The sequence below is a fragment of the Phreatobacter cathodiphilus genome, from assembly GCF_003008515.1.
GTDB lineage: Bacteria > Pseudomonadota > Alphaproteobacteria > Rhizobiales > Phreatobacteraceae > Phreatobacter > Phreatobacter cathodiphilus.
Genome location: NZ_CP027668.1, coordinates 726,092 through 781,523, shown reverse-complemented (window position 1 = coordinate 781,523; position 55,432 = coordinate 726,092). Strand labels below are relative to the sequence as shown.

The window sequence follows — 55,432 nt, the reverse complement described above, 5'->3', positions numbered from 1 at the left end:
ATCCCGTTCCAGTCCTGGGTGCCGCCGAGCCCGACCCATCTCGGCCTGCTGCTGGCGGCGGCGACGGTCGTCGTCGTGGGCAATCACGCGATGATCCTCGCCTTCCGCGGCGTCGAGGTCTCGCTCGTCTCGCCCTTCCGCTATTCGGTCATGGTCTGGGCCATCGTCTCGGGCATCACGGTCTTCGGCGAATGGCCGGATGCGACGAGCTGGGTCGGCATCGCCCTTATCGTCGGCGCCGGCCTCTACACGCTACACCGCGAGCGGGTGCGGCTGCGGGTGCGCAGCTCGAAGGTGGAGGCTCAGGCCACCCTGCCCTGACGACTGATGGGAGAAGATGTCGCAGGGCGGCCGGAAGGGTCCGGTTCATTGCGCGGAACCGGGGGATTCCGGTTTGAATCTTCCGTGTCGCCCCTGTTGTATGCTGCGCGGCCGTGGCATAGAGAAGCCGCGACGTTTCGGCGTCGAGCCGGCCACTGCACAAGAACAGCGGGGCCGGTCAGCGGGACAGGCAGGTGGGCGATCGAGGGACATGGCGGGCCGCGGTGACGCGGCGGACGCAGCCAGTCGCGAGATACGTTTCATTTCGCCTCGTGCGGCGGAGGTTCCGCCGCGTACGCGTCGACCGGACCGACAGGTCCCGACGAGCGGCCCCGTGAGGTCATGGCCTTCCAGGGGAGTCTACTCGGCATGCAGGGACTGCTTTCGATCAGCCGCGTCATCGACACGGTCAATACCTATATCGGCAAGGCCGCAAGCTGGCTGATCCTTGTGGCGGTCGTCATCTCTGCCGGCAACGCCGTCATCCGCAAGGTGTTCTCGAGTTCGTCGAACGCCTGGCTCGAAGCGCAGTGGTACCTGTTCGGCGCGGTCTTCATGCTCTGCGCGGCCTGGACCCTGCTCGCCAACGAACACATCCGCATCGACGTGGTGAACAGCCTGTTCCCGAAGCGGGTGCGCAACTGGATCGACATCGTCGGCCACACCCTGTTCCTGCTGCCCTTCTGCATCCTGCTGCTCTATGACAGCTGGCCGTTCTTCCTGAAGTCCTACCTGCAGAACGAGCAGTCGATGAATGCCGGCGGCCTCGTCGTCTGGCCGGCCAAGTTCCTGGTGGTCGCGGGCTTCGTGCTCCTGTTTTTCCAGGGCATCAGCGAACTCATCAAGCGCATCGCCATCATGCGCGGCGAACTCGAGGACGTGCATGGCGGCGGCCATCACGAAATGGCGGAAGCAGAAGCGGCCCGCCTGCTCGAAGTCGCGAAGGCCCAGGGCCTTCTCGACGCGGCCAAGAAGTGACGCGTACCGGGAGAGATCAAGTGACCATCCGCCGTTCCCTGTCGGGCGCGCTCGCCGCCGCCGCCCTCACCCTTCTCGCCCTCGCCCTCTTCGCCGAGCCAGCCCAGGCCGCGACCGGCTCCGGCCTCGGCGACTTCGTGCGCGCCAACATGGCCCCGGTCATGTTCGTCGCCCTCGTCTTCTTCCTGCTGCTCGGCTACCCCGTTGCCTTCGCGCTCGCCGCCAACGGCCTGTTCTTCGCGATCATCGGCATCGAGCTCGGCCTGTTCCAGCCGAACTTCCTGCAGGCGCTGCCCGAGCGCATCTACGGGACGATGAACAACGACACGCTGCTGGCGATCCCGTTCTTCACCTTCATGGGCCTCATCCTCGAGCGCTCCGGCATGGCGGAGGACCTGCTCGACACGATCGGCCAGCTCTTCGGTTCGATCCGCGGCGGTCTCGCCTATGCCGTCATCTTCGTCGGCGCGCTGCTGGCCGCCACGACCGGCGTCGTTGCCGCCTCGGTCATCTCGATGGGCCTGATCTCGCTGCCGATCATGCTGCGCTACGGCTATGACCGCCGCCTGGCGACAGGCGTCATCGCGGCGTCTGGTACACTTGCGCAGATCATCCCGCCCTCGCTCGTCCTCATCGTCATGGCCGACCAGCTCGGACGCTCGGTCGGCGACATGTACGAGGGTGCCTTCGTGCCCGGCATGGTGCTGTCGGCGCTCTATGCCGGCTACGTCTTCCTCGTCACCATGACCCAGCCGAAGAACGCGCCGGGCCTGCCGAAGGAAGCGCTGCTCTACATGCAGGACGACGGCAAGCGCGGCACCTGGAAGCTGGGCGTGCTCGTGCTCTTCTCGGCGCTGGTCGCGGTCTTCATCATGAACCAGACCACGGTTCGGGGCGGCGCGGACTTCGTCATCCTGTCCATGTCGGTGGCGGTGCTCGTCGCCTTCATCGCCGTGGTCTGCAACTACTATTTCGGTGCCCGGCGGCTGATCCTCACCGTCGCGATGACGGCGGCGCTGATGGTCGCCTACGTCTTCCTGAGGCAGGGCGGCTACGCCACCTGGTCGCTGATCGCGGAAGCTGCGGCTTTCGGCTTCGCCTATGCGATCTTCGTCGGTCTCGTGGAGCGCTTCGGCAACTTCAAGATGATCTCGCCGATCGCCGAGCAGGTCACCTTCGTCATGGTGCCGCCGCTCGGTCTCATCTTCCTCGTCCTCGGCACCATCTTCATCGGCCTCGCCACGCCGACCGAAGGCGGCGCCATGGGCGCGGCGGGCGCGATGATTCTCGCCATGATGAAGCGCAGACTGACCTGGGACCTGGTGCGCCAGGCGAGCGAGTCCACCGCCAAGCTGTCGGCCTTCGTGCTGTTCATCCTGGTCGGCGCCCGCGTCTTCTCGCTCACCTTCTACGGCGTCAACGGCCACGTCTGGGTCGAGCACCTTCTCGTCTCGCTGCCGGGCGGCCAGGTCGGCTTCCTGATCGTCGTCAACATCATGGTGTTCCTGCTCGCCTTCTTCCTCGACTTCTTCGAGCTGGCCTTCATCGTGGTGCCGCTGCTCGGTCCGGCGGCCGAGAAGCTGGGCATCGACCTCATCTGGTTCGGCGTCATGCTCGGCGTGAACATGCAGACGAGCTTCATGCACCCGCCCTTCGGCTTCGCGCTGTTCTACCTGCGCTCCGTGGCGCCGAAGGAGGCCTATACGGACAAGATCACGGGCCTCAAGATGGAGCCCGTCACCACCATGCAGATCTACTGGGGTGCAGTGCCCTTCGTGGTGATCCAGTGCATCATGGTGGCGCTGGTGATCATCTTCCCGGGCATGGTGCTGCACTACAAGGGCACGGCCTCGACGGTCGATCCGTCCAAGGTCGAGATCCGCATCGACCTGCCGGGCCTCGGCGGCGGCCTGCCCAATATGGATACGCCCGGCGGTCTGCCGGGCCTGGGAGCCCCTCCCGGCCTCGGGGCGCCTCCCGGCCTCGGCGGCCCGCCGCCCGGCCTTGAGCCTCCCGCCGCTCCCCGCAACTGATTTACCGGGCCGTAACGTGAGTTGCGGCCCGTTACTTCTCCGCCCTAGACGCTCGTTCGGCGGACAGGTATCGAAAAGGCTCGCGGAGTGATCCATGAGCTTCCCCCTGACCCATGTCTTCCGAACGGCCGCGCTGGGCATCGCGCTCCTGGTGGCAGGCTGCGCCACGCAGCCGCGGCTTCCGTCGGTGCCGCGGCACGAGAGCCACGAGGCGACCTTCCTCGGCATTCCCGATGCGCGGTTCTCGCTCTCCGGCGATCCCGCCGCGCTCGGGGCCATGTATGCGGCGGCGGAGCGGCGCCGGCAGATGGCGGGCGCCGCCGGCACCGATCACCTGCTAGCGATTTCCGGCGGCGGCGAGAACGGCGCCTTCGGCGCCGGTCTGCTCTACGGCTGGACCGAGCGCGGCGACCGCCCGCAGTTCCGCCTCGTCACGGGGGTCTCCACCGGCGCGCTGACCGCCCCCTTCGCCTTCCTCGGCAGCCGCTATGACGAACAGTTGAAGGCGGTCTACACCACCGTCCAGCGCGACAACATCGCCCAGATCCTGCCCATCCTGACCATCCTCGGCAGCGATTCCGTTGCCGACAGCCGGCCTCTCGCCAATCTCATCGCCACCTACGTGACGCCGGAGATGGTGGAGGAAATCGCGCAGGAATATCGCAAGGGCCGCGTCTTGCTGATCGGCACGACCAATCTCGACCTCGGCCAGCCCATCGCCTGGAACATCGGCGCCATCGCTGCGAGCCCGCATCCGGCGAGGGTGCAGGCGATCCGCGACATCCTGCTCGCCTCCGCCTCGATCCCCGGCGCCTTTCCGCCCGTCATGATGGACGTGATGGTGGGAGGGACACGCCGCCAGGAGATGCATGTCGACGGCGGCGCCACGACCCAGGTCTTCCTCTATCCGAGCAACGCGCCGATGCGCCTCGCGCCGGCCGCCACGCGCCGCGTGCCGCGCGTCGCCTGGATCATCCGCAACGGCCGGACCCAGGAGCTGAGCGAGGAGGTCAAGCGGGGGCTCGTACAGATCGCCGCGCGCTCCATCTCGACGATGATCACCTCGAACGCCATCGGCGACATCTACCGGATGTATCTCGTCACCCAGCGCGATCGGGTGGACTTCAACCTCGCCTATATTTCGAGCCGCTTCACGGTGCCCTACGAGAAGCCGTTCGAGCCGGCCTATATGAACGCGCTGTTCGAGTTCGGCCGCAACGAGATCCGCTCCAACCAGCCCTGGCTGAAGCAGCCGCCGGGCTATCGCCGCTGACGGTCGTCCTCAGCGCCCCGCGAGGAGCGCCTCCACACGGCGGATGGCATCGGCGCGGGCAGCCGGATCGGTGCCCACCATCGCCCGGCCCGAACCGTCGGCGGTGAAGGCGAGGCCGCGGCGCTCGCGCATCGGCATGTCCGGCGCATCGAAGCCGTGGACCGCCCCGGGATAGGTCACGAGATCGACGCGGGCGCCGGCCGCCCGGGCCATGGCGGCATAGTCGCGGCAGGGGCCCGGCGGCGTCCAGTTATCCGCCTCCCCTATGAGCAGGGTGAGCGGCAGGCGTGGGACGATGGCGCGGGCCGCGACGGTGCGGCATCCGGGGTAGAAGACAATGGCGCGGCGGAAGTCGGGGCGGCCGTCGGCGGGCCGATGCCGCGCGGCCAGGGCATAGAGCACGGTGCCGGCGCCGTTGGACCAGCCGACCAGTGTCAGCTCATCGGCGCGGATGCCCGAGCGCGCCTGCAGGAAGGCGCGAGCCGCCATCGCGTCCTCGACCCGCTCGATGCTCTGGCGGACCGTACGCTCCGCAGCGGTGCACTGGGAGCCGAGGCCGCGGGAGGCGAAACTGTCGGGCAGAAGAACCGCGTGGCCCGCGGCGACCCAGCGCTCGGCCCAGTCGCGCTCGCGCGGGACGAGCTCGCCGCGGCGGTTGGTGCTGCCGCCGCAGCCGTGCAGGGCGATCACCGCCGGGAAAGGCCCCGGGCCGGGCGGCACCATCATCCGCGCGGTGATGGACACGCCCGAGGCGTTGGCAAACTGCACCACCTGCTGCGCCAAGGCGGGCGCCTGCTGCGCACAGGCGCCGAGAACCAAAGCCACCGCGCACGCTTTCCGCATGTCCCTGCTCCGTCTGTCATTCTCATGGCGACGACGCCGAGCATAGGCGCGCCGGTGCCCGGGGTGTAGCGGCCTTGGCGAAGGGGCGACGGAAAACGACAAGGTCCCGGCGGATGTCTCCGCCGGGACCTGTTGCCGGGTGGGGAGGCGCGTCAGCCGCGGGCGCGGGCGCGGATCATGAAGGTGTCGAAGGTGTATTCGGCGACCTGCCACCACAGATACTGCTCGCCGCGGAAGGCCATGGTGGAGTCGAGCACCTTCTTGAAGTCGGCGTTCTGGGCGGCCGTCTCGGCATTCACCTCGTTGGCCGCCTTCAGGCAGGCTTCCAGCACTTCGAGCGAGAAGGGGCGGAGCTGCGTGCCGGCAGCCACCAGCTGGCGCAGCGCCGCCGGGTTCTGGGCGTCGTAGCGCGCCTGCATCCACGTGTTGGCGTGGTGCGAGGCGTTGAGCAGGATCGCCTTGTAGCTCGACGGCAGGGCATTGTACTTCGCCACGTTGAACATGTTGTGGAGCATGGCCCCACCTTCCCACCAGCCGGGATAGTAGTAGAACGGCGCCACCTTGTTGAAGCCGAGCTTCTGGTCGTCATAGGGACCGACCCACTCCGCCGCGTCGATCGTGCCCTTCTCCAGCGAGGGATAGATGTCGCCGCCGGCGACCTGCTGGGGCACGACGCCGAGCTTCTGGAGGGCGCGGCCGGCGAAGCCGCCGATGCGCATCTTCAGGCCGTTGAGGTCGGCGACCGTCTTGATCTCCTTGCGGAACCAGCCGCCCATCTGGCAGCCCGTGTTGCCGGCCGGGATCGCGTGGATGTTGTGCTTGGCGTAGAAGGCATTCATCAGCTCCATGCCGCCGCCCTGGAACTGCCAAGCGTCCTGCATGCGCGAGTTGAGGCCGAAGGGCACCGCGGTGCCGAAGGCGAATGTCGGGTCGATGCCGACATAGTAGTAGGACGCGGTGTGGCAGGCCTCGACAGTGCCGTCGCGCACCGCCTGCATGGCCTGCAGGCCGGGCACGATTTCGCCGGCGGCGAAGACCTGAATCTGGAATTTGTTGTCGGTCATCTCCGCGACGGCCTTCGAGAAGATCTCGGCGGCGCCGTAGATGGTGTCGAGCGACTTCGGGAAGGACGACGTCAGGCGCCATTTCACTTCCGGAGCGGTCTGGGCGATCGCCGGGGCGGCGACGGCGGACGCGGCGGCGGCAACCGACGCGGTCTTGATGAATGTGCGGCGCTCCATGAGCTTGTTCTCCCTAAAGGTCCCGCTGTGGAAAATGCGGCCCGTTGGCCGGGCTCGTGAGGCGGACACAACCACAATTCACAGACGCATGCCAGCATTGCGGATTGGCAGTTTTACGCTTTTTGCATGGCTAGGTATTTGAACGTATCTGCCTACCGCCCGCCCGGCAGACCTACCGGGGAGGCTTGACCTCGCGCCCGCCACGGGGATGGTAAGCGTCCCTCAAGCCATCCCAGCGGAGCTTCTCATGGCGAAAGTCGCGTTCCTCGGTCTCGGCGTCATGGGCTATCCCATGGCCGGCCACCTCAAGGCCAAGGGCGGCCATGACCTGACCGTCTACAACCGCACCTTCGCCAAGGCGGAGGCCTGGGTCGCCCAGCACGGCGGCACGGCCGCCAGGACGCCGAAGGAGGCCGCCGCCGGCCAGGACTTCGTCTTCGCCTGCGTCGGCAACGACGACGACCTGCGCGCCGTCACCATCGGCTCGGAGGGCGCCTTCCAGGCGATGGCGAAGGGCTCCGTCTTCGTCGACAACACCACCGCCTCCGCCGACGTGGCCCGCGAGCTGCAGCAGAAGGCCAAGGCGCTCGGCATCGGCTTCGTCGACGCGCCGGTCTCCGGCGGCCAGGCCGGCGCAGAGAACGGCGTGCTCACCGTCATGTGCGGCGGCGAGGAGGCCGACTTCGCCCGCGCCGAGCCGGTGATCATGGCCTTCGCGCGCGCCTGCCGTCGGCTCGGCGGGCCCGGCGCCGGCCAGCTCGCCAAGATGGTCAACCAGATCTGCATCGCCGGCCTCGTCCAGGGCCTGTCGGAGGGCCTGCACTTCGCCCGCAAGGCCGGTCTCGACATCGAGCAGCTCGTCGACGTCATTTCCAAGGGCGCCGCCGGCTCCTGGCAGATGGAGAACCGCCACAAGACGATGAACCAGGACAAGTTCGACTTCGGCTTCGCCGTCGACTGGATGCGCAAGGACCTGTCGATCTGCCTCGCCGAGGCCCGCCGCAACGGCGCCACCTTGCCCGTCACCGCCCTCGTCGACCAGTTCTACGGCGAGGTGCAGACCATGGGCGGCGGCCGCTGGGACACCTCCAGCCTCTTCGCCCGCCTCGAGCGCAAATGAGGGCGCGCGGCCTCAGAGCCGCGCCGCAACCTCGGTCCGCAGGACCGGCAGCAGGTCCTCTTCGAACCAGGGGTGGCGCTTCAGCCATCCCGAGTTGCGCCATGACGGATGGGGCAGCACGAAGACGGCCGGCCCCGTGCCGGCGCTCCTGATGGTGCGCCAGGCTTCCACCGTCTCGGTCAGCGTTCTCCCTGCCAGATGACCCAGACCGAGCCGGCCGAGGTGATAGGCCTGGGCCGTGGCGCCGACGGCGAGGATGAGATCCACCTGCGGCATCGCCGCCATCAGCCGGTCGTGCCAGGCCGCGCGGCATTCGCGGCGCGGCGGCAGGTCGCCGCCTTTGGCGTCGAGACCGGGAAAGCAGAAGCCCATGGGCACGATGGCGATGCGCGAGCGGTCGTAGAAGGTCGCCGCGTCGATGCCCATCCACGACCTCAGCCGGTCGCCGGACGGGTCGGTAAAGGGCCGGCCGGAGGCATGGACGCGGGTCCCCGGCGCCTGTCCCGCCACCAGGATGCGGGCCGTGGCCGAGGGCCAGGCCACCGGTCTCGGCTCGTGGGGCAAGGGCGCGCCCCACGGGCGCTCCACGCAGATGCGGCAGGCGCGGATGGCGGGTTCGAGGGCGTCGAGACTGTCCACGCCCCGTGGGATATCACGCTTTGGCGCTGGGCCGGGCAGCCATGGCGGCATGCCAGCGCTTCAGGTCGACCAGTTCGTCCGGCACGGCGACACGGGTCGGCTTGAGGAAGTCGACGCCGATCATCGCGGTGATGTCGGCATTGGTGAAGCGGTCGCAGCAGACGAAGTCGCGTCCCTTGAGCTGGCGGTCAAGGAAGGCCAGCTCGTCGACGATGCGGCCCTTGTTCACCTCGCCCCATTCCCTGACCTGCGGGACCTCCATGGCGGCCATGGCCGGGTGGAGGTGGCGGAAGGCGGAGGCGATGGTGGCGAGCAGGTTCAGCTCCGCCCGGCGCGACCACATTTCGATCTCGCCGATCTCCTTGGGCGTGCGGCCGAACAGGTTGGGCTCGGGATGGAGCGCCTCGATGTAGCGGCAGATGGCGATGGACTCGCACAGGACCGAGCCGTCGTCGAGCTCCAGGGCGGGCGTGCGCTGGCGCGGATTGACCGCGGCGTAGCTCTCCGACTTCTGCTCCATCTTGCCGAGGTCGATGGTCACCTTGGGAATGTCGATGCCCTTCTCCGCCAGGAAGACGCGGACGCGCCTGGGATTGGGGGCGAGCGGAGTGTCGTAGAGCTTCATGGCAGGCGTCCCACGGTCAGTCCGGCTTATTATCGTGTAACCGCACATCAGCTTCCGGCGAGGGTCAAGCCGGCAGGACGGGGGATGGCGTCAGCGTCCCGGACCGAACAGGGCCCGGCGCAGAGCCCCGACATTCTGCACCTGGGCGGCGGGCGCCGGCTCCTCGGCCATGGGAATGTCGACGGGGGCGGCGACGGGCGGGCTGGCGATGGCCGGCAGCGCCTCCATGACACGCTCGGCGGGGAAGGTGACGGTGACCTCGGTGCCGATGCGGACGGTGGATTTCAGCGTGAAGGTGCCGCCGTGCATGGACACCAGGCCCTGCACGATGGGCAGGCCGAGCCCGGTGCCCTGCTCGGCGTTCTTGATGGCGTTGGAGCCCTGGCCGAAATTGGACAGGACGATGGGGATCTCGTCCTCGGGAATGCCGGCGCCGGTGTCCTTGACTGAGACATATTGCCCGCCCGAGGCCGTCCAGCCGACCTTCAGGGTGATCTCGCCGCCGGTCGGGGTGAACTTGATGGCGTTGGACATGAGGTTGAGCACGATCTGCCGGATAGCGCGCTCGTCGGCCCACAGCTTCGGCATGTCCGGCTCGAACCGCTCGACGATGGTGACGCCCTTGTTCTTGGCGCGCACCTTCAGCAGGTGGTGGCAGTCCTCCACCACATAGGCGAGGGTCAGCGCCTCCTCGTTGAGGTCGTAGCGGCCGGCCTCGATGCGCGAGAGGTCGAGGATCTCGTTGATGAGCGAGAGGAGATGCTGGCCCGAGGAATGGATGTCGCCGGCATATTCGGCATATTGCGGCGAGGAATGGGGGCCGAACATCTCGCCCTTCATCACCTCGGAGAAGCCGAGGATGGCGTTGAGGGGCGTGCGCAGTTCGTGGCTCATCTGGGCGAGGAACTGCGACTTGGCGATATTGGCCATCTCGGCGTTGCGGCGCGCCTCGTCGGAATTGGTCTTCGCCGTCTCCAGCTCGCCGATCAGAGCGTCCTTCTCGGCGCGGGCCTCGATGGTGGCGAGATTGGTCTGGTAGAGCCGTGCCGAGATGATGGCGAAGAAGAGCAGCGTTCCGAGCGCCATGGCGGCGAGCACCGCTCCTTGCATGCCGTGGAGCAGCAGGAAATAGGCGATCACCGTGGCCGCGACGGGGAGCGAGGAGGCGAAGACCGCGACCGGCAGGGTCGAGCCGATCATCGCCGAGACGGCCACCACGATCAGCATGCCGACGAGCAGGAAGTTGCTCGCCTCGGCGACCTGGGTGCGCATGACCACGATGAAGGCCAGGACCCAGGCGAGACCCAGCATGGTCTCGGCGATGACGAAGCGCAGGCGCCAGGAGGCGAGATCCGCCTTGTCGGGAGCGACCTTCTGGAAAGACCGCGCCATCAGAATGCAGAAACCGTGGGCGACGAGGATGATCAGGCCGGCCGCGGCGCCGAGGGCGGGGTTGGTCGCCCAGCCAGCGACCCAGCCGGTGGCCAGCGCAATGAGCGCTACGGCGAATCCGGCCGACTGCTTGTTGTGCGCGAAGACGCGCATCAGTTCGTATTCGAACGAGCGCTTCGTGCCTGTGGTCGAGGTGAGGCGGTCGCGGGCGTCGCGCACCTGACGGACGACGCGCTTGCGGCTCTGGGCTTGCTCGCGCGCCCTCTCGGCCTGCCGGTCGTCCGGCCGTCCGTCTGCCGCACTCACGCCCATTCCGGGGCACCTCTCCAACGCAACGCCACTTCCGGTCCGAAATGTGGCAGAGCTTGATTAACGGGAGGTCGAGATCCATGGTAAACGAACCATGAACATCCTGTCTCGTCCCTGATTCCACCTCCTCTTCGGCCAGTCCATGCTGCGCTTCTCCCGTTTCCGCAGCCTGCGGCCCAATACAGGTTTCCTGTGGCTGCTCATCGCCGTGGCCGCGGTGACGGCTCTGGCGATCCGCCACGCCCTGCAGGGCCCGCAGGCGCGCCGAAGCTTCGGCGGCTATGCGCGCATCGTCGACGGCGACAGCCTCGTGGTCGCCGGCATCGAGGTGCGCCTCCACGGGATCGACGCGCCGGAGCTGTTCCAGCGCTGCAGCCGGGAGGGACGCGAGGTGCGGTGCGGGCGGGACTCGGCCCGCGCCCTCATCGCCATGGTGGCCGGACAGCCGGTGACCTGCGAGCAACGCGACATCGACCGCTACGGCAGGACGGTGGCACTGTGCCGGGCGGAGGACGTCGATCTCGGCAGGGCACAGGTCCTCGCCGGCCATGCCGTGGCCTATGGGGCCTACTACCAGGACGAGGCCATGGCCCGGGCAGCCAGGCGTGGCCTCTGGGCCGGGGAGTTCATCCGCCCGCGCGAGTGGCGCGACCGCCACCGCGGCGGGGCCGCTCCACAGAGCTGACGCGACCGCTAAATGTTTCTGATCGTACCAGTTTCGGGCGCGGGTAACCTTGCGTTAACCATGTTGGCGGAAAGTGCTTCGGCGAGCGATGCGTCTCGTGACCGGATTGCTGATGCCTCCGACGCCGCCCGATCTCCTGCCGCCCGTCATCATCGCCCTCTGCGTGTTCCTGGTCCTTGCCGGCCACGTCACCCTCGAGAGCGGTCTGGTGCGCGCAAAGCATAGCGTCAATGCGGCCGCCAAGCTGCTGGTGCTGGCGGGGATCACCATCCTCATCGTCTGGACGGCCGGCTACGGCATCATGAATGCCGGCGGACCGATCGTCGGCCGTGGGCCCTTCATGCCGGCCGACGGCGGGGCCGACCTCGTCTTCGCCGTGGCCATCGCCTGCGCCGCCGCGACGCTTCTGTCGGGCCCGCTGGCCGAGCGCACCACCCTGCGCGCCTATGCGGCGCTGGTCGCGGTCTTCGGCCTCGCCGTGCTGCCCTTCGTCATGCACTGGGCCTGGGCCGACGGAGATACCGCGGGCTGGCTCAAGGCGACGGGCTTCGTCGACCTCGCCGGCGGCGGCGTGATCCATGTAGCCGGCGCGACGGCCGCCCTTGTCGCCTCCTCCGTGGTCGGGCCGCGCACCGGCCGGTTCAACGGCACGCGCCGCAGCCTGGTGGTGCAGAGCCAGAGCTTCCCCTTCGCCGCCCTCGGCGTGATGCTGCTCTGGCTCGGCTGGTTCGGCATCGCCATCGGCCAGGCGCTGTCCGCCGGGCTCGCGGTGGCACCGGTGGTGATCAACCTGATCCTCGCCGGGGCGGCGGCGATCACCGCGACCTTCCTCGCCAACCAGGTCCGCCCGTCGCGGATCACCGTCGTCCACATCATCCACGCCACCATCGCCGGCGTGGTGGCTGCCTCGGCCGCAGCCCACCTCCTGCATCCCATGGGGGCGGTGGCGCTCGGAGTCGCGGGCGCGGGCGCGGCGCTCGCTGGCGCGCGCGCGCTGGAGACGGCGGAGATCGACGACGCGCTCGGGATCGCCTCCGCCCATCTCTTTCCCGGCGCGATCGGGGTTCTCGCGGTGGCCTTCTGCCAGCCGGGAAATCTCCTTGCCGTCCTCGCGCTGCAGGCCGCCGGGCTGCTCGCCATCGTCGCCTGGGCGGCCGCCGTCATGGGGGCCGCGGCCTACGGGCTGCGCTTCGTCATGCGGCTCAGGGTCGGGGCGGAGGAGGAGCGCATCGGCCTCAACGTCACCGAACACGCCATGACGACCGACGTCGCCATGCTGGTGAGCCAGCTCGGCGCGCTCAACCTCAATGCCGGCGCCTTCGCCTATCTGGAGGCCGATTCCGACGGCGAACTCGGCCAGATCGCCCGCGAATACAACCGCGCGGTGGACATCTTCCAGGCGCAGATCAAGGGCGTGAAGGAGAAGCTGACGCTCGCCGAGGCGGCGGCGGAACAGGCCAACGACCTCAATGCGCGGCTCGCCGGCGAGGTTCAGGAGCGCGAGGAGCGGCTGGACGCGGCGACCCGCGAGGTCGCTTTCCTGACCGACCAGGTGGCGCGCGCCCTCATCGCCGTGGAGACCCTCAAGGGCGTCCGCTCGGGGCTGGTGCGGCTGATCGGCCGGACCTTCCGCCAGCCGATCGAGCGCCTGCACCTGATGGCGCGACGGGCGGCGTCGAGCCGGCACCAGGACGACATCGACGCCCTGATCGAGGCCGCGCGCGAGGAATCGGCCCGGCTGGCCCGCCGTCTCGCCGACGTGCTCGACTATGCCCAGGCCTCCGCCATCGAGAGCCCGCCGACCGGCGACCAGGCGCCGATGGAGAAGCTGATCGGCGAGGTCAACCTGCTCTACCGGCCGCGTGCCGAATCGAAGGGCGTGAAGTTCCGCGTGGTCTGGACCCCGGAAATCTCCTCCATGTCGGCCAACGCGGTGGCGTTGCGCAAGATCATGGGCGAACTCGTCAACCACGCCATCGCCACCACGCCGCGCGGCGGCATCGTCAATTTCTCCGCCAAGCGGGGACCTGGCGGCGAACTGGTGCTCGACGTGGTCGATTCCGGCGCCGGCGTCTCGCCGGGCGAACTCGCCCAGGCGCTCGACCCGCTCAGCGAGGGCAGCGGGACCGGCGAGGCCGAGCTCGGCCTGGCCCTCGTCAAAAAGCTCATCGACCTGCACGGCGGCGCGCTGACCATCCGGTCCAAGCCGGGCGCCGGCACGCAGGTTCGCGCCACCATCCGCGCCGAGCATCTCGGAAGGCCGCTGGCGGCGGCGGGCTGACGCGGGGGTTCGGCGACAGGCTTGAGCGTCGCCTTCGGAGATGGTTCCATCTGCCGGGCCGGGGAGACCGAGGGATCACGCAATGCACATAGGCCCGCCACTTCTGGTCGCCGCCCTGGCGGTTGCTGCCGTTCTCGTCCCCTCGGGCGCGAGCGCCCAGCGGGCACGCGACCGGATGGCGACGGGCGCATGCGAGTTCCGCGCGATGCCCTCCCGTTCGACGCCGGGATGCATGGTGATCGTCGGCTTCAGCAACGGCACGCGCGTCGGCGAATACCGGCCGAACGTCGATGGCCAGCGGCGGCTCGTCGGGACCACGCCCGCCTGTCTCGCCAATCCCTCCTACGCTCGCGAGCTCGGCCGACTGATCGACTCGAACCGCGTCGCGTTTCGGGGCCGCACCATCTCCCTGGACGAAACCTGCCGTCGGGAACGCTGAACGACGGCCGAGGGCCCCTCCCTCTCGACCTGACCGGCCGGATGCGGCATGGTCCGCGCTCCCGCGTTCCTCACGGCGCCCCGCCGAGCACATCCCGCTGAGCCATGGCCAACCATCTCTTCGATCTCGTTCGCCTCTACGGCACCGATGCCACCAAAACCTTCATCGAGACCGAGGACGGTACACGCTTCACCTATGACGACCTGTTCGCGGCGACCGGCCGCTTCGCCAACGCCCTGGTGGCCTCGGGCGTGAAGCCGGGCGACCGGGTGGCGGTCCAGGTGGAGAAGTCGCCCGGCGCGATCTTCCTCTATCTCGCCTGCGTGCGCGCCGGCGCCGTCTTCCTGCCGCTCAACACCGGCTACACGCTCGCCGAGATCGAATATTTTCTCTCCGATGCCGAGCCGGCCATGGTCGTCTGCGATCCCGCCCGGCGCGACGGCGTTGCAGAAGTTGCAGCGCGCACCGGTGTGCCTGCTGTCGAAACCCTCGGGCGGGCGAAGGACGGCTCGCTCTGGCAGAAGGCCAACGCCCAGCAGCCGGTCTTCGACTCGGTGGCGCGCGGTGCGGACGACCTCGCCGCCATCCTCTACACCTCGGGCACGACGGGGCGCTCCAAGGGCGCCATGCTCACCCATGACAACCTGGCCTCCAACGCCCTGACGCTGAAGGACTACTGGAATTTCACGCGCGACGACGTGCTGCTGCACGCCCTGCCGATCTTCCACACCCACGGGCTCTTCGTCGCCACCAACACCATCCTGATGGCAGGTGCGACCATGCTGTTCCTGCCGAAGTTCGACGCCGACAAGGTGTTCGAGCTGATGCCGCGGGCCACCACGATGATGGGCGTGCCGACCTTCTACGTCCGCCTCGTGCAGGACGCGCGCCTCACGCCCGGCACGACGCGCCACATGCGCCTGTTCATCTCCGGCTCGGCGCCGCTGCTCGCCGAGACGCACCGGGCGTTCCGGGAGAAGACCGGCCAGGCGATCCTCGAGCGCTACGGGATGACCGAGACCAACATGAACACCTCGAACCCCTACGAGGGCGAGCGCATTGCCGGCACGGTCGGTTTCCCGCTGCCGGGCGTCGAGCTGCGCGTCACCGACCCGGAGACGGGCGCTCCCGTCGCCAGGGGCGAGATCGGCATGATCGAGGTGAAGGGCCCGAACGTCTTCAAGGGCTACTGGCGGATGCCGGAGAAGACGGCGGCCGAGTTCCGCGAGGACGGTTTCTTCATCACCGGCGACCTCGGCAAGATCGACGAGAACGGCTATGTCCACATCGTCGGCCGCGGCAAGGACCTGGTGATTTCCGGCGGGTACAACGTCTATCCGAAGGAAGTCGAGACCGAGATCGACGGCATGGCCGGCGTCTTCGAGAGCGCGGTGATCGGCGTGCCGCATCCCGATTTCGGCGAGGGCGTCACCGCAGTGGTGGTGCCCACCCCCGGTGCGAAGCTCGACGAGGGTGCCATCCTCTCGGCGCTGGAGACGCGCCTCGCCAAGTTCAAGCTGCCGAAGCGGGTGATCGTGGTCGAGGACCTGCCGCGCAACACGATGGGCAAGGTGCAGAAGAACGTGCTGCGCGAGACCTACAAGGGCATCTACGGGGGGTGAACTGCGGCCCTGCCGCCGCCGCCCGTCACCCCCGGCCTAGCGCGGCGAGCGTAAGGAGGTCCAGGGGCCGGAAGCGCCGCCCCCTCCTTCCTGTCCCGCGAAGGAGGCCACCAGCTTCAAGGGACCGCTCTGCAACTCCTGGATCCCCTTCCCTCGCCCTTCGGGCTCGCCGGGGGTGACGGAAGGCGGCCCGACGTTTTACCGATGTCGCCCCGGCACGGCGTCTCACTCCACCGTCCGTCACCCCCGGCCGAGCGCAGCGAGGGGAAGGGGGTCCAGGGGCCGGAAACGCCGCACCTCGTCCTTTCCCGCGAAGGAGGCCACCAGCTCTTGAGGGACCGCCCGGCACCTCCTAGACCCCCTTCCCTCGCCCTTCGGGCTCGCCGGGGGTGACGGGAATAGCGGGGGCGAGGCAGGGCTCAGGGTGCTCCGGCCAACTCGCCATAAAGATCCCGCCATTGCGGGTTGTCGCGCTCGATAAGGCGAAGCTTCCACGCACGGTTCCACCCCTTGATCTGTTTTTCACGGGCGATGGCGGCGGCGATGCCGTCGTAAGGTTCCATCCACACCAGCCGGTGGACGCGATAGCGTCGGGTGAAGACCGCACCGGCTCCGGACCGGTGCTCAAAGGAACGCCGACCGATGTCGTTCGTCACGCCGACATAGAGCGTTCCGTTGCGCCCACTGGCGAGGATGTAGACGTAGAACGGTCCGGCGCCCGGCAACTCCTGGACCCCCTTCCCCTCGCTGCGCTCGGCCGGGGGTGACGGAAGGCGCAGCAGAACGACGCTAGGGCGTCCCTGCGCGGGCCTCAAGACCTGACGCGACGGCTGCCAGGATCACGGGTTGCCGCTGGCCACCCGCCGCACGTCACGCCCGGCCGAACCCAGCGAGGGGAAGGGGTCCAGGGGCCGAAGGGCTCGAGCGCGGGCCGTCGGTGCAATGGCGTCACACTGCTCGATACCGCGCCAGCACCCGGTCGACGAAGAACCCGGCCGATCCGAGGTAGCCGGCGGGGTCGAGAAGTTCGGCGAGGCGGTCGCGCGGGGCATGGGCGGTGATCTCACCATCCTCGGCCAGCACGTCGAGGAGGTCCCTGCCCTCGCCCACCGCCTTGCGACAGGCGGCCTCGATGCGGTCGTGGGCGGCGAGGCGGCCGAGGGCGGGGGCGAGCGCCATCTGCACCGCTTCCGCCATGAGCAGCCCGCCGGTGGCGCCGAGATTGGCGCGCATGCGCTCGGGCTTCACCTCCAGCCCCTCCAGCAACTCGGCGAGGCGTGCCATGACCCCGCCGGTGAGGCGGGCGAGTTCGGGCAGCGCCAGCCATTCCGACTGCCAGCCGCCGGCAGCGCGCTCGTGCTCGCCGGCCCCACCCGCCGCGATGGTGGCCAGGAGCTGCGGCGCGAGGCCGGCTGCCCCCAGGATGGTGGCGGAGAGCGCCGGGTTGCGCTTGTGCGGCATGGTGGAAGAGCCGCCGCGGCCCGGCGCCGCCGGCTCCAGCACCTCGCCGACCTCGGTCTGCATCATCAGGGCGACGTCGCGGGCGACCTTGGCGGCTGAAGCGACAAGGCCGGCCATGAGGCTCGCGGCCTCGAGGATGCGGTCGCGCTGGCCGTGCCAGGGCGTTTCGGGCAGCGACAGGTCGAGGCGCGCGGCGAGCAGACGGGCGACCTCCGGCCCCGTTGCACCCAGGGAGGCGAGCGTGCCCGCGGCACCGCCGAACTGGAGGGCAAGGATACGCGGGCGGGCTTCGGCGAGGCGGTCGCGATGGCGCATCAGCGCGTCGAGCGTGCCGGCCATCTTGAGGCCGAAGGTGATGGGCAGGGCCTGCTGAAGCCAGGTGCGGCCGGCCATGGGCGTGTCGCGATGGGCCTGCGCCAGCGCGGCGGCGGCGGCCATGGCACGCGCGAGATCGACCTCGATGAGCCTGAAGGCCGAGCGCAGTTGCAGCACCAGGCCGGTATCCATCACGTCCTGGCTGGTGGCGCCGTAGTGGACCCACTTGGCGGCTTCGGCGTCGGCCGCGCGGACTTCCGCCGTCAAGGCCTTGACCAGGGGGATGGCCGTGTTGCCGGCCATGCCGGCGGCGTCGGCCAGCGCCTCGATGTCGATGCCGCGCCGCGCCACGACGGCGGCGATGGCGGCAGAGGCGGCGGCGGGAACGACGCCCGCCTCGGCCTCGGCGGCGGCGAGAGCCTCCTCGACCGCCAGCATGGCGGCGACGGTCGCGGCGTCGGACCAGACGGCCTCCATGGCGGGCGAACCGAAGAGCGGCGCGAGAAGCGGCGACGGCATGGGAACCTCGTTGCAGGCGGGCTCCAGCCTTACCAGAGCGCGACGCTCGGCACCAAGCCGCGGCGAGGGAACACCGGCGGCCCTCGCGGGTTGGGTGTTTCGAAGCGGTATGGCCATAGGAGGGAAACATGCCAGCGGACGTGAAAGCCGACGCGTTGCAGAAAGAGGGCACGCGGGAGTTCGAAGAGGCGATTGCGGGCAAGGGCCCGAAGATGCCGGCGAGCTCCACCACAAAGGCCGAGGAGGCCGAACTGAACAAGGCGCTGGAGGACACCTTCCCGGCCAGCGATCCCGTCCAGCCCTCGGCACCGGACAGCAGCCTCGGCGCCCCCGCCGGCCGCAAGTCGGTGGACGCCAATAAGGACGCCTGAGCCGGCTTGACACTCCGACCCGCCTGTTTCACTTGGGGCCCGTCAGCCGGCCGGACGACCGCCGCCGCATCACCCGAAAGGGCGCGGGGGAGGAAAGTCCGGGCTCCACGGAAACACGGTGCCGGATAACGTCCGGCGGGGGCGACCCCAGGGACAGTGCCACAGAAAACAGACCGCCGGGGTTCGCTCCGGCAAGGGTGAAAAGGTGGGGTAAGAGCCCACCGCGCGACCGGCAACGGAAGCGGCACGGTAAACCCCACCGGGAGCAAAACCGAATAGGGACGACAGGGGGAAACCCCGGGCGTGGATCCGCGCCGTCGTCCGGGTAGGTTGCCAGAGCGTCCGAGCAATCGGCCGCCTAGAGGAATGGTCGTCACGCGGGAGCAGTCCCGCCCCACAAAACCCGGCTTACAGGCCGACTGACATGTTGAGAGGCCCCGGCGCGAGAGCGACCGGGGCCTCGCCATGTCCGGCGGCCGGGCACCGCCGATCACGAAACCGTCAGCGCGTAACGGGGCACCGGCAGGTCCCGTAGTGGAAACGGAGCTGCGGCCGATGACTGCCGCGCCCGGTCCTGTCCAAGGGGGAAACCATGATCCGTCGCCGTACCTTCATCCTCGCATCGGCTGCGCTCGCCGCCGCCGCGCCCTCGCTCCCCGCGAGCGCCGCCGGGCAGCGCTTCACCCAGGCCGCCTTCGCCGCGGCCCAGGCCGCCGGCAAGCCGATCCTCGTCGAGGTGACGGCGCCTTGGTGCCCCACCTGCCGGGCGCAGCAGCCGATCCTGCAGAAGCTGACCGCCGAGCCGCGCTTCCGCGACCTCGTGTTCCTCAGCGTCGACTTCGACAGCCAGAAAGACGTGCTGCGCGCCCTCAACGTGCAGAGCCAGTCGACGCTGGTGGTCTTCAAGGGGCGGCAGGAGGTCGGCCGGTCGGCCGGCGACACCAACGCGGCCTCCATCACGGCGCTGGTGGCGAAGAGCATCTGAGCCGCCGCAGCCAGCCGCAGGGACCTCGCCCATGCTCGCCTCCATCGGCTTCGCCTTTCTGGCGGGGATCGTCTCGATCCTGTCGCCCTGCGTGCTCCCCATCCTGCCCATCGTGCTCGGCGGCGCGGCCTCCGAGCACCGGCGCGGGCCTCTCGCGCTCGCCGCCGGCCTCGCCCTCTCCTTCACGGTGATCGGGCTCTTCGTCGCGACGATCGGCTTCTCGCTGGGGCTCGACCTCGGCGTCTTCCGCATGGTGGCCGGCATCATCCTGCTGGCTCTCGGCCTTGCCATGCTGGTGCCGGCGGCCGGCGCCCGGCTCGCGACGGCGGCGGGGCCGCTGTCGGACTGGACGCAGGCGCGTTTCGGCGGCTTCGACCGGGGCGGTCTCTCCGGCCAGTTCGGCGTCGGCCTGCTGCTCGGGGCGGTGTGGAGCCCCTGCGTCGGTCCGACCCTCGGCGCCGCCTCGCTGATGGCGGCGCGGGGCGAGAATCTCGGCCAGGTGGGCCTCACCATGCTCGCCTTCGGCATCGGTGCCGGCCTGCCGCTGGCGGCCCTCGGCGCCCTGTCGCGGGAGAGGCTCCTCGGGCTGCGCGAACGCATGATGGCGGCGGGTCAGGGCGCCAAGACCGCTCTCGGCCTCGTGGTGGTGGCGGTCGCGGTGCTGGTGCTCACCGGTTGGGACAAGGCCATCGAGGCGGCGCTGGTGGAGGCCTCGCCAGCCTGGCTGACGGCGCTCACCACCCGGTTCTGACCTCCTCCGTCACGCGGCGGACAGCCTCCCGACATCGCGCTGAAACACGGCCGCGCGCCTTGTCTTTGCGAACCGGGCGGGGCCGTGACAGTCTCTGCCCCCGTCGTCATGGAGAGGAGCCACGTCATGGGCTGGGCCATTCTCGGCATCGTCATCGCCGCCGCCGTCTACGCCGTCTTCGTCTACAACGGGCTCGTGGGGCTCCGGCAGCGGGTCAACCAGGCCTTCGCCGACATCGACGTGCAGCTCAAGCAGCGCCACGACCTCATCCCGAACCTCGTCGAAACGGTGAAGGGCTATGCGGCGCACGAGAAGTCGACGCTGGACGCCGTCATCGCCGCACGCAATGCGGCGCAGGGCGCCCACGGTCCGGCGGCGCAGGCCGCGGCCGAGCAGCAGCTCTCGGGTGCGGTCGGTCGTCTGATGGCGCTCGGCGAGGCCTATCCGGACCTCAAGGCGAGCGCCAATTTCCAGCAGCTCCAGGTCGACCTCGGCAATGTCGAGGACAAGCTGGCGGCCGCCCGCCGCTTCTTCAACAATGCGGTGAGCGAGTTCAACGCCTCCATCCAGGCCTTCCCGGCGGTGCTCTTCGCGGCGTCGATGGGCTTCACGCCGCGCGAGTTCTTCGACGTCGGCCCGGAGACCCGCGCCCAGATCGAGACGGCGCCGACGGTGAAGTTCTGAGCCGGGCGCCGTCATGATCGGCGAGGCCTATGGGCTCTACGGCCATATCCGCAACAACAAGATCCGCTCGGGATTCCTCATCGCCGGGCTGTTCGTCCTCGCCTATCTCCTGACCTTCGGCGTGATCCTGATCGGCTACGGAATGTCGGGCTACCGGGTCGGCTCCTACGTGATGTGGGAGACGTGGCGCGTCTTCCTCATCGCACTGCCGTTCGTCACGGCGGGCACGGCGCTGTGGGTGCTGATCGGCTACCGCTTCAACGTCGCGCTCATCGGCAAGATGACGGGGTCGGAGCCGGTGAGCCAGGCCGACAACCCGAAGCTCTACAGGATGCTCGAGAACCTCTGCATCTCCCGCGGCATGCCGACGCCGAAGCTCGCCATCCTGCAGAGCGATGCGCTCAACGCCTTCGCATCGGGCGTCAACGAGAAGCAGTTCACCGTGACGGTGACCACGGGCCTCCTCAACAGCCTCGACGACAAGGAGGTGGAGGCGGTCCTCGCCCACGAACTCACCCATATCCGCAACGGCGACGTCAGGCTGATGATCATCGCCGTGGTGATCTCGGGCGTCATCTCGCTGGTGGGCGAGCTGGTGTTCCGCGCCTTCCTGCGCGGCGGCATCCGCTCGTCCTCCGACGACCGCAAGGGCGGCGGCGCCATCGTGGTGGTGCTGATCGGCGTCGCGCTGGTGGTGGTGTCCTGGGTGTTGGCGATCGTGGTCCGCCTGTCGCTATCGCGCTCGCGCGAGTACCTGGCCGACGCCGGCGCCGTCGAACTCACCAAGAACCCCGACGCAATGATCTCGGCGCTCCTGAAGATCTCCGGCCGCGCCGACATCGAGGGCGTGCCCTCGGGCGTGATGGACATGTGCTTCGAGAACGATCCGGACGATTTCGCCGATCTGTTCTCGACCCACCCGTCCATCACCAAGCGGGTGCAGGCGCTGGTGGAGAAGGCGGGTGGGCGGATGCCGGAACTGCCGCCCCACGCGCCCGCCATGGGGCAGCGCCAGGACCTGCCCTCGATGGTGCAGGCGAGCCGGTCCTGGGGCGCGCCGCGTTGACGCCGCGCCCCGCGCCGTCAGCAGGCCATGCGGATGCGCTGGGCGTTGCACTGGAAGCCGGGCGTGCCACGGTTCGATGAGCAATAGCGCTCGCCCGGCGACAGGCCGAAGATGCGGCGCTGGCCGCCGGCGGGAACGGTGAAGACGCTGCTGTTGCCATTGCGATAGAAGAGGCGGAACCAGCAGACCGGGCTGACGCCGGGATCACAGGTGAAGCGCGCGGTGCACTGGGCCTGCGCCGGCGTGGTGGTGATCAGCGTACCGAAAGCCAGGACGGCGGCTGCGGTCGTGGCGAGAAGACAGGTCCTGAACATGTGTTTCCTCGGATTTCTACAGCGTGGGTTCGCAGCCGCCGAACGACCGCCGTCACAAATCTAGACGGCGATTTCATCTCCCGTAAAGGTAACAGCGTGTTTCGGAGGCCGTCGTCGGGCCGCAGGACCGCTCAGCGTTTCACGCAGCGGTATCGGGTGGCCGCCAGAACGATAGCCCTCTGCGCCGAGCCAACCAATTCGATATCGAGCGATATTGACATCGGTGTTTTGGTTAGATACCGAATTATATAGTTCGACATCTAACCACCGGAGCATCTCATGAATCGTCGCCTCTTCCTCCTGTCCTCCGGTGCGACCGGCCTCGTGGCCGCCACCGGCGCCACCGCCTTTGCTCTCACCCGCACGCCCACGGCGGCGCTCCTGCCCTGGAGCCAGGCCGGCGGCTCGCGCTCCGACCCGCGCCGGTTCGTCGTCGAGCACGCGATCCTCGCGCCGAACCCGCACAACCGGCAGCCGTGGATCGTCGAGCTGACCGGCCCTACGACGATGACCCTCTTCTGCGACCTCGACCGCAGGCTGCCGGAAACCGATCCCCTCGACCGGCAGATCGTCATCGGGCTCGCCTGCTTCTGCGAACTCGCGGCGATCGCGGCGACGGCGACCGGCCATCGGCTGGAGGTCGTGCCGTTCCCGGAAGGCGAGCCGCAGCCGCGCCTCGACCAGCGCCCGGTGGCGCACCTGACGCTGATCCGCGACGCAGGCGTTGCCGTCGACCCGCTGTTCGCCCATGTGATGGCGCGGCGCTCGACCAAGCGGCCCTATGACATGGCGCGCCCGGTTCCGGCGGCGGCGGCAGCGGCCCTGGCCGCGCTCTCGGCACCGGGCCTCGCAGTCGCGGCCCTCACCGACGCCGGGATGACCGCGGAGGTCCGCGCCCTCACCTGGCGGGCGTGGGAGGTCGAGGCCGCGACGCCGAGGACCCACCAGGAGAGCGTCGACCTCATGCGCATCGGCCGCCGCGAGATTGAGGCCAATCCCGACGGCATCTCGCTGGGCGGTCCGTTCCTCGAAGGGCTGTCGCTCCTCGGCCGGTTGTCGCGGGTACAACTCGCCGATCCCGCCTCCGCCGCGACGCTTCAGGGCCGCGACATGTACCGCGCCATGCTGGCGGCGACGCCGGCCTATGTGACCGTCACCGCAGAGGACGGCAGCCGGGCGGGCGCGTTTGCCGCCGGACGGGCCTATCTCAGGGCCAACCTGACGGCCGCCTCGCTCGGCCTCTCCATGCAACCGGTCAGCCAGGCCCTGCAGGAATTCACCGAAATGGACGGACTGCGCGCGGAGCTCGACCGCATGCTGGGCACCGGCAGCCCGAAACGGCTGCACATGCTCGCCAGGTTGGGTTACGGTCCCGACGTGCCGCAGACGCCCCGCTGGTCTGCCGCCTCCCGAATCAGGACCGCATGACCGACACTGTTCCCGCCAGCGACGCGGACCTCCTGTTCCGCGTGTTCAACGAGGTCGGCATCATCGCGCAGTTGTCGAGCACGGCCTTCGAACGCGTCATGCCGGAGGGGATGACCCTCGCCCAGTTCACCATTCTCAACCACTTCGTGCGGCTCGGCGGCCAGAGACGCCCCTCCGACCTCGCCCGGGCCTTCCAGGTGACGCGCGCGACCATGACCTCGACGCTGCAGAGGCTGGAGCCGAAGGGCCTGGTGCGGATCGTGCCAGACGACAGCGACGGCCGCGGCAGGCTCGTCGAGATCACCGATGCCGGCCGGGCCGTCCATGCGGACTGCATCGCCCGGCTCGCTCCCGTGCTGGAAGACCTGCTGGCGCGGATCGGCCGGACGCCCTTCGCCTCCGCCCTCGCCCCGCTCACCGAGATCCGCACCCGGCTTGACTCCCTGCGTGACTGAGGCCCGGGGCGCGGGTAGCGCGGGCCGTCCCGGTCGACTAGATTGGGGCCATGCATGGCACGTTGCGGACGGTTCTCCTCGCCGGTGCGGTTCTGGCCGCCACGCCGGCCGTCGCCCAGCTCGACCTGACGCCTCCCGGCGCGCGCCAGCCGCCAGCCAGCCGGCCTGCCGCCCGCCCGGCGCGCCCGCCGGCCGGGGCGCCGCGCGTTGCCCCCCTGCCCGACCCCCGCCCTGCCGAGGCCGCCGAGAGCGACGCCACCAGCGCGCCGGAACTCGCCACCGTGCCGCCTGCCGCGACCACGCCACCCGCCGAGGCGGCGCCGGCCCCGGCACAACCGGCAGCGACGGCGGCACCGGCTGCCCCGCCCAGCCGGATCGACGAGGCCTTTCGCGAGGCGGAGGCGGCGAGCCGACGGGCGCCTGCGATTCCGGACAACCACCGCGCCGTCATCAACGCCCAGGTGCCGCCCTCCCGCACCGCCGCGGCCGCGCCGCCGGGCGCAACCCCGCCGCCATCGTCGGCCGAGCCGGTCGCCGCCGACACGGCGGGCGACCTGCCGCAGCTCGAGGCGCCCTTCGCCGAGGCGCCGCCGCGGCGCTTCGAGGGCCGTGCCTATTCCGACACGCGCTATCTGGTGGGCCGCAAGGCGCATTACCCGACCGTCCGGCGCCTCGCGGCCGCCCTGCGCGTGCCGATCGACCTCGCCGACGCGGTGGTGATGGTGGAGAGCGCCTACGACCCGCACGCGGTCGGTCTCGTCGACGATGTCGGCCTCATGCAGGTCCGCCCCTCCATAGCCCGCCAACTCGGTTTCAACGGCACGATCCAGGACCTGTTCGAGCCGGAGACCAACATCCGCCTCGGCGTGACCTATCTCGCCGGCGCCTGGGAGCGCTCCGGCGGCAATCTCTGCCAGGCGCTGATGAAATACCGCGCCGGCTGGGACGAGACCGAAATGAGCGCCCTGTCGCTGGAATATTGCCGACGGGCGGTGGTCCACCTCAACGCCATCGGCTCGCCGCTGGCGCGCGGGGTGACGGTTCCCACGGGCTCCGAGACGCCGCCGCCCGGCCAGCGGTCCACCAGCCGGTTCAACTGGCAGGACCACGAGAAGCGCATCGAGCAGATCGAGCAACGCTTCGGCGGGCAGAATTTCGGGATCATAGCTCGTGAGCCGCAGCGGCCGTAGACGCGGCGGCAGAGGCGGCTCTAGGCTCCCCTCACGTCAGAGGAGGAGCCCCGCATGCCCGTGACCACGGATGTCGACCAGGTTGTCTCGGATATCATCCGCTGGGCCTCGATCGAGAGCCCGACCTATGATGCCGCGGCGGTCAACCGGATGATGGACGAGGGCGCGCGCGACCTCGGCATCATGGGATTCGACATCGACCGCCTGCCCGGCACCCAGGGCTTCGGCGACATCGTCATCGGCCGGCTCGCCGGCACCGAGCCGGGACCCGGCCTCCTCATCCTCGCCCATGTCGACACCGTCCACGCGGTCGGCACCCTTGCCGGCCCCCTGCCCATCCGCCGCGAGGGCGACCGGCTCTACGGGCCGGGCGTCACCGACATGAAGGGCGGCACGGTGCTGGCCCTGCACGTGCTCGGCAAGCTCATCAAGCAGAAGGGCGGGCGCCTGCGCCGCAGCGTCACGGTGGTGCTGGTCCCCGACGAGGAGGTTGGCTCCCCCTCCTCGCGCCTCACCATCGAGGCGGAGGCGGCGAAGGCCGCACATGTCCTCGTGCCGGAACCCGGCCGCGACCATTTCGTCACCTCGGGCCGCCATGCGGTGGTCCGCTACATGATCCACGTCCACGGCCGGCCCTCCCATGCGGGCGCCGCCATCAGCCGCGGCGTGTCGTCGATCCGCGCCATGGCGCGCATCATCGAGACCATCGAGGACTGGTCGGACTACGAGCGCGGCCAGACCTTCGCGGTCGGCCGGGTCAATTCCGGCACCTGGGTCAACGTGGTGCCGGTCCTCTGCTCGGCGGAGGTGCTCTGCGTCGCCGCCACGCCGGACGACCTCGCCGACATCGACGTGCGCCTGCGCACGCTGCGCCCGCCCTTCCCAAACACCCGCATCACCATCGAGCCGGGGCCGGTGCGCCCGCTCTTCGTCGCCGGCGAGGGCACGATGGCGCTCTACGCCAAGGCCAAGGCGATCGCCGACAGGCACGGCTTCCCCATTGAACACATGCAGTCGGGCGGCGGCTCGGACGGCAATTTCACAGGCGCCATGGGCGTGCCGACCCTCGACGGGCTCGGCGTCTGGGGCGGCGGCATCCACACCAAGGAAGAATATTGCGACATCCGCTCGATCCTGCCGCGCGGCACGATCCTCGGCGGACTGATCGAGGAGATCGCCGGCTGAACCGGCGCAATCGGGAGGACCCAAGGCCATGTCGATGATGCCCGCGCTCGCGGATGCGGACCTGTCGGCGGAGGCGGCGGCGGTCTTCGCCGACATCCGGGCGACGCGCAAGACGGATTTCGTCAACAATTTCTGGCGCGTCCTGGCCCATGACCCGGTCGCGCTGAAGCGGACCTGGGAGAGCGTCCGGCAGGTCATGGCGCCGGGCGCCCTCGACCCGCTGACCAAGGAGCTGATCTACGTCGCCGTCTCCATGGCCAATTCCTGCGAGTACTGCATCCGCTCACATACGGCCGCCGCGCGGACCAAGGGCATGAGCGACGAACAGTTCATGGAACTCGTCTCCATCGTCGCCATGGCCTCGGAGACGAATCGCATGGCGCTCTCGCTGCAGGTGCCGGTGGACGAGGCCTTCAAACAGGTGTGATGGCCCAGACCGCCCCGACGGCATGGCAGGCCCTTTCCGAGGTCGCCATGCCGCCCCATTTCGTGGTTCACTATGCCTCGACGCCATCGCGCCGAAACATGGCGGGCGTCTGTGACGGGGCCGACGGGGACGAGACATGACCACAAGCCGCCCAGCCGATGTTCATGGTCGCACCGCCCGCACCGCACCCCTTTCCCTTCCCGGAACTTCCACCAGGATCTCGACGATGACCTCCCGGATCGGCAGCCGCCTCGCGGCCGCCAGCCTCGCCCTCGCCCTCGGCACGGGCCTCGCGCTCACCCCCGGCACCATGCCGCGCGCCGAAGCCCGCCAGGCCATCGACCTGTCGGATCTCGCCGAGCGCGTCATCGACGCGGTGGTGAACATCTCCACCTCCTCGCGCGTCGACGCCTCCCCCGGTCAGCGGCCCGGCCCGCCCGGCCGCCGCCCCGGCCAGCCTGGCGCCCCCGGCGGCCCGGGCAATCCCGGCCCCGGCGCGCCCTTCGACGAGCTGTTCGAGGAATTCTTCCGCCGCCGCGGCGAAAATCCGCCGGGCGGGCCCGACGGCCAGCCGGCGCCGCAGCGCCGACAGTCCTCGCTCGGCTCCGGCTTCGTCATCGACGCCAGCGGCATCGTGGTCACCAACAACCACGTCATCGACAACGCCGACGAGATCACGGTCATCTTCAACGACGGCACGCGCCTGAAGGCCGAGTTGATCGGTCGCGACCGCGAGATCGACGTCGCCGTGCTGCGCGTGCAGCCGACCCGGCCGCTGAAGGCGGTGAACCTCGCCGACTCCGACCGCATCCGCATCGGCGAGGCGGTGATGGCCATCGGCAATCCGCTGGGGCTCGGCGGCACGGTCACGGCCGGCATCGTCTCGGCCAAGAACCGCGACATCCAGTCGGGGCCCTTCGACAACTACATCCAGACCGACGCGGCCATCAACCGCGGCAATTCCGGCGGCCCCCTGTTCAACATGGCCGGCGACGTCATCGGCATCAACACGGCGATCTTCTCGCAGACCGGCGGCAATATCGGCATCGCCTTCGCCATTCCCGCGAACACCGCCCGCCCGATCATCGCGCAGCTGCGCGAGTTCGGCGAGACGCGGCGCGGCTGGCTCGGCGTGCGCATCCAGGAGGTGACCGACGAGATCGCCGAGAGCCTCAACCTCGGCACCCGCCGCGGCGCGCTCATCGCCGGCGTCGAGCCGAACGGCCCGGCCGGCCCGGCCGGCATGAAGACCGGCGACGTCATCGTCAGCTTCGACGGCCGCGAGGTGCGCAATTCGCGCGAGCTGCCGCGGATCGTCTCCGAGACGGCCGTGGGCAAGGCGGTGCCGGTCGTCGTCATGCGCGGCGGCAAGGAAGAGACGCTGACCGTCACGCTCGGCCGCCGCGAGGGCAATATCCAGCAGGCCTCGACGGGACGCCAGCCGCAGGGCCAGCCGCCGCGGCCGGCCAACCCCACCGTCTCGGCGCTGGGGCTCCAGCTCTCCGGGCTGACGCAGGAGATGCGCCAGCGCTTCCGCGTCCGCGACGACGTGCGCGGCGTGGTGGTCACCCAGGTCGATCCCAATTCGCGGGCGGCCGAGCGGGCGATCCAGCCGGGCAACGTCATCCTCGAGGTGCAGAACGAGCCGGTGAACTCGCCCGCCGACGTGACGCGGCGCATCCAGGCGCTGCGGGCGGAGGGGCGCAGCTCGGCGCTGTTCCTGGTGGCGAACGCCGAGGGCGATCGCCGCTTCGTGGCGCTGACGCTGCGCTGACCCGAGCCGACCGGCGGGCCCGGCCCGCCGGCGTCAGGCCGCGAAATCGGCGCGGCGATAGCCCTGCATGTAGAGCAGCGCGGTGAGATCCCCGTGGTCGATCCGCGCCGCCGCCGCCTCGGCGACCTTGGGCTTGGCGCGGAAGGCGATGCCGATCCCCGCCTCGCCGAGCATGGCGAGGTCGTTGGCCCCGTCTCCCACCGCCATGGTCTCGTGCGCCGCCAGGCCGAAGCGGGCGCGCAGTTCCACGAGCGTGTCGCGCTTGGCCTCGCGGCCGAGGATGGGCTCGCGCACCGTGCCGGCGAAGTGCCCGTCCTGCACCTCCAGGATGTTGGCGCGGTTCTCGTGGAAGCCAATCATCGCCCCGATGGGCGCGGTGAAGAGCGTGAAGCCGCCGGAGACGAGGGCGGTGTAGCCACCGCGGGCGCGCATGGTGCGCACCAGTTCCGGTCCGCCAAGGGTGAGGGTGATGCGGCGGGCGATGACATCGTCCACCACCGACGCCGAGAGACCCTCGAGGAGTGCCACGCGCTCGCGCAGCGCCGGCTCGAAGGCGATCTCGCCGCGCATGGCGCGCTCGGTGATCGCCGAGACGTGCTCCTTCAGCCCGACGAGGTCGGCGAGCTCGTCGATGCATTCCTGGCCGATCATGGTGGAGTCCATGTCGGCGAGGAACAGGCGCTTCGCCCGGCCCGCCGCGGGCTGCACCACCACGTCGAGCGGAAGGCCCGCGAGGGCCGCGCGCAGGGCGTCGGCGAGCGCCCGGTTGTCGGCACCGGCCCCAGGTGCGAAAGGAATGTCCGCGGCGACGCCCTCGGCGAGAATCACGGCCGTATCGGCGGCGGTAAGCTGCGCCGCGGCCGCCGCCAGGGCGTCGGCGGTCAGGACCGGGTTGTGCGGATGGGCGATGAGGGTCGCGACGTGGGTCAAGGTGAGGGTTCCCGCGAGGGCCACAGGCCGAGGGCCGTCCTCATCGCAGGTCCGACGGCGAGCGGCAAGTCGGCGCTCGCCCTCGATCTCGCGCAGCGCTACGGCGGCGTCGTCGTCAATGCCGATTCCATGCAGGTCTATCGCGACCTCCGCATCATCACCGCCCGTCCGACCAAGGACGAGGCCGCCCTCGCCCCGCACCGGCTCTACGGCACGGTGGACGCCGCAGAGACCTTCTCCGCCGGCCGATGGGTGGAGGCCGCCTCCGCCGAGATCGCCGCAGCCACGGCCGCCGGAGCCCTGCCCATCGTCGTCGGCGGCACGGGTCTCTACTTCCGTGCCCTGACGTCGGGGCTCTCGGCCATCCCGCCCGTCGCGCCGGACGTGCGCGAGCGGGTGCGGCGGGAGGCGGAGGGACGCTCGCCTGCCGAACTTCATGCGGCGCTGGCGGCGAAGGACCCGGACACGGCGGCGCGGCTGCGGCCGAGCGACCCTCAGCGCATCATCCGCGCCATCGAGGTTCTGGAGGCGACCGGGAGACCCCTCCTCCACTGGCAGCAGAACGGCCGGGAGGCCGCGGCGCTCGCCGGCTTCGATCTCGCCACCGTCTTCCTGGCGGTGGAGCGCGAGCCGCTGCGGCAGCGGATCGACCGGCGTTTCGAGGCGATGATGGCGGCAGGCGCCCTCGACGAGGTGGCGGCGCTGGCCGCCCGCGGCCTCGATCCGGCGCTGCCCGCCATGCGCGCCCACGGTGTGCCGGGCCTCGTCGCCCATCTCGCAGGCGAGGTGTCGCTCGCCGAGGCGGTGGCGCGGGGACAGCGGGACACGCGCGCCTATGCCAAGCGGCAGGAGACCTGGTTCCGCAACCAGATGCCTGAGGCGCGCTGGCTGACGCCCGTCAGGGCCGCCGAGGCGCTGTCGCGGTGGCTCGACGCGAGCGGCGCGGCGCCGTTCCCTGCCGGGTCGTCGGCGTGAAGGGCGGCACGTCGGCGGAGGGCTGGAGCGGCGCCTCGCCACCGGTTTCGAGCACATGGATGTCGCCCATGCCCTCGTCGAGGGCGACGCGGTTGCGGCCCGCGGCCTTCGCCCGGTAGAGGGCGGCGTCCGCCCGGCTCAAGAGACGGTCCATGGTCTCCCGGCCGTCCCAGGCGGCGATGCCGAAGGAGCCGCTGAAGCGGATGGGTCCATCCTCGTGCTCGACAGGCGAGCCGGCGAGCAGTTCGCGCATGCGGCTGGCGACGCCCACCGCCTCGCCGACGCCGACATGGGGCAGGACCATGACGAACTCCTCGCCGCCGAAGCGGCCGACGAGGTCGACGTCCTCGCGCAGGCCGTGGGTCAGGAGGCCGACGGTCCGGCGCAGCACGGCATCGCCGCCAGCATGGCCGAAGCGGTCGTTGATGTGCTTGAAATGGTCGAGGTCCATGGTGATGACGGAGACCGGATGGGCATAGCGGGCCGAGCGCGCCAGCGCGTCGCGCAGCCCGTCGGTCGTCGCGCGGCGGTTCAGGGCACCCGTCAGGCTGTCGCGCGTGGCAAGCTGGCTCAGCTCCTCCTCCAGCGCCTGGCGGCGCTGGATCTCCGCCTTCAGCGCTGCGTTGGCCTGGGCATATTCCGCCTGGGTCTGCCGCATGGCGTCCTCGGCGTTCTTGCGCTCGGTGACGTCGGCCTTGGTCACCATGAAGCCGTCGCCGAAGGGCACGCAGGCAATCTCGATCCAGCGGTCGGCATCGGCGCAGGCATAGCGGGTGACGAGCTGCAGCGGCTGACGGGTGAGGGCGACGTCGACGAAGCGGGTCCACAGGCCGCTCTCGGCAAGGCCCGGGCAGAGCGTCAGCACCGGCGTCTGCAGCATGGCCTCCACCGTCTGGCCGTTCCAGTCGGCGGCCCGCTGGTTGACGGCGACGAACTCACCGTCGACTGGAAGGCCGGCGTCGTCGCGCACCAGCCGGACCGCCACGATGGCGTCCAGCGAGGCGTCCAGCACGGCGGCGAGCAGGTCGTCGCGGAACTGGCGTGGCTTGGCGATGATGACGATGACCGGCTCGCCCGAGGCATCGCGGCAGGGCAGGACCAGCCTCTCCCACAGATGCACCTGGCCGGCGATGGCGCTGCGGTGAAGGGTGAGCAGGGGCTCGTCGGTGACGAGGACGCGGTTGTTGCACTCCCGGAAGAAGGCGCCAACCGTCTCGAGGATGCGGCTGCTCAGCCTGCCGGTCATGTCGGTGCCGACGCGCTCCACCAGCGCGCGGCCGTAATGAGAATAGATCATGTCGCCGTCGGCGGTCGGCCGAAAGACGATCATGTCGTCGGCGATGGGGCCGAGGGTCGCAGGGTCGAACTCGCTGAACGGCACGGCCCGGGCCTGCTCGCGCAGTGCCAGCCAGTTGCCGTAGAGGCGGCGGATCGAATGGGCATGGGCACGCCACTCGATCCCCTTGTCGAACATCTCGCGGTACATGGGATCCCGTCCTGCGGACAGTCTGTCAGCGGCCGTTTAAAGCGAGGTAAAGCTGCCGCTGCGGCATGGAAGGCCTCACGCAGGGGGAGATGCGCCGCTCTCGCGGAAGCTCGGCACGTCGAGCGGGCGGCCCTCGCGGTCGGCGAGGGCGACGAAATCGCGCGCGAGGATCTCCGCGAAGGTGGCGACGTCGCGTATGATCATCTGGCGGCCGCGGTCCGTGACGAAGAGCACGAAGCCGGCGCGGAGTTGAAGGCGCATGAAGTCGACGAGCAGCGGAGAGGCCTTCCACAGGAAGGGGCGCGCCGGATCGACGAAGACGAAGATCACCTTCTCCACGGGGTCGCGGTGGAAATAGGCGCCGCAGTCGAGCGGATGGGGGATGCGGTTGCGCTCGGGTGCGTTGACGAGCCGCGCCGTGAGATAGGCGCAGGCATAGGCCGAGCAGGCCGCCGGCCGCTCCGGGCGGCCGTGAATGGAACATCCGCCGCCGGCGATGTGGATGCAGGGGCGGTAGGCGGGTTTCGCCAGCGCCTCGATCTGCGGCAGCGAGCAGCAATAGGTGCAGGTGCGGCAATGGGAGACGCGGTCGCCGGCCTCCTTGCGCCGCTTGGCCTGCCCCATCTCAGCCCCTCTGGCCTTCCTTCACGGCGGCGAGAAGCGCCTTCTGGATCGGCTCGTTACCGGCGCAGATCGTGCCGTTGAGCATCATGTTGTCGTGGCCGTCGCAGTCGGTGACGAAGCCTCCGGCCTCGCGGATCAGCACGATGCCTGCCGCCATGTCCCAGGGATGGACGCCGCGCTCCCAGAAGCCGTCGAAACGGCCGGCCGCGACATAGGCGAGGTCGAGGGCGCAGGCGCCCATGCGGCGGATGCCGGCGAAGCGCGACTGGACGACCTTCAGCTCGTTGCGGAACTGGACATGGTCGCCGCGGGCGACGTGCGGGATGCCGCCCCCGACGACGCTGTCTTCGGGCTTGGTGCGGGCCGAGACGCGCAGGCGCCGGTCGTTGAGGAAGGCGCCCGTGCCGCGCTCGGCGACGTAGAGCTCGTCGTTGGCCGGGTTGTAGATGACGCCGGCCACCGGCACGCCGTTGCGCTCCAGGCCGATGGACACGGCGAAATGCGGGATGCCGTGGAGGAAATTGGTGGTGCCGTCGAGCGGATCGACGATCCAGGTGTGGGTGGAGTCCGTGCCCTCGACCTTGCCGCCCTCCTCGCCGATGAAACCGTAGCCCGGCCGGGCCTTCATCAGCTCGGTCATGACGATCTGCTCGGCCTTGCGGTCGGCGGCCGAGACGAAGTCGGCCGGCCCCTTCATCGAGACCTGCAGGTGCTCGACCTCGCCGAAGTCGCGCTTGAGGCTGCGGCCGGCCTTGAGGGCGGCGCCGACCATGACGTTGAGAAGGGCGGAACGGAGCATGTCGAACTTTCGGGTGGCTTTCGGGGGGTCATGCCCGCGCGGCGCGTCACGGTCAAGCGCCGTGGGCGACCGGCCTCAGCGCAGCCACTCGCGGGCGCCGCGCTCGGCGGCGTCGCGCAGGACGGGATCCATGCCCTTGACGAATTCCTGCAGCCAGCCGTCGGGGGCGCCGAGCATATGGGCGGTCATGTGCCACTGCGCCGCCTTCTGCGGGTCGGGTGCGGTGCCGCGGCCGGCGGCGAGGAGGCGGGCGTAGCGGTTCATGGCGAGCGGATTGCCGCGCAGGGCGGCCTTGCGGAACAGGGCGGCGGCGCGAGCCTCATCCTTGGGCAGGCCCTGGCCGTTGAAGACCATGACGGCGAAGTCGATCTGCGCCTCCAGGAGGTCCTGCGCCGCGGCGCGGCCCATATAGACGGCGGCGCGCGGCAGGTCGGCCGGCACGCCGTTGCCGTCCTTGAGCAGCACGGCATAGGCATATTGCGCGTCGGCGCTGCCGAGGTCGGCGGCCTTCTGGAACCATTGCGCCGCGGCGGCGGGATCGCGCGGACCGCCGTGGCCGGCAAGCGCCAGCAGGCCGAGATTGTAGGCGGCGGCGATGTGGCCGAGACCGGCGGCGCGCTCGAAATGGGGCTTGGCGAGGGCGGGATCGCGCGTCTGGCCGGCGCGGCCGTCCACATGCAGCATGCCCAGAGCGAAGATGGCGTTGCGATCGCCGCGCTCGGCGGCGAGCCTGTACCAGCCCAGCGCCCGCTCCTCGTTCTGCGGAATGCCGATGCCGGCGGCGTGGAGCTCGGCCAGCAGAGTCATCGATACGGGATCGGCGAGGGCCTCGACACGCTCCGTCGCCTCGCGGAAGGCGGTGAGGTAATGACCGCGCTGATAGGCCGCATAGGCGGAATCGGCGCTCGGCGGCTCGGGCCGCGGCGCGGCAGCGGCCGGCGGCGCGGCGGGCGCCGGGGCGGCGGGACGGGCCGGCCGGGTCTGAGCCAAAGCCGGCGCAGCCGCGAGCGCCGCCACGAGGCAGGCGGCGAGCGCCCGGCGGCTCATGCGGCGGCTCCGGCACGCATCAGGGCGAGCGCCGCGGCGACGGCGGCGGCCGGACCTTCCGGATGGTCCCAGACGGGCTGGCCGAGGGCGACGAAATCGGCGCGGACCCGCGCCAGGGCCTCGACCCCCGCGATGTCCGGGGCAAAACCGACGACGGGCACCTGGAAGACCTCCGCCCACCATGCGACCCGCTCGACCACCGCGTGGAACGGCGGCAGCACACCGTCCTTCTCCGCGTAGCGCGAGACATGCGCCTCGCCGAACATGACGTAGTCGGCTCCTGCCTCGCCGGCCGCCATGGCGTCGTCCTTCGACTTCAGGCCACCGACGCCGACCATACGCTGGGGCGCGAGCCGGGAGACGGCTTCGGCGAGGGCCTCGGCCGTATGGACGAGGTGGATGCCGTCGGCGCCGCCGCGCATCACCGCCTCCACCGGGGCCTCGGCCATGAAGGCGGCCCCGGCCTTCTGGACCACGGGCGCCAGGGCCTTGATGCGGTTGACGAGGGTGCGCTCGTCGCAAGGGGCGAACCGGCCGATCACAGCCGCCACCGGCCCTGCGGCGAGGGCGCCGGCGAGGACCGGCAGGAATCCCTCCGGGTCGTCCAGGAGGGGCGTCACCAGGACGAGCTGGGTGTCGACGGGATCGGGAGTTCTGCTGTCGCGCATCGAGCGGCACCCTAGCGGGGAAAGCGGCGAAAAAACGGAAGTCAGGTTGCAAACCGACGCAGGATCGACATCGTGTGGAAATATCGAGGCGCGAGCCTTGCTTCCATGCGACCATCGCGTCGGGAAATCAACCGAGGCGGTGGCGCATTCGCCTGCCCGTCCGCCGCCGACACCATGTCAGGATCATCCATGATGCACTTCCCCGCTCCCCTCCGCCTCTCGGCCGTCCTCCTCTTGGCGATGGGCAGCCAGGCCCTCGCCGGTCCCGCCGACGACCTGTCGCGGGCGGCCGTCGGGGCGATGCCGTCGCTGCAGATGGGGGGAGCCGCGATCGGCGAGGCGCGGGACGAGGGCGGCAATGCGGTTCTCGTCAACGTCACCTTCTCCTCCACCGGCGCCGTGCCCATCGGCGTGAGGATCGGCCGGGCGACGATCACCGGGGCCCCGGGCGCGGACGGCGCGCTGTCCAATGCCCGCGTGCTGCTCGAGGACGTCGAGGGCACGGGAGCGGACGGCCAGGGCTACAAGCTGGCTCGGGCCGAGTTCCAGGGCGCCCAGGGCTCGCTCGCCGCCATCCTCGGCAACCTCGCCACGCAGGCGCCACTGGTGCAGCCGGCCAACGAGGGCACGGCCACGGGCTTCTCCGCGCAGGCCATCGCCGGCCGCGACCTCGTCGTCACCCAGGCGCGGCAGAACCGCCAGCAGACGGTGCGCTACGGCGAGATCGCGCTCACCGGCTACGAGCGCGGCCGGGTCGCCGAGCTGGTGGTGCGCACCACCCAGGCCGCCCCCACCGACGGGCAGCCGGGACCGGCCGCCTCGGCCGCCAGCATCCGCCTCAACGGGCTCGACATGGCCGCCGCCGTCCGCGCCTCCGGCCCGGTCGGCGTGTGGATGGAGAGCGGTGTGGTCGAAGGCATCAGCATCGCCTCGCCGCGGCCGGGCGCCCCGCCCTTCGCCATCGCCCGCATCGCCATGGGCAAGGTCTCCCTGCGTCCCGGCACCCAGTCCATCGCGGCGCTCACCGAGAGCATGCAGGCGCTCGGGCCCGCCGAGGACGACGCGGCACGCCGCCGCCAGGCGGGGCTCGCGGCCGAATTCATCGAGCGTTTCGACATGGAGCGCTTCGAGATCGCCGGCATCAGCGGCCAGTCGCCGGAGGGCCTGCCCTTCCGCATCGAGCGCTTCGTCTTCTCCGGCCTGTCGCAGGGCCGGCTGGCCTCGGTCGCCATGTCCGGCGTCTCGGCTGCCTCCCGCGAGGGGCAGGACACGACCATCGGTCAGATCTCGGTCGAGGGGATCGATGCCTCGGGGCTTCTCGCGCTCGGCAAGGACTACGCCGCGGGCCGCTTCGCGCCGGGCCAGACCATGCCGCCGCAGGCCTACCCCCATGTCGCGCGCATCGTGCTGGAGGAGGTCGACGTCAAGCAGCGCGGCACCAGCCAGCAGCTCGCCAAGGTCGGCCGCTTCGAGGTCGAGAGCGGGCCGCGCGTCGGGCTGATGCCCTCGCGCCTGCGCGCCAAGCTCACCGGTTTCGAAGCGCCGATCACAAACGCCCGCCAGCGCGCGCAGCTCGCACCCCTCGGCCTCACCGACAGCATCAGCCTCGGCGCCGAGCTGGAGATCGACTATGTGGAGGGCGCCAAAGAACTGCGCATGCGCACCTTCAACGTCGAGGTGGACGATGTCGGTTCACTCAACCTCGTCATGACGGTCGGCGGCCTCGACCGGGGGCAGATCGAAGCGCTGCCCGGCAGCGCCGCAGTCCTCGGCCTGTCCGCCAAGGCGGGGGCCATCACGCTGACCTATACCGAGGACGGGGGCGTGGCGAACTTCATCAGCCATCTCGCCGGCCAGACCGGGATGAGCGAGGACGACTTCAAGGAGCAGATCAAGACACAGGCCCAAGCCATGGTCGGCCAGTTCATCCAGGACCGCGCCGTGGCCGAGCAGATCGTCGAGGCCTTCGGCGAGTTCCTCGACGACCCGACCTCGCTCGCGGTGACGCTGACGCCGAAGGGCGACATCCCGCTCGCCGCCCTGGCGGTGGCGCTGCGCGGCTCCCCCTTCGCCGCCATGCCGATGTTCAACATCGCGGTGAAGGCGAACGAGTAGGGACCTTCCGGGCGCCGCCCGCCGGGCCGCGCGCGTCATCACCAGCCCGAACGAAAACGGGGAGGCTCGCGCCTCCCCGTTCCGCATTCACGCTGCGACGACGATCAGGCGACCTTCGGGTCGAGCTCGCCCTTGGCGTAGCGCTTGGCCATGTCGGCGAGCGTCACGACGCGCTTGATCTTCGAGGCCTGGCCGGCGGTGTTGAACTCCTGCAGGCGCTGCTTGCAGAGGGCGGTCATCGCCTCCATGGCCGGCTTCAGATACTTGCGCGGGTCGAACTCGCCGGGGTTCTCCGTCAGCACCTTGCGGATCTGGCCGGTCATCGCCATGCGGTTGTCGGTGTCGATGTTGATCTTGCGGACACCGTGCTTGATGCCGCGCTGGATCTCCTCGACCGGCACGCCCCAGGTCGGCTTCATCTGCCCGCCGAACCTGTTGATGATGTCCTGCAGCTCCTGCGGCACCGAGGAGGAGCCGTGCATGACGAGGTGGGTGTTCGGCAGCTTCTGGTGGATTTCCTCGATGACGTTCATCGCGAGGACCTTGCCGTCCGGCTTGCGCGTGAACTTGTAGGCGCCGTGCGAGGTGCCCATGGCGATGGCGAGGGCGTCGACCTTGGTCTCCTTGACGAACTTCACGGCCTCGTCGGGATTGGTCAGCAGCTGGTCGTGCGACAGTTTGCCCTCGGCGCCGTGTCCGTCCTCGGCCTCGCCCATGCCGCTCTCGAGCGAACCCAGCACGCCGAGCTCACCCTCCACCGAGATGCCGCCGAGATGGGCCATCTGGGTGACGGTCTTGGTCACGGCGACGTTGTAGTCCCAGTCACCGGGGGTCTTGCCGTCGGCCTTCAGCGACCCGTCCATCATGACCGAGGTGAAGCCCGCCTGGATGGCGGTCATGCAGGTCGCCGGCTCATTGCCGTGGTCGAGATGCACGCAGACCGGGATATGCGGATAGATCTCTGTGACCGCATCCATCATGTGCTTGAGCATGATGTCGTTGGCGTAGGACCGCGCGCCGCGGGAGGCCTGGATGATGACCGGGGCATCGACCGCGTCGGCCGCCGACATGATCGCCAGCGCCTGCTCCATGTTGTTGATGTTGAAGGCGGGCACGCCGTAGTCGTTCTCGGCGGCATGGTCGAGAAGCTGGCGGAGGGTGATGCGGGCCATGGGCGGTTTCCATCCTGACGTTCGTGAACGAAGGTTTGCGACCCTCTAGCGCAAGCTCGCGGCCAAAAAAAGCCGTATCCACGCAAGAATCAGCGGCCGGCAGCCGTCGGCCGCGGGGTTGGAACAGGAGCGCTGAGCGGAGCGTTGGGAGCGACGGCCTGCGAGACCGCCCTCTCCTCGATCAGCGCCCGCGCCCGCTCCAGCACCAGCCGCTGCACCGCCGGATGGGTCGCCAGCAGGGCATGGTTCGCCATGAAGGCGCCGGCCTGCCAGGCGTCGATGTTCTCCGCGCCCTCCACCTTCGGGAAGCCGGGGCTGTAGTAGTTGACGCAGCGGGGCACCGGACAGGGCGGCGAGCCGAATGCGGCATCGATGGTGATGACGACCGGGGCGGGCTTGCCGGCCTCCACCATCTCGCGGGCGCGCTTGAGCGCCGTCGCACCGCCCATGGAATGGCCGACGAGCAGGACGGGCTCCTCGCGGGCGGTGCGGGTCATCAGATGGGTGTCGACGGCAGCCCGGTAGCCGAGCCGCTCCAGCAGCGGCGCCAACGCCGAGACGCCGACATAGGCCTGATGCACGTAGATGAAGAGGCCGTCGAGCAGCAGCGCCGTCGGTCGGGTCTCGCCGGCTCGGGCGGGACCCGAGGCGGCCAGCAGGCCCAGGATCAACAGCCAGGCACGGCCATCGGGCATCGTCATTCCCTTCGTCCTCCGCAAGCCCCCTGCCCGCTCGGCGACGGAAAACCCCTCAGGTCCTGAGCACGTCCACGCCCGGCAGCGGCTTGCCCTCGAGCCATTCGAGGAAGGCGCCACCGGCGGTCGAGACATAGGTGAAGCGGTCGGCGGCGCCCGCCTGGTTGAGCGCGGCGACCGTGTCGCCTCCGCCCGCCACCGAGACGAGGTGGCCGGCGCGGGTCAGTTCGGCGGCCGCTTCGGCCACGGAAACCGTGCCGTTGTCGAAGGGCTCCAGCTCGAAGGCGCCGAAGGGGCCGTTCCAGACCAGGGTCTTCGCCCTGCCGAGAATCGAGACGACGTGCTCGACCGATTTCGGGCCGATGTCGAGGATCATCTCCTCGGGCGCGACCTCGTCGATGCCGCAGACGCGATGCGACGCATTGGCCTTGAACTCCTTGGCGCAGACCACGTCGACGGGCAGGACGATGCGGCAGCCGTTCTTCGCCGCCTCCGCGACGATGGCGCGGGCGGTGTCGACGAGATCGTGCTCGCAGAGCGACTTGCCCACCGCCTTGCCCTCGGCGGCGAGGAAGGTGTTGGCCATGCCGCCGCCGATGACGAGGAAGTCGACCTTCTTCGAGAGATTGCCGAGGAGGTCGAGCTTGGTGGAGACCTTGGCGCCGCCGACCACGGCAACGACGGGGCGCTCCGGCTTCTCCAGCGCGCGGGTGAGGGCGTCGAGCTCGGCCTGCATGGTGCGGCCGGCATAGGCGGGCATGACGCGGCCGAGGCCCTCGGTGGAGGCATGGGCGCGGTGAGCTGCGGAGAAGGCGTCGGCGACGAAGAGGTCGCCGTTGGCGGCCAGCGCCTTGACGAAGTCCGGCTCGTTCTTCTCCTCGCCCTTGTGGAAGCGGGTGTTCTCGAGGACGAGGATCTCGCCCGGCCGAATGGCGTCGACGGCCTGCGCCGCGACCTCGCCGATGCAGTCGGCGGCGAAGGCGACGGGACGCTTCAGCACGTCGGCGAGGGCCGGCACCACCGCCTTCAGCGACTGCGAGGGATCGACACCCTTGGGGCGGCCGAAATGGGCGAGGATGACGACCTTGCCGCCGCGGTCGGCGATGTCGGTGAGCGTCGGAACGATGCGCTCGAGGCGGGTCAGGTCGGTGACCTTGCCGTCCTCCATGGGAACGTTGAGGTCGACGCGGACGAGGACGCGTTTGCCCTTCACATCTGCGTCGTCGAGGGTGCGGAACGAGGTCATGGCGGTCGGCCTGCAGGAGGGTTCGGCGACCCGGTCCAAACCGTCATGCCCGGCCCCGTGCCGGGCACCCACGACTTGACCACGACGCCTCAGGAAGTGTGGATGCCCGGGACGAGCCCGGGCATGACGCTTGTGGGCCGGTCGAACGCCCCGGCGCGGAAATGGCCGCGCACCCGGCGCGGCCCCTGTCGTCAGATCAGCTTGGCCATCGCCACCGCCGTGTCGCTCATGCGGTTCGAAAAGCCCCACTCGTTGTCGTACCACGAGAGCACGCGGACGAACTTCTCATCCATGACCTTGGTCTGGTCGAGGGCGAAGATGGACGAATGCGGGTCGTGGTTCATGTCGATGGAGACGTTGGGCTGGTCGGTGAAGCCGAGGATGCCCTTCAGCGGGCCGCGCTTGGCCGCCTTGAGGATCGCCTCGTTGATCTTCTCGACCGTGGTCCGGCGCTTGGCGATGAACTTGAAGTCCACCACGGAGACGTTCGGCGTCGGCACGCGGATGGAGGTGCCGTCGAGGCGGCCCTTCAGCTCGGGGATGACGAGGCCGATGGCCTTGGCGGCACCGGTCGAGGTCGGGATCATCGACAGCGCCGCGGCGCGGGCGCGGTAGAGGTCCTTGTGCATCGTGTCCAGCGTCGGCTGGTCGCCGGTATAGGCGTGGATCGTGGTCATGAAGCCCTTGTCGATGCCGCAGGCCTTGTGGAGCACGGCGACGACGGGGGCGAGGCAGTTGGTGGTGCAGGAGGCGTTGGAGACGACGAGGTGCTCCTTGGTGAGCTGCTCGTGGTTGACGCCGTAGACGACGGTCATATCGGCGCCGTCGCAGGGGGCGGAGACGAGGACGCGCTTGGCGCCGGCCTTGAGGTGGGCGGCGGCCTTGTCGCGGGTGGTGAAGATGCCGGTGCACTCCATCGCCACGTCGACGTTCAGCGCCTTGTGCGGCAGTTCGGCCGGATCCTTGATGGCGGTGACCTTGATGCGCTTGCCAGCGACGACGATGGTGTCGCCGTCGACGGAGACCTCGGCCGGGAAGCGGCCGTGGACCGAATCGAAGCGCAGCAGGTGGGCGTTGGTCTCGACCGGCCCGAGGTCGTTGATGCCGACCACCTCGATGTCCTTGCGCTTGCCTTCGACGATGGCGCGCAGGACGTTGCGGCCGATGCGGCCGAAACCGTTGATGAAGACGCGGGTGGTCATGGAATTCCTCTCCTTCATGCGGTCCGCCTGATCCCGAGCGGCCCGTTCAGCGGGCGGACGCCGCGATCTGGCGTCCAATCACGTCAATCCCAAGGCGAAATCAGCCGATCCGCGCCAGAACGGCCTCGGCGGTGGCCTCCGGCGTAATGCCGAAATGCTTGTAGAGTTCCTTGTAGGGCGCCGAGGCGCCGAAGCCGGTCATGCCGACGAAGATACCGTCGTTGCCGATGACCGCGTCCCAGCCCATGCGCACGCCGGCCTCGATGGCCACTTTCACCGGCGCGTCGCCGATCACGGTCTCGCGGATCTCGGCGGACTGTTCGAGGAAGAGGTCCAGTGAGGGGACGGAGACGACGCGGGCGACGATTCCCTTGTCGGCGAGAAGCTTGCGGGCGCCGACGGCGACCTCGACCTCGGAGCCGGTGGCGAAGAGCGTCACCTGCGCCTTGCCGCCCTCGGCCTTCATGAGCTCGTAAGCGCCGGCGGCGGAGCGGTTCGCCTTCACCTCGGTGCGGAGCTGCGGCAGGTTCTGGCGGGTGAGCGCCAGAGTGGTCGGGCCGTCGGTGCGGTTCAGCGCCAGCTCCCAGCACTCCGCCACCTCGATGGCGTCGCAGGGGCGGAAGACGCGCATGTTCGGCATGGCGCGCAGGGCGGCGACGTGCTCGACCGGCTGGTGGGTCGGGCCGTCCTCGCCGAGGCCGATGGAATCGTGGGTCATCACATAGACGACGCCGGTGCCCATCAGCGCCGAGAGGCGCATGGCCGGGCGGCAATAGTCGGTGAAGACGAGGAAGGTGGCGCCGTTGGGCGCGAAGCCGCCGTGCAGGGCGATGCCGTTCATGGCGGCGGCCATGCCGTGCTCGCGGATGCCGTAGTGGATGTAGCGGCCCTTGGGGGTCTTGGCGGAGAAGGCGACCGCCGACTTCGCCTTGGTGTTGTTCGAGCCGGTGAGGTCGGCCGAGCCGGCGAGGAATTCCGGCATGGCCGGCACGATGGCCTCGATGGCGAGCTCGGACGACTTGCGCGTGGCGATGTGCTGGGGATTGGCGATGAGCGCCTTCTTGTGGGCGGCGAGGGCCTTGGCGAGCTTGGCCGGGCGCTCGTGGGCGAGGCGGCGGTTGAACTCGGCCTGCTTCTTCGGCGGCAGGGTGCCGAACAGCGATTCCCAGGTCTTGCGCGCCGCGGCGCCGCGGGCACCGATCTTGCGCCAGGCGTCGAGCACGTCGGGAGCGATGCTGAAGGGCTCCGGCGAGATGCCGAGCTTCTCCTTGGCGGCCTTGAGCTCGTCCGCGCCGAGCGGCTCGCCGTGGGCCTTGGAGGTGCCGGCCTTCTTCGGCGCACCGTAGCCGATGACGGTCTTGCAGGCGATGAGCGAGGGCTTGCCCGACTTCTGCGCCCGCTCGATGGCGGCTGCGATGGCCTCGGGGTCATGGCCGTCGACGCGCTCGGCGCGCCAGCCGGCGGCCTGGAAGCGCTTCACCTGGTCGACGGAGTCGGCGATGGAGAGCGGGCCGTCGATGGAGATGTCGTTGTCGTCGAAGAGCACGATGAGCTTGTTCAGCTTCCAGTGCCCCGCCATGGCGATGGCTTCCTGGCTGATGCCCTCCATCAGGTCGCCGTCGGAGGCGATGACGTAGGTGTAGTGGTCGACCGCCTTCTTGCCGAACTCGGCGGCGAGCATCTTCTCCGCGAGCGCCATTCCCACGGCCGTGGCGATGCCCTGGCCGAGCGGACCGGTGGTGGTTTCGACGCCCTTGGTGATGAAGTTCTCGGGATGGCCCGGGGTCTTCGAGCCGAGTTGGCGGAAGTTCTTGATCTCGTCGAGCGTCATCTCCGGCGCGCCCGTGAGATAGAGCAGCGCGTAGACGAGCATGGAGCCGTGGCCGGCGGAGAGGACGAAGCGGTCACGGTCGGGCCAGGTCGGGTTCGCCGCGTCGAACTTGAGGAATCGCGAGAACAGGACCGTGGCGATGTCGGCCGTGCCCATGGGCATGCCGGGATGGCCGGACTTGGCCTTCTCCACCGCATCCATGGCGAGGGTGCGGATGGCGTTGGCGAGCTTGTCGTGCTGGGCGCGCGGCAGGGCGGCGGTGGACATCAGGAGCGGCTCCTTGCGGCGCCGCCTCGGCGGAAAACGGCGCGCATGCGATGGAAACTCGCCCGGAGTCGTGGCACCGGGCCGTCGGGCCGGTGTCCTACCAGCGACGGCCCCCGAGTCAATGGCCCCATCGGCAGGTTCGGCCTGCCGAAGCGCCCTCGGGCGGGGCGAAGCGGGAGGGTCACGGCGGCGTTGACGCTGTTCGACCGGCTCGCGTAGGTTCCCTGCCGGCTCGCCGGCGCCGCAGGGCGCGAGGGGCAGGCCCTCTCAGACGAAGCAGGACCAAGCTTGGGACCCACGACAGGCCCATCACGCCTCGAAACGGCGGCCTCCCGTTTGAAGACGGCGCTCGCCGCGCTGGAGACCGCGGTCGCCCGCAAGCTGGAGAACGACCGCCAGCACGCCGTCGTCCACAAGCAGGTGGAGGCGCTGCAGGCCGATCGTTCGCGCCTGGCGGAGGACCTCGACCGCTCGGCCGACCGCGTCGCCGGGCTGGAATCGGTCAATCGCGAGGTGGCGCGCCGGCTCGACCTGACCATGGACGCCATCCGCGGCGTTCTCGCCCGCTACGAGAGCTAGGGTCCGCCATGGCGCATGTCTCGGTGACGATCAACGGCCGGTCTTTCCGCATGGCCTGCGACGACGGCCAGGAGGACCATCTCCTCAGGCTGGCGGCGGAGGTGAACGGCAAGGTCGATCAGTTGAAGGGGGCCTTCGGCGAGATCGGTGACACCCGCCTCACCGTGATGGCGGCGATCATGGTGGCCGACGAATTGGCCGACACGCGCCGCCGGCTGAAGGCGGCGGAGACGGAGCTCGCCGCCCTGCGCGAGGCGCGCGCCGTCATCGTCGAGCGCGCCGACCAGCGCGAGGCGCTGCTGGCCCACACGCTGGACGACGCCGCGTCCTCGATCGAGCGGCTGACCTCGCAGCTCACGGGGCTGACCAAGCCGGTTTCCTAATACCGCGCCGGTCGATTCGGCGGCTTCGGAGCGCGCTGGCGAGGGGGTCCACGGGGCCCGGCATGTTGCGCCGGCCCGGCCGGGTGTCTAAACCGGTCGCTGTCTCCATCTTCATCCGGCCAAGGCCATGACCCGCCCACCGCCCTCCGACCTGCCGGCGCCCGATCATCTGGATCCCGAGCTGGGACTGGATCTGGTCGCAGCTCCCCCCGAACAGCGCAGGGTGCGGTGGGGCGACGTCATCGCCCTCCCAGAGCCGGGAACCGGCGCCGAGCCCAGGCTCGAAGCGCGCGTGCTGATGTATCCGGACAAGTCGCGATTCTTCGTCTCCTATCCCTCGGGGAAGGAGGAGATCCTGTCGGCGCAGCAGTTCGTCGCCCTTGTGCTGGAGCTGAAGCGCTCGCACCGCTTCACCTTCGACCGCAAGCGGAGCTGAGACGCCGCGGCGCTTGTCGCGCGGTGCCGTTTCCTGTATTGCCCCCACATTCGGCAGATCGGCTTCCGGTCGGAGCTGCCGGCATCGCGTGGCGGATGACCTCCGCCCGGGCCGGGCGTCAGGCGCCCTCGCCCGCCTCGCGTCCTCGCCGTGGCCCCCGACGGGCCGCCGCCTCAGGACGGGGTCCGCTGCCGGCTCCGTCGCGATCCGCCCAATAGGACATCCAAGCCGCCTTCCGCCTGGGTTGCGCCCGCGAGCCGTCTTCGGCCGCGTCCGGACGCGATTTCAGCCCCTCGTCCGGCCCATGCGGAGCCGGCGGCCACTTCCACCCCCGGCGCATCAACGGGCCCTCAAGGACGATCAACGTATGGCAAGCGCCAACAGCATGAACCCCTCCCGCGACGATTTCGCCGCGCTCCTCGCCGAGAGCTTCGGCAAGACCGAGATGAACGAAGGCTCGGTGGTCAAGGGCATCGTCGTCGGGATCGAGAAGGATCTCGCCATCATCGACGTCGGCCTGAAGACCGAGGGCCGCGTGGCCCTGAAGGAATTCACCGGCCCCGGCCGTGAAGGCGAGATCAAGATCGGCGACGAGGTCGAGGTCTATCTCGAGCGCGTCGAGAACGCGCTGGGCGAGGCGGTCATCTCGCGCGACAAGGCGCGCCGCGAGGAAAGCTGGGTCAAACTCGAGAAGGCGTTCAACGCCAACGAGAAGGTCACCGGCACGATCTTCAACACCGTCAAGGGTGGCTACACCGTCGATCTCGACGGCGCCGTGGCCTTCCTGCCGCGCAGCCAGGTCGACATCCGTCCGATCCGCGACGTCGGCCCGCTGATGAACTCGCCGCAGCCGTTCCAGATCCTGAAGATGGACCGTCGCCGCGGCAACATCGTGGTGTCGCGCCGCACGGTTCTCGAGGAGACCCGCGCCGAACAGCGTCACGAGCTCGTCCAGAACCTCGAAGAGGGTCAGGTCATCGACGGCGTGGTGAAGAACATCACCGACTACGGCGCCTTCGTGGATCTCGGCGGCATCGACGGCCTGCTGCACGTCACCGACATCGCCTGGCGCCGCGTCAACCACCCGTCCGAGGTGCTGACGATCGGCCAGACCGTGAAGGTCAAGATCGTCAAGATCAACCACGAGACGCACCGCATCTCGCTGGGCATGAAGCAGCTCCTGGACGATCCGTGGCAGGGCATCGAGGCCAAGTACCCGATCAACGCCAAGTTCAAGGGCCGCGTCACCAACATCACCGACTACGGCGCCTTCGTGGAGCTGGAGCCGGGCATCGAGGGCCTCATCCACGTCTCCGAGATGAGCTGGACCAAGAAGAACGTCCATCCGGGCAAGATCGTCTCCACCTCCCAGGAGGTCGAGGTTTCGGTGCTCGAGGTCGACTCGTCCAAGCGGCGCATCTCGCTCGGTCTCAAGCAGACCCTGCAGAATCCGTGGGAAGCCTTCATCGAGAAGTACCCGATCGGCGCCGTCGTCGAGGGCGAGGTCAAGAACAAGACCGAGTTCGGTCTGTTCCTGGGCCTCGAGGGCGACGTGGACGGCATGGTCCACCTGTCCGACCTCGACTGGAACCGTCCGGGCGAGCAGGTGATCGAGGAGTTCAAGAAGGGCGACATCGTCCGCGCCCAGGTCCTCGACGTCGACGTGGAGAAGGAGCGCATCTCGCTTGGCCTGAAACAGGTCGGCGGCGATCCCTTCGCCGACGCCGGTGAGATCCGCAAAGGTCAGATCGTCACCTGCGAGGTCGTCGAGGTGAAGGAAGGCGGCATCGACGTGAAGCTCGTCGGCACCGACCTGACCGCCTTCGTGAAGCGCAACGAGCTGGCCCGCGACCGTGCCGACCAGCGTCCGGAGCGTTTCGCCCCCGGCGAGAAGCTCGACGCCCGCGTCACCATGTTCGACCGCAAGGCCCGCAAGGTCCAGGTGTCGATCAAGGCGCTGGAAGTGGCCGAGGAGAAGGAAGCCATGGCCCAGTTCGGCTCGGCCGACTCGGGTGCTTCGCTCGGCGACATTCTGGGCGCCGCCCTCAAGGCGCGCACCGGCGACAAGAAGTGAGCCCGGCGCCGGCGGGGACACCCGCCGGCCTCAAGGCCCCGACATGAGAACGGCCGCCCGATCCGGGCGGCCGTTTTCGTTTGCGCAGGGGACGAGGGACGAGGCGTCAGAGGCTGGCCATCAGCCGCGTGACGCGGTGGGAATAGGCCGTGCGGGAGCAGGCGGAGGCGAGGCCCCGGTTGTGCAGGGCGGCGGCGCCCGCCGCCGAGCCGCAGCGCTTGTAGGCGACCGCCAGGTGCCGCATGCCCCATTCGAGGCCGGCGCCGCAGGAGTTGAGCGCCGAAGCCGGGCCGGTGTAGCCGAGGCCACGTGCGGTGGCCGGCTTGATCTGCAGCGGACCGAGCTCGCCTGCCCGGCCACGCGCCTGGCAGCGCATGTTGCTCTCCACCCGCGCGACGGCAAGGGCGAGGCCCGCCGGCACGCCGTGACGGGCGGCGACCTCTGTGATGCGGCGGCGGATCGACGTCATCTCCGTGGCTGCGGAAGAGGCCGACGGCGCGGCGGCCGGAGCTTCGGCACGGCCCGCGGCCGGGGCGGACGCCTGGCCGCTCGCGTAGAGCGTCGCCCAGCTCGCATTCGCGCGGTCGCCGTCGCTGGCCAGAACGGGAGATGTAAGCATCAGCGACATCACGCCAGCAACGGCTGCATGGCAAACGGGGATGCGATACGCTTTCGCGCGTGTATCAATCATGGTTTTTTGTTGTCCTAAGTAAGATCAGCCGCCCTGATGATACAGGCAACGACTATCGGAACCTCATCCCGCACCGAATGCGTCAACACGTGACGGCGAAGCGTGCATAACCGTGGGATGAGCGTTGGCAGGGCGCTTATAGACACCGAATTGCTGCGGCGCAATAAACTTGTATTTCAGAACCTGTCAGCCTGCCGGAACAGGTTGCGGCCCCGGCCCGCCGCCGTTAATCGGTGGAACTGGACAGGAGATGCCCATGGCGACATTGAAGGTTGCGATCGTTCCGGTGACGCCGTTCGAGCAGAACTGTTCGATCGTCTGGGACGCCGACACGATGAAGGCGGCGATCGTCGATCCCGGCGGGGACCTGCCGCGGATCCAGGGCGCCATTGCCGACCTCAAGGTGACGCCGGAGAAGATCCTGCTGACCCACGGCCATATCGACCATGCCGGCGGCGCCGCCGAACTCGCCGAGCTGCTGTCGATCCCGATCGAGGGCTCGCACGAGGACGACGCGCCGCTGCTCGCCAATCTCACCGCCCAGGCGCAGCGCTTCGGCCTGCCCGGCGTGCGGCCGGTGACGCCGACGCGCTGGCTGAGGCAAGGCGACACCGTGACGGTCGGCGGCCTCACCTTCGACGTTCTGCACGTGCCCGGCCACGCGCCGGGCCACGTGGTCTTCGTCCATGCGCCGTCGGAATTCGCGCTGGTGGGCGACACCGTCTTCCAGGGTTCGGTGGGGCGCACCGACCTTCCCGGCGGCGACCACGACCTGCTGATCCGCGGCATCAAGGAGAAAATCCTGCCGCTCGGCGACGACTTCACCGTGCTGCCCGGCCACGGACCGGCGACGACGCTGGAGCGGGAGCGGAAGACCAATCCGTTCCTGCAGTAGGACAATCTGTCGCTGGACATCGGGCGGCCCGGCACTACATCGAAAGGCTGGCGGCGCGCCCGAGAAGGCCCTTAAGGGTTTCTCCCGATGTGCGGCGACATATGCCGGATACACGGCCTCTGCTAGGTGGCTGATGATGGGCGCGGAGACTTCGCGCCGGAACGCGTGGCGAGAGCGCTCTTGATCAAGAACATCGTTGAATTTCTGCGCGACCGGATCGGCTTCAAGAAGATCCTGCTCGTGGTCGCCCTCGCCATGCTGGCCACGGCCGGATACGTGCTCTTCACCAAGCTCCGCGTCATCGACTGGGCGAAGGTGTGGGAGGCGATCGGCCAGATCGGCCCCGCGACGCTTCTTCTCGCCGGCTTCTTCGCCGCCGCCGCCTATGCGACGCTGACCGTCTACGACTATTTCGCCACGCGGACGATCGGCCGCGAAGACATCCCCTATCCCGCCTGCGCCGTCGGCTCGTTCACCAGCTATTCCATCGCCCACAATCTCGGCGCGACCGTCTTCACGGCCGCCGTGGTGCGCTATCTCGTCTATTCCCGCTACAAGATCACCGGGCCGCAGGTGGTGAAGATCTGCTTCATCGCCGGCCTGACGTTCTGGCTCGGAAACGCCACGGTGCTCGGCCTCGGCTTCGTGCTGGAGCCCTGGGTGGTGACGCCCGTCGTCCAGCCCTTCGGCATCGGCGGCGGCACGGTGCGCATCGTCGGCGTGGTGGTGCTCGCCGCCCTCCTCGGCTGGCTGATCTTCGTCTCGGTTCCGCGCCAGTTCGGCTCGGGCGCCTGGGTCGTCAAGCTGCCGAGCGCCAAGCTGACCGGTCTGCAGATGATCATCGGCATCGTCGATCTCTCCTGCACCGCGATGATCCTCTACGTGCTGCTGATGGCCATGCCCAACGCCCCGCCGGCGCCCTTCGTGGCCGTGGCGGTGATCTTCTGCTCGGCCATGCTGCTGGGATTCGCCACCCACGCGCCGGGAGCGGCCGGCGCCTTCGAGGCGACGCTGCTGGTCGCCCTGCCGCCGCTCGGCTTCACGGCTGAGGCGGTGGTCGCCGCCTTCATCCTGTTCCGCCTCTATTATTTCATCGTCCCCTTCGTCCTGGCGCTGCTGATCATCGCCATCCGGGAGCTGGCGAGCGGCCATACGTCGCTCGACCACCTGAAGGAGAGCATGGCCGTGATCCGCCAAGCGGAGGCGAGCCAGGAGGCAGCCAAGGCGGTGAAGCCGCGACCGGCGGAATAGCCGTTTACGCCGCCGACAGCGGCGGCTAGAAGCCGTGGCGACCCAATCGGGAGGCTCGCCATGGTCCGCATCCTCGTCTTCTCGGGCTCGATCCGGTCGGGGTCCTTCAACACCCGCCTCGCCGCGGCGGCGGCCTCCGAACTCGGCCGGCTCGATGCCGACGTGTCGCTGATCTCCCTCGCCGATTATCCCTTGCCGCTCTATGACGGCGACCTCGAAGCCTCCGAAGGCATTCCCGAACCGGCGCTGAAGCTGAAGCGGCAGTTCTGCGCCCACCAGGGCATCTTCATCGCCGGGCCGGAATACAATGCCGGCGTCACGCCGCTGCTCAAGAACGCCATCGACTGGGTGAGCCGGGTCAAGGAGGCGGGCGAGACGCCGCTCGCCGCCTACCGGGGCCGCGTCTTCGCCCTCGGCTCGGCTTCGCCCGGCGGCTATGGCGGCTTCCGCTCACAGATGGCGACGCGGCAGGTGCTGGAGATCGGCTGCGGCGCCCTCGTCATTCCGGAGAGCTGCGCCGTCGCGAGCGCCCATCAGGCCTTCGACGAGGACGGCACCCTGAAGGACGAACGCACCCGCGGCATGCTGAAGGCCTGCTGCGAATCCCTCGTCGCCAAAGCCCGGAGCCTCGCCTGATGTCCGCCCCCGCCACCGATCCCCGCGACAAGCTGTTCGTCGCGCTCGACCTGCCGAGCCTCGGCGAGGCCGAGCGGCTGGTCTCGGTGCTCGGCGACACGGTGACGCACTACAAGATCGGCTACAGGCTGGGCTATTCGGACGGCATCGGCTTCGGGCGCGAACTCGCCGCGTCCGGCAAGACGATCTTCTTCGACCTCAAGCTGCACGACATCGACAACACGGTGCGCGAGGGCGTGGAGGCCATCGCGCGCACGGGCGCGCACTATCTCACCGTCCACGCCTATCCGCAGACCATGCGCGCGGCTGTGCAGGGGCGCGGCGGATCGGCCCTGAAGATCCTGGCGGTGACCATCCTGACCTCGTGGAACGACATCGACTGCGCCGAGGCGGGCTATGCCGGCACGGTGGCGACCCTCGTGCCCGCCAAGGCGCAGCAGGCCGCGGCGATCGGCATCGACGGCATCGTCTGTTCGGCCCAGGAGACCGCCAACCTCAGGGCCATCGGCATCCCGCCGAAGGTGGAGCTGGTGACGCCGGGAATCCGCCCTGCCGGGGCCGACGGCGGCGACCAGAAGCGGGTCGTCACCCCCGAGGCTGCGATCCGCGGCGGTGCGGATAGGCTGGTGATCGGACGGCCGATCACGGCAGCTGCCGATCCGGCCGCCGCCGCACGCGAAATCGTGAATGCCATCGATGGGGCACTTCGGTCATTGCGTGTTAACGTTTAGCGTCACATATACCGTGGCAGTGCGCGTTCAACCGAGCCTCCCGTACCCGTTCGCGGGAGCCCAGATGAAAGGCGATGTCGAATGAACCGGCCTGACGAAACCCGTCGTCTCGGACCTCTTGCGACTCTCCTCACGGCGCTTTTCGGCGTCGGCGGCGGCGTTGTTCTTGCCCTATACAGCTTCGTGCAGCTCCGCACCGCCTGGCTCGACGGCGTCTTCGCCTTCGGCGGTCGCAGCCGGCCCGCCATCGATTTCGACTACGACAGCGAGCCGCTGAGCTACATCGTCGCCATGGCCGCGCTCTATCCGACCGCCATCGTAGTCGGCGTCGGTGTCGCCCTGGTCAGCGCCCTCATGCTCTACCGCCAGCGACCGGGAAACCGGGCCCGTGAGCGCTCCCGCGCCCGCTGAACCGACGCGTCCGCGGCGGTATCGCCGCGGCGTCCGCCCCTCCGCTCACTCCTCTCCGGCCATCTCTCGCTTGCGCTCCGGCATGGGCGAGGCTACCTGAACCTCGCCCACAGGGCTGACCGGTTGCCACAGGGAGCCTCGCGACATGCCGCTCGAGACCGACGCCGTGCTGGACCGCCGCCTCCTGCGCCGCAAGGTGACGTTCTGGCGCGCCCTCAGCATCTTCGCCGTCATCGTCGCCGTCGCCGTGGCGGGTCTGGCGGGCGCGCAGCGCTTCGGCTGGGTCGCGCCGCTGCAGCACGTCGCCCGCGTCGAGGTGAAGGGCGTCATCACCCAGAACGCCAACCTCGTCCGCACCATCGAGGCGCTCGGCCGCAACCGCAACGTGCGGGCGGTGATCGTGACCATCGATTCCCCCGGCGGCACGGTGGCCGGATCCGAGGCGCTCTACACCGCCATCCGCACGGTCGCCGCCGCCAAGCCGACGGTGGCCGTGGTGGAGGGCACGGCCGCCTCCGGCGGCTACATCGCCGCCATCGGCACGGACCATATCGTCACGCGCGAGACCTCGATCGCCGGTTCGATCGGCGTGGTGGCGCAGTTTCCCAACGTCGTCAGGCTGCTCGACACGATCGGCGTGCGCGTCGAGGCGGTCCGCTCCTCTCCGCTCAAGGCCATGCCGAGCGGGGTCGAGCCGACGAGCCCGGAGGCGCTCGCCGCCCTCAGGGAGATCATCACCGACAGCTACGACTGGTTCCAGCGCATCGTGAAGGAGCGCCGCGGCCTGACCGATGAGCAGTTGCGGATCGTGGCGGACGGCCGCGTCTTCGTCGGCCGCCGGGCCCTCGACCTGCGCCTGACCGACCAGATCGGCGGCGAGCCGGAGGCGCGCGCCTGGCTCGCCACGAAGGGCGTTCCGGCGACCATGCGGGTGCAACTCCATCGCCCGGCGAGCGACACCAACCTCTCCTGGCTGCGCAGCATCTCGGGCAGCCTGGCGGAGGCCGCGGGCCTCGCCGACTGGGCCGAGCGCATTCGCAGCTCGGCGCTGGCGACGCAGATCGAGCGCTCCTCGCTTGACGGCCTGCTGGCACTCTGGCAGCCTCCAACCCCATGACAGATTTCGCAAAATTGAACCGGGAGCGCTCCTCGGGGGTGCGGGCACCATGATCAAGTCCGAACTTGTGCAGAAGATCGCCGAGCAGAACCCCCAGCTCTACCAGCGCGACGTCGAGAACATCGTCAACGCGATCCTCGACGAGATCGTCGGGGCCCTCGCCCGTGGCGACCGGGTCGAGTTGCGCGGCTTCGGCGCCTTCTCGGTGAAGGCGCGCAGCGCCCGCGTCGGCCGCAACCCGCGCACCGGAGAGCATGTCGAGGTCGAGGACAAGGTCGTGCCGTTCTTCAAGACCGGCAAGGAGATGCGTGAGCGTCTGAACAAGGGCGCCTGACCATGGTCCGGCGCATCGTCAACTGGCTCTTCCTCGTTCCCCTGGCTCTCATCGCTGTGGTGCTGGCCGTGGCCAACCGGGCGCCGGTCACCCTGTCGCTCGATCCTTTCGCCCGCGGAACGGCCGCCCTCGCCTTCTCCGTGCCGCTCTTCGCCGTGGTCATCCTGTCGATGATCGTGGGTGTCGCCATCGGCGGCTTCGCCGTCTGGTGGAAGCAGGGGCGCTACCGCAAGCGCTGCCGCGCCGCCGAGAACGAGCTCGCCGCCGCGCGCACCGAGGCCGACAGGCTGCGGGCCGATCTCGCCCGCCGCGAGCCGCCCCCGGGCGGCGCCGTCGCCTTTTTGAACCGTCCGGCCGCCTGACATCCTCCATGCGCATCATTTCCTCCGCCGAAATTGCCGCCGCCCTGTCCTATCCGGCGCTGGTGGACGCTCTGGCCGACGCCTTCCGCTCCGACGTCACGGTACCGCTGCGCCACCACCATCCGATCCCGCAGGCGGCGGGCGTGCCGGAGGCCATGCTGCTGCTGATGCCGGCCTGGACGCCGCCGGGCGACGGCGCCTTCGTCGGCACCAAGCTCGTCTCCGTCTATCCCGGCAACGGCGCGAAGGGCCTGCCGTCGATCTACGGCAGCTACGTGCTGTGCAACGGCGAGACCGGCGCCCCGCTCGCCATCCTCGACGGCACCATGCTGACGGTCTGGCGCACCGCCTGCGCCAGCGCGCTGGCCTCGCGCTACCTGTCGCGCCCCGACGCCTCGCACATGGTGATGGTGGGCGCCGGCGCGCTCGCGCCCCACCTCATTCGCGCCCATGCGGCGATCCGCCCGATCCGCCACGTCACCCTGTGGAACCGCTCGCGCGAGAAGGCGAACGCCCTCGCCGAGGGGCTCGGCCGGACGGTGCCGGGCGTCAGCATCGCGGTCGCCGGCGACCTGCAGGCGGCGGTGGAGGAGGCGGACATCGTCACCTGCGCCACCATCTCCTCGAGCCCCATCGTCTCCGGCGACTGGCTGAAGCCGGGCGCCCATCTCGACCTGGTGGGCGGCTACACGCCGGCCATGCGCGAGGCGGACGACGCGGCGGTGACGCGCGCCAGCCTCTTCGTCGACACCCGCACGGGCGGCCTGAAGGAGGCCGGCGACATCGTCGATCCGATCCGGCGCGGCCTCATCGGCGAGGCAGACGTGAAGGCGGACCTGTTCGACCTCACCCGCGGGATCCATCCCGGCCGCGGCTCCGCCGAGGAGATCACGCTGTTCAAGTCGGTGGGCACGGCGCTGGAAGATCTCGCCGCCGCCATGCTGGTGTGGCGGTCGCTGCCCGTCTAAGACAGGGCCATGTCCCTGCTGGTCAAGATCTGCGGCGTCACGACGCCGGACGCCATCGACGCCGCCGTCTCGGCCGGCGCCGACATGATCGGCCTCGTCTTCTTCCCGCGCAGCCCGCGCCATCTGTCGCTGGCGACGGCACGCTCCCTCGCCGAACGCGCAGCAGGACGGGCGCGCATCGTGGCGTTGACCGTGGATGCCACCGACGAGGATCTCGAAACGATCGTCTCGGGCCTCGCGCCGGACGTGCTGCAGCTCCACGGCGGGGAGAGCCCCGAGCGGGTCGCCGCCATCCGCTCCGCCTTCGGCCGGCCGGTCATGAAGGCGGTGGGCGTCGCCGGTGAAACCGACCTCGCCGCCGTCGACGCCTATGCCGTGGTGAGCGATATGCTGCTGGTCGACGCCAAGCCGCCGAAGACGACGGAGGCCCTGCCGGGCGGAAACGGACTGACATTCGACTGGCGCCTGGTGGCCGGCCTTGACCCCGGCCGTCCGGTCATGCTTTCCGGTGGCCTCCATTCCGGCAATGTGGCGGAGGCCGTGCGGCTGACCCGATTGTCCGGCGTCGACGTATCTTCGGGCGTGGAAAGCACGCCGGGCCGCAAGGACCCGGACAGGATCAGGGCCTTCGTGGCCGCCGCCCGCTCTGCGCAGGGCGAAGGAGAACGGGAATGAACGCTCCGCTGAAGCCCAATTCGTTCCGGTCGGGACCGGACGAGAACGGCCGTTTCGGCATTTATGGCGGCCGCTTCGTCGCCGAGACGCTGATGCCGAACATCCT

57 protein-coding genes and 1 other RNA gene (2 of these 58 cut by a window edge) are annotated in these 55,432 nt (G+C 69.7%); 38 read left to right on the top strand and 20 right to left on the bottom strand.

Translation table 11 applies throughout. From position 1 onward, the window contains the following. The 4 genes from C6569_RS03865 to C6569_RS03850 all read left to right on the top strand — a co-directional run. Positions 1-321: the 3' portion of a DMT family transporter gene (locus C6569_RS03865; protein WP_106747601.1), read on the top strand. 615 nt of this gene lie to the left of the window's left edge; the window shows 321 of its 936 coding nt (coding positions 616-936); its start codon lies off the left edge, out of view; the stop codon is at positions 319-321. Between the two features lie 369 nt (positions 322-690). Beyond that, the gene (locus C6569_RS03860) at positions 691-1,299 is read left to right on the top strand and encodes a TRAP transporter small permease subunit (RefSeq protein WP_106747600.1); all 609 of its coding nucleotides are present in this window, start codon (positions 691-693) and stop codon (positions 1,297-1,299) included. Between the two features lie 149 nt (positions 1,300-1,448). Then, a complete protein-coding gene (locus C6569_RS03855; protein ID WP_106750886.1) occupies positions 1,449-3,332 on the top strand; it encodes a TRAP transporter large permease in 1,884 nt (627 codons plus the stop codon). A 94-nt stretch (positions 3,333-3,426) separates the two neighbouring features. Next, on the top strand, positions 3,427-4,605 hold the full coding sequence (locus tag C6569_RS03850; RefSeq protein ID WP_106747599.1) for a patatin-like phospholipase family protein: 1,179 nt from the start codon (positions 3,427-3,429) through the stop codon (positions 4,603-4,605). Between the two features lie 9 nt (positions 4,606-4,614). Here the strand turns inward: C6569_RS03850 and C6569_RS03845 are convergent, their stop codons facing one another. Both C6569_RS03845 and C6569_RS03840 read right to left on the bottom strand, forming a co-directional pair. Next, the gene (locus C6569_RS03845; protein WP_106747598.1) at positions 4,615-5,448 is read right to left on the bottom strand and encodes a dienelactone hydrolase family protein; all 834 of its coding nucleotides are present in this window, start codon (positions 5,446-5,448) and stop codon (positions 4,615-4,617) included. A 152-nt stretch (positions 5,449-5,600) separates the two neighbouring features. After that, a complete protein-coding gene (locus C6569_RS03840; protein ID WP_106747597.1) occupies positions 5,601-6,689 on the bottom strand; it encodes a TRAP transporter substrate-binding protein in 1,089 nt (362 codons plus the stop codon). Between the two features lie 247 nt (positions 6,690-6,936). Here C6569_RS03840 and C6569_RS03835 point away from each other — a divergent pair, with 247 nt between their 5' ends. Beyond that, positions 6,937-7,809, top strand: a complete 873-nt coding sequence (locus C6569_RS03835) for an NAD(P)-dependent oxidoreductase (protein WP_106747596.1) — start codon at positions 6,937-6,939, stop codon at positions 7,807-7,809. A 12-nt stretch (positions 7,810-7,821) separates the two neighbouring features. Here C6569_RS03835 and C6569_RS03830 read toward each other — a convergent pair whose 3' ends face one another. The 3 genes from C6569_RS03830 to C6569_RS03820 all read right to left on the bottom strand — a co-directional run bounded on the left by C6569_RS03830 (position 7,822) and on the right by C6569_RS03820 (position 10,771). Then, positions 7,822-8,499, bottom strand: coding sequence for a uracil-DNA glycosylase family protein (locus C6569_RS03830; RefSeq protein WP_106747595.1), 678 nt, complete (start codon positions 8,497-8,499; stop codon positions 7,822-7,824). Beyond that, the gene (locus tag C6569_RS03825; RefSeq protein ID WP_106747594.1) at positions 8,462-9,073 is read right to left on the bottom strand and encodes a glutathione S-transferase family protein; all 612 of its coding nucleotides are present in this window, start codon (positions 9,071-9,073) and stop codon (positions 8,462-8,464) included. Before C6569_RS03825 ends, C6569_RS03830 begins: the two co-directional genes overlap by 38 nt. Before the next feature lie 90 nt (positions 9,074-9,163). Further along, complete coding sequence (locus C6569_RS03820) at positions 9,164-10,771, bottom strand: sensor histidine kinase (protein WP_245898224.1); 1,608 nt, start codon at positions 10,769-10,771, stop codon at positions 9,164-9,166. 145 nt (positions 10,772-10,916) lie between these two features. Here C6569_RS03820 and C6569_RS03815 point away from each other — a divergent pair, with 145 nt between their 5' ends. From C6569_RS03815 to C6569_RS03800, 4 genes are all read left to right on the top strand, one after another. After that, a complete protein-coding gene (locus tag C6569_RS03815) occupies positions 10,917-11,459 on the top strand; it encodes a thermonuclease family protein (RefSeq protein WP_106747592.1) in 543 nt (180 codons plus the stop codon). A 112-nt stretch (positions 11,460-11,571) separates the two neighbouring features. After that, positions 11,572-13,740, top strand: coding sequence for an ATP-binding protein (locus C6569_RS03810; RefSeq protein WP_181313897.1), 2,169 nt, complete (start codon positions 11,572-11,574; stop codon positions 13,738-13,740). Positions 13,741-13,822: 82 nt separating this feature from the next. Next, positions 13,823-14,179, top strand: coding sequence for a hypothetical protein (locus C6569_RS21655; protein ID WP_146144726.1), 357 nt, complete (start codon positions 13,823-13,825; stop codon positions 14,177-14,179). A gap of 104 nt (positions 14,180-14,283) precedes the next feature. Further along, positions 14,284-15,801 carry a malonate--CoA ligase gene (locus C6569_RS03800; protein WP_106747589.1) on the top strand — a complete coding sequence of 506 codons (1,518 nt, stop codon included), beginning with the start codon at positions 14,284-14,286 and terminating at the stop codon, positions 15,799-15,801. A gap of 419 nt (positions 15,802-16,220) precedes the next feature. Here the strand turns inward: C6569_RS03800 and C6569_RS03795 are convergent, their stop codons facing one another. Together C6569_RS03795 and C6569_RS03790 are read right to left on the bottom strand one after the other, a co-directional pair. Continuing rightward, on the bottom strand, positions 16,221-16,526 hold the full coding sequence (locus C6569_RS03795) for a GIY-YIG nuclease family protein (protein WP_106750885.1): 306 nt from the start codon (positions 16,524-16,526) through the stop codon (positions 16,221-16,223). A gap of 223 nt (positions 16,527-16,749) precedes the next feature. Next, positions 16,750-18,096 carry a 3-carboxy-cis,cis-muconate cycloisomerase gene (locus C6569_RS03790; RefSeq protein WP_106747588.1) on the bottom strand — a complete coding sequence of 449 codons (1,347 nt, stop codon included), beginning with the start codon at positions 18,094-18,096 and terminating at the stop codon, positions 16,750-16,752. 128 nt (positions 18,097-18,224) lie between these two features. Here C6569_RS03790 and C6569_RS03785 point away from each other — a divergent pair, with 128 nt between their 5' ends. The 6 genes from C6569_RS03785 (at position 18,225) to C6569_RS03760 (ending at position 21,953) form a co-directional block, all read left to right on the top strand. After that, positions 18,225-18,467 carry a hypothetical protein gene (locus C6569_RS03785; protein WP_106747587.1) on the top strand — a complete coding sequence of 81 codons (243 nt, stop codon included), beginning with the start codon at positions 18,225-18,227 and terminating at the stop codon, positions 18,465-18,467. Between the two features lie 42 nt (positions 18,468-18,509). After that, an RNA gene (gene rnpB, locus C6569_RS03780) (RNase P RNA component class A) lies at positions 18,510-18,894 on the top strand. Positions 18,895-19,059: 165 nt separating this feature from the next. Beyond that, positions 19,060-19,452 carry a thioredoxin family protein gene (locus tag C6569_RS03775; protein ID WP_106747586.1) on the top strand — a complete coding sequence of 131 codons (393 nt, stop codon included), beginning with the start codon at positions 19,060-19,062 and terminating at the stop codon, positions 19,450-19,452. Positions 19,453-19,483: 31 nt separating this feature from the next. Then, positions 19,484-20,203 (top strand): cytochrome c biogenesis CcdA family protein, encoded by a 720-nt coding sequence (locus C6569_RS03770; RefSeq protein ID WP_106747585.1) that lies wholly within the window; start codon positions 19,484-19,486, stop codon positions 20,201-20,203. 126 nt (positions 20,204-20,329) lie between these two features. Continuing rightward, on the top strand, positions 20,330-20,887 hold the full coding sequence (locus C6569_RS03765; RefSeq protein ID WP_106747584.1) for a LemA family protein: 558 nt from the start codon (positions 20,330-20,332) through the stop codon (positions 20,885-20,887). A 13-nt stretch (positions 20,888-20,900) separates the two neighbouring features. Further along, complete coding sequence (locus tag C6569_RS03760) at positions 20,901-21,953, top strand: M48 family metallopeptidase (protein WP_245898223.1); 1,053 nt, start codon at positions 20,901-20,903, stop codon at positions 21,951-21,953. Positions 21,954-21,970: 17 nt separating this feature from the next. On the opposite strand, the gene C6569_RS03755 is transcribed toward C6569_RS03760, so the two are convergent. Then, a complete protein-coding gene (locus C6569_RS03755; protein ID WP_106747583.1) occupies positions 21,971-22,267 on the bottom strand; it encodes a hypothetical protein in 297 nt (98 codons plus the stop codon). Positions 22,268-22,546: 279 nt separating this feature from the next. Here C6569_RS03755 and C6569_RS03750 point away from each other — a divergent pair, with 279 nt between their 5' ends. The 6 genes from C6569_RS03750 (at position 22,547) to C6569_RS03725 (ending at position 28,726) form a co-directional block, all read left to right on the top strand. After that, positions 22,547-23,695 (top strand): Acg family FMN-binding oxidoreductase, encoded by a 1,149-nt coding sequence (locus C6569_RS03750; protein ID WP_106747582.1) that lies wholly within the window; start codon positions 22,547-22,549, stop codon positions 23,693-23,695. Further along, positions 23,692-24,150 (top strand): MarR family winged helix-turn-helix transcriptional regulator, encoded by a 459-nt coding sequence (locus C6569_RS03745; protein ID WP_106747581.1) that lies wholly within the window; start codon positions 23,692-23,694, stop codon positions 24,148-24,150. Before C6569_RS03750 ends, C6569_RS03745 begins: the two co-directional genes overlap by 4 nt. A gap of 50 nt (positions 24,151-24,200) precedes the next feature. Beyond that, a complete protein-coding gene (locus C6569_RS22080; RefSeq protein ID WP_215905787.1) occupies positions 24,201-25,340 on the top strand; it encodes a lytic transglycosylase domain-containing protein in 1,140 nt (379 codons plus the stop codon). 54 nt (positions 25,341-25,394) lie between these two features. After that, positions 25,395-26,525 (top strand): M20/M25/M40 family metallo-hydrolase, encoded by a 1,131-nt coding sequence (locus C6569_RS03735; protein WP_106747580.1) that lies wholly within the window; start codon positions 25,395-25,397, stop codon positions 26,523-26,525. 28 nt (positions 26,526-26,553) lie between these two features. Next, complete coding sequence (locus C6569_RS03730; RefSeq protein ID WP_106747579.1) at positions 26,554-26,952, top strand: carboxymuconolactone decarboxylase family protein; 399 nt, start codon at positions 26,554-26,556, stop codon at positions 26,950-26,952. Positions 26,953-27,178: 226 nt separating this feature from the next. Next, positions 27,179-28,726 (top strand): Do family serine endopeptidase, encoded by a 1,548-nt coding sequence (locus C6569_RS03725; protein ID WP_106747578.1) that lies wholly within the window; start codon positions 27,179-27,181, stop codon positions 28,724-28,726. A 33-nt stretch (positions 28,727-28,759) separates the two neighbouring features. On the opposite strand, the gene serB is transcribed toward C6569_RS03725, so the two are convergent. Further along, the gene (serB, locus tag C6569_RS03720; protein ID WP_106750881.1) at positions 28,760-29,656 is read right to left on the bottom strand and encodes a phosphoserine phosphatase SerB; all 897 of its coding nucleotides are present in this window, start codon (positions 29,654-29,656) and stop codon (positions 28,760-28,762) included. On the opposite strand from serB, the gene miaA reads away from it, so the two are divergent. Beyond that, a complete protein-coding gene (gene miaA, locus C6569_RS03715) occupies positions 29,627-30,631 on the top strand; it encodes a tRNA (adenosine(37)-N6)-dimethylallyltransferase MiaA (RefSeq protein WP_106750882.1) in 1,005 nt (334 codons plus the stop codon). The genes serB and miaA overlap by 30 nt on opposite strands. On the opposite strand, the gene C6569_RS03710 is transcribed toward miaA, so the two are convergent. The 5 genes from C6569_RS03710 to C6569_RS03690 form a co-directional block, all read right to left on the bottom strand. After that, positions 30,555-32,117, bottom strand: coding sequence for a sensor domain-containing diguanylate cyclase (locus C6569_RS03710; protein WP_106747577.1), 1,563 nt, complete (start codon positions 32,115-32,117; stop codon positions 30,555-30,557). The genes miaA and C6569_RS03710 overlap by 77 nt on opposite strands. Positions 32,118-32,192: 75 nt before the next feature. Further along, positions 32,193-32,741, bottom strand: a complete 549-nt coding sequence (locus C6569_RS03705; RefSeq protein WP_106747576.1) for a hypothetical protein — start codon at positions 32,739-32,741, stop codon at positions 32,193-32,195. A 1-nt stretch (position 32,742) separates the two neighbouring features. Further along, the gene (locus C6569_RS03700) at positions 32,743-33,540 is read right to left on the bottom strand and encodes an inositol monophosphatase family protein (RefSeq protein ID WP_106747575.1); all 798 of its coding nucleotides are present in this window, start codon (positions 33,538-33,540) and stop codon (positions 32,743-32,745) included. A 75-nt stretch (positions 33,541-33,615) separates the two neighbouring features. Then, entirely contained in the window at positions 33,616-34,587 is a 972-nt protein-coding gene (locus tag C6569_RS03695) for a tetratricopeptide repeat protein (RefSeq protein WP_106747574.1), read from the bottom strand. After that, on the bottom strand, positions 34,584-35,255 hold the full coding sequence (locus C6569_RS03690; RefSeq protein ID WP_106747573.1) for a thiamine phosphate synthase: 672 nt from the start codon (positions 35,253-35,255) through the stop codon (positions 34,584-34,586). Before C6569_RS03690 ends, C6569_RS03695 begins: the two co-directional genes overlap by 4 nt. A 189-nt stretch (positions 35,256-35,444) precedes the next feature. Here C6569_RS03690 and C6569_RS03685 point away from each other — a divergent pair, with 189 nt between their 5' ends. Further along, the gene (locus C6569_RS03685; RefSeq protein WP_106747572.1) at positions 35,445-37,370 is read left to right on the top strand and encodes a hypothetical protein; all 1,926 of its coding nucleotides are present in this window, start codon (positions 35,445-35,447) and stop codon (positions 37,368-37,370) included. Between the two features lie 104 nt (positions 37,371-37,474). Here the strand turns inward: C6569_RS03685 and fba are convergent, their stop codons facing one another. The 5 genes from fba to tkt all read right to left on the bottom strand — a co-directional run bounded on the left by fba (position 37,475) and on the right by tkt (position 43,783). After that, positions 37,475-38,542: a class II fructose-bisphosphate aldolase gene (fba, locus tag C6569_RS03680; RefSeq protein ID WP_106747571.1), complete on the bottom strand. Its 1,068-nt coding sequence runs from the start codon at positions 38,540-38,542 to the stop codon at positions 37,475-37,477. Positions 38,543-38,631: 89 nt separating this feature from the next. Next, a complete protein-coding gene (locus C6569_RS03675) occupies positions 38,632-39,243 on the bottom strand; it encodes an alpha/beta fold hydrolase (protein ID WP_106747570.1) in 612 nt (203 codons plus the stop codon). A 49-nt stretch (positions 39,244-39,292) separates the two neighbouring features. Beyond that, positions 39,293-40,483, bottom strand: a complete 1,191-nt coding sequence (locus tag C6569_RS03670; protein ID WP_106750880.1) for a phosphoglycerate kinase — start codon at positions 40,481-40,483, stop codon at positions 39,293-39,295. A gap of 191 nt (positions 40,484-40,674) precedes the next feature. Continuing rightward, positions 40,675-41,685, bottom strand: coding sequence for a type I glyceraldehyde-3-phosphate dehydrogenase (gene gap / locus C6569_RS03665; protein ID WP_106750879.1), 1,011 nt, complete (start codon positions 41,683-41,685; stop codon positions 40,675-40,677). Between the two features lie 100 nt (positions 41,686-41,785). Beyond that, on the bottom strand, positions 41,786-43,783 hold the full coding sequence (tkt, locus tag C6569_RS03660) for a transketolase (RefSeq protein ID WP_106747569.1): 1,998 nt from the start codon (positions 43,781-43,783) through the stop codon (positions 41,786-41,788). Positions 43,784-44,119: 336 nt separating this feature from the next. Here tkt and C6569_RS03655 point away from each other — a divergent pair, with 336 nt between their 5' ends. From C6569_RS03655 to rpsA, 4 genes are all read left to right on the top strand, one after another. After that, a complete protein-coding gene (locus C6569_RS03655; RefSeq protein WP_245898221.1) occupies positions 44,120-44,362 on the top strand; it encodes a DUF4164 family protein in 243 nt (80 codons plus the stop codon). Between the two features lie 8 nt (positions 44,363-44,370). Further along, positions 44,371-44,745: a cell division protein ZapA gene (locus C6569_RS03650; protein WP_106747567.1), complete on the top strand. Its 375-nt coding sequence runs from the start codon at positions 44,371-44,373 to the stop codon at positions 44,743-44,745. A 127-nt stretch (positions 44,746-44,872) separates the two neighbouring features. After that, the gene (locus tag C6569_RS03645; RefSeq protein ID WP_146144725.1) at positions 44,873-45,181 is read left to right on the top strand and encodes a hypothetical protein; all 309 of its coding nucleotides are present in this window, start codon (positions 44,873-44,875) and stop codon (positions 45,179-45,181) included. A 367-nt stretch (positions 45,182-45,548) separates the two neighbouring features. After that, positions 45,549-47,255: a 30S ribosomal protein S1 gene (gene rpsA / locus C6569_RS03640; protein ID WP_106747565.1), complete on the top strand. Its 1,707-nt coding sequence runs from the start codon at positions 45,549-45,551 to the stop codon at positions 47,253-47,255. 106 nt (positions 47,256-47,361) lie between these two features. On the opposite strand, the gene C6569_RS03635 is transcribed toward rpsA, so the two are convergent. Then, positions 47,362-47,874 (bottom strand): transglycosylase SLT domain-containing protein, encoded by a 513-nt coding sequence (locus tag C6569_RS03635; protein ID WP_215905786.1) that lies wholly within the window; start codon positions 47,872-47,874, stop codon positions 47,362-47,364. 322 nt (positions 47,875-48,196) lie between these two features. Between C6569_RS03635 and C6569_RS03630 the strand changes: the two genes are divergently transcribed. The 11 genes from C6569_RS03630 to trpB all read left to right on the top strand — a co-directional run. Then, positions 48,197-48,841, top strand: a complete 645-nt coding sequence (locus tag C6569_RS03630; protein WP_106747563.1) for an MBL fold metallo-hydrolase — start codon at positions 48,197-48,199, stop codon at positions 48,839-48,841. A 180-nt stretch (positions 48,842-49,021) separates the two neighbouring features. Further along, positions 49,022-50,092, top strand: a complete 1,071-nt coding sequence (locus C6569_RS03625) for a lysylphosphatidylglycerol synthase transmembrane domain-containing protein (RefSeq protein ID WP_106747562.1) — start codon at positions 49,022-49,024, stop codon at positions 50,090-50,092. A gap of 60 nt (positions 50,093-50,152) precedes the next feature. Next, on the top strand, positions 50,153-50,728 hold the full coding sequence (locus tag C6569_RS03620) for an NADPH-dependent FMN reductase (protein ID WP_106747561.1): 576 nt from the start codon (positions 50,153-50,155) through the stop codon (positions 50,726-50,728). Continuing rightward, the gene (pyrF, locus tag C6569_RS03615) at positions 50,728-51,459 is read left to right on the top strand and encodes an orotidine-5'-phosphate decarboxylase (RefSeq protein WP_106747560.1); all 732 of its coding nucleotides are present in this window, start codon (positions 50,728-50,730) and stop codon (positions 51,457-51,459) included. Before C6569_RS03620 ends, pyrF begins: the two co-directional genes overlap by 1 nt. 183 nt (positions 51,460-51,642) lie before the next feature. Further along, entirely contained in the window at positions 51,643-51,870 is a 228-nt protein-coding gene (locus tag C6569_RS03610; RefSeq protein WP_146144724.1) for a hypothetical protein, read from the top strand. A gap of 145 nt (positions 51,871-52,015) precedes the next feature. Continuing rightward, positions 52,016-52,987: a signal peptide peptidase SppA gene (gene sppA, locus C6569_RS03605; RefSeq protein ID WP_106747558.1), complete on the top strand. Its 972-nt coding sequence runs from the start codon at positions 52,016-52,018 to the stop codon at positions 52,985-52,987. A 49-nt stretch (positions 52,988-53,036) separates the two neighbouring features. Further along, complete coding sequence (locus C6569_RS03600; RefSeq protein ID WP_106747557.1) at positions 53,037-53,321, top strand: integration host factor subunit beta; 285 nt, start codon at positions 53,037-53,039, stop codon at positions 53,319-53,321. Positions 53,322-53,323: 2 nt separating this feature from the next. Beyond that, positions 53,324-53,683: a LapA family protein gene (locus C6569_RS03595; protein WP_106747556.1), complete on the top strand. Its 360-nt coding sequence runs from the start codon at positions 53,324-53,326 to the stop codon at positions 53,681-53,683. 8 nt (positions 53,684-53,691) lie between these two features. Beyond that, entirely contained in the window at positions 53,692-54,651 is a 960-nt protein-coding gene (lhpI, locus tag C6569_RS03590) for a bifunctional Delta(1)-pyrroline-2-carboxylate/Delta(1)-piperideine-2-carboxylate reductase (RefSeq protein ID WP_106747555.1), read from the top strand. A gap of 9 nt (positions 54,652-54,660) precedes the next feature. Further along, entirely contained in the window at positions 54,661-55,326 is a 666-nt protein-coding gene (locus C6569_RS03585; protein WP_106747554.1) for a phosphoribosylanthranilate isomerase, read from the top strand. After that, positions 55,323-55,432, top strand: the beginning of a protein-coding gene (trpB, locus tag C6569_RS03580) for a tryptophan synthase subunit beta (protein WP_106747553.1). Its footprint extends 1,108 nt past the window's final position; only the first 110 of its 1,218 coding nucleotides appear in the window; the start codon lies at positions 55,323-55,325; its stop codon lies beyond the right edge, outside the window. Before C6569_RS03585 ends, trpB begins: the two co-directional genes overlap by 4 nt.

Coding starts and splice junctions, on each gene's coding strand:
- gap (WP_106750879.1), bottom strand. CDS start 41,685: ATGACCACCCGCGTCTTCATCAACGGTTTCGGCCGCATCGGCCGCAAC.
- C6569_RS03765 (WP_106747584.1), top strand. CDS start 20,330: ATGGGCTGGGCCATTCTCGGCATCGTCATCGCCGCCGCCGTCTACGCC.
- miaA (WP_106750882.1), top strand. CDS start 29,627: ATGGGCGATGAGGGTCGCGACGTGGGTCAAGGTGAGGGTTCCCGCGAG.
- C6569_RS03785 (WP_106747587.1), top strand. CDS start 18,225: ATGCCAGCGGACGTGAAAGCCGACGCGTTGCAGAAAGAGGGCACGCGG.
- C6569_RS03695 (WP_106747574.1), bottom strand. CDS start 34,587: ATGAGCCGCCGGGCGCTCGCCGCCTGCCTCGTGGCGGCGCTCGCGGCT.
- C6569_RS03595 (WP_106747556.1), top strand. CDS start 53,324: ATGGTCCGGCGCATCGTCAACTGGCTCTTCCTCGTTCCCCTGGCTCTC.
- pyrF (WP_106747560.1), top strand. CDS start 50,728: ATGTCCGCCCCCGCCACCGATCCCCGCGACAAGCTGTTCGTCGCGCTC.
- C6569_RS03650 (WP_106747567.1), top strand. CDS start 44,371: ATGGCGCATGTCTCGGTGACGATCAACGGCCGGTCTTTCCGCATGGCC.
- rpsA (WP_106747565.1), top strand. CDS start 45,549: ATGGCAAGCGCCAACAGCATGAACCCCTCCCGCGACGATTTCGCCGCG.
- C6569_RS03790 (WP_106747588.1), bottom strand. CDS start 18,096: ATGCCGTCGCCGCTTCTCGCGCCGCTCTTCGGTTCGCCCGCCATGGAG.
- tkt (WP_106747569.1), bottom strand. CDS start 43,783: ATGTCCACCGCCGCCCTGCCGCGCGCCCAGCACGACAAGCTCGCCAAC.
- fba (WP_106747571.1), bottom strand. CDS start 38,542: ATGGCCCGCATCACCCTCCGCCAGCTTCTCGACCATGCCGCCGAGAAC.
- C6569_RS03760 (WP_245898223.1), top strand. CDS start 20,901: ATGATCGGCGAGGCCTATGGGCTCTACGGCCATATCCGCAACAACAAG.
- C6569_RS22080 (WP_215905787.1), top strand. CDS start 24,201: ATGCATGGCACGTTGCGGACGGTTCTCCTCGCCGGTGCGGTTCTGGCC.
- C6569_RS21655 (WP_146144726.1), top strand. CDS start 13,823: ATGCACATAGGCCCGCCACTTCTGGTCGCCGCCCTGGCGGTTGCTGCC.
- C6569_RS03710 (WP_106747577.1), bottom strand. CDS start 32,117: ATGTACCGCGAGATGTTCGACAAGGGGATCGAGTGGCGTGCCCATGCC.
- sppA (WP_106747558.1), top strand. CDS start 52,016: ATGCCGCTCGAGACCGACGCCGTGCTGGACCGCCGCCTCCTGCGCCGC.
- C6569_RS03810 (WP_181313897.1), top strand. CDS start 11,572: ATGCCTCCGACGCCGCCCGATCTCCTGCCGCCCGTCATCATCGCCCTC.
- C6569_RS03600 (WP_106747557.1), top strand. CDS start 53,037: ATGATCAAGTCCGAACTTGTGCAGAAGATCGCCGAGCAGAACCCCCAG.
- C6569_RS03850 (WP_106747599.1), top strand. CDS start 3,427: ATGAGCTTCCCCCTGACCCATGTCTTCCGAACGGCCGCGCTGGGCATC.
- C6569_RS03620 (WP_106747561.1), top strand. CDS start 50,153: ATGGTCCGCATCCTCGTCTTCTCGGGCTCGATCCGGTCGGGGTCCTTC.
- C6569_RS03860 (WP_106747600.1), top strand. CDS start 691: ATGCAGGGACTGCTTTCGATCAGCCGCGTCATCGACACGGTCAATACC.
- C6569_RS03815 (WP_106747592.1), top strand. CDS start 10,917: ATGCTGCGCTTCTCCCGTTTCCGCAGCCTGCGGCCCAATACAGGTTTC.
- C6569_RS03635 (WP_215905786.1), bottom strand. CDS start 47,874: ATGCTTACATCTCCCGTTCTGGCCAGCGACGGCGACCGCGCGAATGCG.
- C6569_RS03730 (WP_106747579.1), top strand. CDS start 26,554: ATGTCGATGATGCCCGCGCTCGCGGATGCGGACCTGTCGGCGGAGGCG.
- C6569_RS03585 (WP_106747554.1), top strand. CDS start 54,661: ATGTCCCTGCTGGTCAAGATCTGCGGCGTCACGACGCCGGACGCCATC.
- C6569_RS03675 (WP_106747570.1), bottom strand. CDS start 39,243: ATGACGATGCCCGATGGCCGTGCCTGGCTGTTGATCCTGGGCCTGCTG.
- lhpI (WP_106747555.1), top strand. CDS start 53,692: ATGCGCATCATTTCCTCCGCCGAAATTGCCGCCGCCCTGTCCTATCCG.
- C6569_RS03685 (WP_106747572.1), top strand. CDS start 35,445: ATGATGCACTTCCCCGCTCCCCTCCGCCTCTCGGCCGTCCTCCTCTTG.
- C6569_RS03705 (WP_106747576.1), bottom strand. CDS start 32,741: ATGGGGCAGGCCAAGCGGCGCAAGGAGGCCGGCGACCGCGTCTCCCAT.
- C6569_RS03845 (WP_106747598.1), bottom strand. CDS start 5,448: ATGCGGAAAGCGTGCGCGGTGGCTTTGGTTCTCGGCGCCTGTGCGCAG.
- C6569_RS03800 (WP_106747589.1), top strand. CDS start 14,284: ATGGCCAACCATCTCTTCGATCTCGTTCGCCTCTACGGCACCGATGCC.
- C6569_RS03645 (WP_146144725.1), top strand. CDS start 44,873: ATGACCCGCCCACCGCCCTCCGACCTGCCGGCGCCCGATCATCTGGAT.
- C6569_RS03830 (WP_106747595.1), bottom strand. CDS start 8,499: ATGCCGCCATGGCTGCCCGGCCCAGCGCCAAAGCGTGATATCCCACGG.
- C6569_RS03855 (WP_106750886.1), top strand. CDS start 1,449: ATGGCCCCGGTCATGTTCGTCGCCCTCGTCTTCTTCCTGCTGCTCGGC.
- C6569_RS03825 (WP_106747594.1), bottom strand. CDS start 9,073: ATGAAGCTCTACGACACTCCGCTCGCCCCCAATCCCAGGCGCGTCCGC.
- C6569_RS03775 (WP_106747586.1), top strand. CDS start 19,060: ATGATCCGTCGCCGTACCTTCATCCTCGCATCGGCTGCGCTCGCCGCC.
- C6569_RS03700 (WP_106747575.1), bottom strand. CDS start 33,540: ATGCTCCGTTCCGCCCTTCTCAACGTCATGGTCGGCGCCGCCCTCAAG.
- C6569_RS03755 (WP_106747583.1), bottom strand. CDS start 22,267: ATGTTCAGGACCTGTCTTCTCGCCACGACCGCAGCCGCCGTCCTGGCT.
- C6569_RS03735 (WP_106747580.1), top strand. CDS start 25,395: ATGCCCGTGACCACGGATGTCGACCAGGTTGTCTCGGATATCATCCGC.
- C6569_RS03770 (WP_106747585.1), top strand. CDS start 19,484: ATGCTCGCCTCCATCGGCTTCGCCTTTCTGGCGGGGATCGTCTCGATC.
- C6569_RS03750 (WP_106747582.1), top strand. CDS start 22,547: ATGAATCGTCGCCTCTTCCTCCTGTCCTCCGGTGCGACCGGCCTCGTG.
- C6569_RS03745 (WP_106747581.1), top strand. CDS start 23,692: ATGACCGACACTGTTCCCGCCAGCGACGCGGACCTCCTGTTCCGCGTG.
- C6569_RS03690 (WP_106747573.1), bottom strand. CDS start 35,255: ATGCGCGACAGCAGAACTCCCGATCCCGTCGACACCCAGCTCGTCCTG.
- C6569_RS03630 (WP_106747563.1), top strand. CDS start 48,197: ATGCCCATGGCGACATTGAAGGTTGCGATCGTTCCGGTGACGCCGTTC.
- C6569_RS03840 (WP_106747597.1), bottom strand. CDS start 6,689: ATGGAGCGCCGCACATTCATCAAGACCGCGTCGGTTGCCGCCGCCGCG.
- C6569_RS03725 (WP_106747578.1), top strand. CDS start 27,179: ATGACCTCCCGGATCGGCAGCCGCCTCGCGGCCGCCAGCCTCGCCCTC.
- C6569_RS03835 (WP_106747596.1), top strand. CDS start 6,937: ATGGCGAAAGTCGCGTTCCTCGGTCTCGGCGTCATGGGCTATCCCATG.
- C6569_RS03670 (WP_106750880.1), bottom strand. CDS start 40,483: ATGACCTCGTTCCGCACCCTCGACGACGCAGATGTGAAGGGCAAACGC.